45 protein-coding genes and 1 tRNA gene (1 of these 46 running past the window's edge) are annotated in these 57,671 nt (G+C 53.9%); 22 read left to right on the top strand and 24 right to left on the bottom strand.

Annotated features, from left to right (window positions below; translation table 11 throughout):
• The 8 genes from BM373_RS18680 to BM373_RS18650 all read right to left on the bottom strand — a co-directional run.
• Positions 1–852: the start of an AAA family ATPase gene (locus tag BM373_RS18680; protein ID WP_090464902.1), read on the bottom strand. Its footprint begins 1,089 nt before the window's first position; only the first 852 of its 1,941 coding nucleotides appear in the window; its start codon is at positions 850–852; its stop codon lies beyond the left edge, outside the window.
• Positions 840–1,376 carry a hypothetical protein gene (locus tag BM373_RS18675; RefSeq protein WP_090464900.1) on the bottom strand — a complete coding sequence of 179 codons (537 nt, stop codon included), beginning with the start codon at positions 1,374–1,376 and terminating at the stop codon, positions 840–842. The genes BM373_RS18680 and BM373_RS18675 overlap by 13 nt, the downstream gene beginning before the upstream one ends.
• Positions 1,377–1,384: 8 nt before the next feature.
• Complete coding sequence (locus tag BM373_RS18670) at positions 1,385–2,656, bottom strand: hypothetical protein (protein WP_090464898.1); 1,272 nt, start codon at positions 2,654–2,656, stop codon at positions 1,385–1,387.
• Between the two features lie 602 nt (positions 2,657–3,258).
• Positions 3,259–3,627 carry a hypothetical protein gene (locus tag BM373_RS18665; protein ID WP_090464895.1) on the bottom strand — a complete coding sequence of 123 codons (369 nt, stop codon included), beginning with the start codon at positions 3,625–3,627 and terminating at the stop codon, positions 3,259–3,261.
• 565 nt (positions 3,628–4,192) lie between these two features.
• Complete coding sequence (locus BM373_RS22010) at positions 4,193–4,366, bottom strand: phage polarity suppression protein (RefSeq protein WP_143102682.1); 174 nt, start codon at positions 4,364–4,366, stop codon at positions 4,193–4,195.
• A 308-nt stretch (positions 4,367–4,674) separates the two neighbouring features.
• Positions 4,675–6,213, bottom strand: a complete 1,539-nt coding sequence (locus tag BM373_RS18660; RefSeq protein ID WP_090464893.1) for a methyl-accepting chemotaxis protein — start codon at positions 6,211–6,213, stop codon at positions 4,675–4,677.
• A gap of 345 nt (positions 6,214–6,558) precedes the next feature.
• Positions 6,559–9,132 (bottom strand): bifunctional diguanylate cyclase/phosphodiesterase, encoded by a 2,574-nt coding sequence (locus BM373_RS18655; protein ID WP_090464890.1) that lies wholly within the window; start codon positions 9,130–9,132, stop codon positions 6,559–6,561.
• Between the two features lie 318 nt (positions 9,133–9,450).
• On the bottom strand, positions 9,451–11,106 hold the full coding sequence (locus BM373_RS18650; RefSeq protein WP_256214692.1) for a methyl-accepting chemotaxis protein: 1,656 nt from the start codon (positions 11,104–11,106) through the stop codon (positions 9,451–9,453).
• Between the two features lie 532 nt (positions 11,107–11,638).
• On the opposite strand from BM373_RS18650, the gene nhaA reads away from it, so the two are divergent.
• Entirely contained in the window at positions 11,639–12,820 is a 1,182-nt protein-coding gene (gene nhaA / locus BM373_RS18645; RefSeq protein ID WP_090464884.1) for a Na+/H+ antiporter NhaA, read from the top strand.
• An 18-nt stretch (positions 12,821–12,838) separates the two neighbouring features.
• Here the strand turns inward: nhaA and BM373_RS18640 are convergent, their stop codons facing one another.
• Positions 12,839–13,771: a DMT family transporter gene (locus BM373_RS18640; RefSeq protein ID WP_090464881.1), complete on the bottom strand. Its 933-nt coding sequence runs from the start codon at positions 13,769–13,771 to the stop codon at positions 12,839–12,841.
• A gap of 74 nt (positions 13,772–13,845) precedes the next feature.
• On the opposite strand from BM373_RS18640, the gene BM373_RS18635 reads away from it, so the two are divergent.
• A complete protein-coding gene (locus tag BM373_RS18635) occupies positions 13,846–14,709 on the top strand; it encodes a LysR family transcriptional regulator (protein ID WP_090464878.1) in 864 nt (287 codons plus the stop codon).
• Between the two features lie 826 nt (positions 14,710–15,535).
• Here BM373_RS18635 and BM373_RS18630 read toward each other — a convergent pair.
• The 6 genes from BM373_RS18630 to BM373_RS18605 form a co-directional block, all read right to left on the bottom strand.
• Positions 15,536–15,898, bottom strand: coding sequence for a hypothetical protein (locus tag BM373_RS18630; protein ID WP_090464876.1), 363 nt, complete (start codon positions 15,896–15,898; stop codon positions 15,536–15,538).
• An 8-nt stretch (positions 15,899–15,906) separates the two neighbouring features.
• The gene (locus tag BM373_RS18625; protein WP_090464874.1) at positions 15,907–24,270 is read right to left on the bottom strand and encodes a two-partner secretion domain-containing protein; all 8,364 of its coding nucleotides are present in this window, start codon (positions 24,268–24,270) and stop codon (positions 15,907–15,909) included.
• Complete coding sequence (locus BM373_RS18620) at positions 24,263–24,811, bottom strand: toxin-activating lysine-acyltransferase (RefSeq protein ID WP_090464871.1); 549 nt, start codon at positions 24,809–24,811, stop codon at positions 24,263–24,265. The genes BM373_RS18625 and BM373_RS18620 overlap by 8 nt, the downstream gene beginning before the upstream one ends.
• A complete protein-coding gene (locus BM373_RS18615; RefSeq protein WP_090464869.1) occupies positions 24,811–26,490 on the bottom strand; it encodes a ShlB/FhaC/HecB family hemolysin secretion/activation protein in 1,680 nt (559 codons plus the stop codon). The genes BM373_RS18620 and BM373_RS18615 overlap by 1 nt, the downstream gene beginning before the upstream one ends.
• Positions 26,491–26,754: 264 nt before the next feature.
• Positions 26,755–28,356 (bottom strand): DUF2272 domain-containing protein, encoded by a 1,602-nt coding sequence (locus tag BM373_RS18610; RefSeq protein ID WP_090464867.1) that lies wholly within the window; start codon positions 28,354–28,356, stop codon positions 26,755–26,757.
• Positions 28,357–28,464: 108 nt separating this feature from the next.
• Entirely contained in the window at positions 28,465–30,255 is a 1,791-nt protein-coding gene (locus BM373_RS18605) for a diguanylate cyclase (RefSeq protein WP_090464865.1), read from the bottom strand.
• 177 nt (positions 30,256–30,432) lie between these two features.
• Between BM373_RS18605 and BM373_RS18600 the strand changes: the two genes are divergently transcribed.
• Both BM373_RS18600 and BM373_RS18595 read left to right on the top strand, forming a co-directional pair.
• Positions 30,433–31,857, top strand: coding sequence for a DNA cytosine methyltransferase (locus BM373_RS18600; RefSeq protein ID WP_090464862.1), 1,425 nt, complete (start codon positions 30,433–30,435; stop codon positions 31,855–31,857).
• 133 nt (positions 31,858–31,990) lie between these two features.
• Entirely contained in the window at positions 31,991–33,649 is a 1,659-nt protein-coding gene (locus BM373_RS18595) for a methyl-accepting chemotaxis citrate transducer (RefSeq protein WP_090464860.1), read from the top strand.
• 42 nt (positions 33,650–33,691) lie between these two features.
• On the opposite strand, the gene BM373_RS18590 is transcribed toward BM373_RS18595, so the two are convergent.
• Positions 33,692–33,850, bottom strand: coding sequence for a YqaE/Pmp3 family membrane protein (locus BM373_RS18590; protein ID WP_090464857.1), 159 nt, complete (start codon positions 33,848–33,850; stop codon positions 33,692–33,694).
• Between the two features lie 232 nt (positions 33,851–34,082).
• Here BM373_RS18590 and BM373_RS18585 point away from each other — a divergent pair, with 232 nt between their 5' ends.
• Together BM373_RS18585 and alaE are read left to right on the top strand one after the other, a co-directional pair.
• Complete coding sequence (locus BM373_RS18585; RefSeq protein ID WP_090464854.1) at positions 34,083–34,262, top strand: YodC family protein; 180 nt, start codon at positions 34,083–34,085, stop codon at positions 34,260–34,262.
• Between the two features lie 301 nt (positions 34,263–34,563).
• Complete coding sequence (gene alaE / locus BM373_RS18580) at positions 34,564–35,013, top strand: L-alanine exporter AlaE (protein ID WP_090464852.1); 450 nt, start codon at positions 34,564–34,566, stop codon at positions 35,011–35,013.
• A 16-nt stretch (positions 35,014–35,029) separates the two neighbouring features.
• Here the strand turns inward: alaE and BM373_RS18575 are convergent, their stop codons facing one another.
• Complete coding sequence (locus BM373_RS18575) at positions 35,030–35,374, bottom strand: DUF2002 family protein (RefSeq protein WP_090464849.1); 345 nt, start codon at positions 35,372–35,374, stop codon at positions 35,030–35,032.
• A 161-nt stretch (positions 35,375–35,535) separates the two neighbouring features.
• On the opposite strand from BM373_RS18575, the gene BM373_RS18570 reads away from it, so the two are divergent.
• On the top strand, positions 35,536–35,862 hold the full coding sequence (locus BM373_RS18570) for an ElaB/YgaM/YqjD family protein (protein WP_090464846.1): 327 nt from the start codon (positions 35,536–35,538) through the stop codon (positions 35,860–35,862).
• Between the two features lie 36 nt (positions 35,863–35,898).
• Here BM373_RS18570 and BM373_RS18565 read toward each other — a convergent pair whose 3' ends face one another.
• A complete protein-coding gene (locus tag BM373_RS18565; protein WP_090464843.1) occupies positions 35,899–37,245 on the bottom strand; it encodes a MocR-like pyridoxine biosynthesis transcription factor PdxR in 1,347 nt (448 codons plus the stop codon).
• A gap of 88 nt (positions 37,246–37,333) precedes the next feature.
• Between BM373_RS18565 and BM373_RS18560 the strand changes: the two genes are divergently transcribed.
• The 15 genes from BM373_RS18560 to leuA all read left to right on the top strand — a co-directional run bounded on the left by BM373_RS18560 (position 37,334) and on the right by leuA (position 53,330).
• Positions 37,334–37,765 (top strand): carboxymuconolactone decarboxylase family protein, encoded by a 432-nt coding sequence (locus tag BM373_RS18560; RefSeq protein WP_090464841.1) that lies wholly within the window; start codon positions 37,334–37,336, stop codon positions 37,763–37,765.
• 180 nt (positions 37,766–37,945) lie between these two features.
• The gene (gene nrdH, locus BM373_RS18555; protein ID WP_090464838.1) at positions 37,946–38,191 is read left to right on the top strand and encodes a glutaredoxin-like protein NrdH; all 246 of its coding nucleotides are present in this window, start codon (positions 37,946–37,948) and stop codon (positions 38,189–38,191) included.
• Positions 38,188–38,598, top strand: coding sequence for a class Ib ribonucleoside-diphosphate reductase assembly flavoprotein NrdI (gene nrdI / locus BM373_RS18550; protein WP_090464836.1), 411 nt, complete (start codon positions 38,188–38,190; stop codon positions 38,596–38,598). Before nrdH ends, nrdI begins: the two co-directional genes overlap by 4 nt.
• Positions 38,571–40,715, top strand: coding sequence for a class 1b ribonucleoside-diphosphate reductase subunit alpha (gene nrdE, locus BM373_RS18545; RefSeq protein ID WP_090464833.1), 2,145 nt, complete (start codon positions 38,571–38,573; stop codon positions 40,713–40,715). Before nrdI ends, nrdE begins: the two co-directional genes overlap by 28 nt.
• Positions 40,716–40,725: 10 nt before the next feature.
• On the top strand, positions 40,726–41,688 hold the full coding sequence (gene nrdF, locus BM373_RS18540) for a class 1b ribonucleoside-diphosphate reductase subunit beta (RefSeq protein ID WP_090464830.1): 963 nt from the start codon (positions 40,726–40,728) through the stop codon (positions 41,686–41,688).
• A 388-nt stretch (positions 41,689–42,076) separates the two neighbouring features.
• On the top strand, positions 42,077–43,279 hold the full coding sequence (gene proV, locus BM373_RS18535) for a glycine betaine/L-proline ABC transporter ATP-binding protein ProV (protein ID WP_090464827.1): 1,203 nt from the start codon (positions 42,077–42,079) through the stop codon (positions 43,277–43,279).
• The gene (gene proW, locus BM373_RS18530) at positions 43,272–44,336 is read left to right on the top strand and encodes a glycine betaine/L-proline ABC transporter permease ProW (RefSeq protein WP_090464822.1); all 1,065 of its coding nucleotides are present in this window, start codon (positions 43,272–43,274) and stop codon (positions 44,334–44,336) included. The genes proV and proW overlap by 8 nt, the downstream gene beginning before the upstream one ends.
• 67 nt (positions 44,337–44,403) lie before the next feature.
• The gene (proX, locus tag BM373_RS18525) at positions 44,404–45,399 is read left to right on the top strand and encodes a glycine betaine/L-proline ABC transporter substrate-binding protein ProX (protein ID WP_090464820.1); all 996 of its coding nucleotides are present in this window, start codon (positions 44,404–44,406) and stop codon (positions 45,397–45,399) included.
• A gap of 203 nt (positions 45,400–45,602) precedes the next feature.
• On the top strand, positions 45,603–46,787 hold the full coding sequence (locus BM373_RS18520; RefSeq protein WP_090464817.1) for an MFS transporter: 1,185 nt from the start codon (positions 45,603–45,605) through the stop codon (positions 46,785–46,787).
• A 124-nt stretch (positions 46,788–46,911) separates the two neighbouring features.
• Positions 46,912–47,646 (top strand): AzlC family ABC transporter permease, encoded by a 735-nt coding sequence (locus BM373_RS18515; protein WP_090464814.1) that lies wholly within the window; start codon positions 46,912–46,914, stop codon positions 47,644–47,646.
• Positions 47,636–47,971, top strand: coding sequence for an L-valine transporter subunit YgaH (gene ygaH, locus BM373_RS18510; protein ID WP_090464811.1), 336 nt, complete (start codon positions 47,636–47,638; stop codon positions 47,969–47,971). Before BM373_RS18515 ends, ygaH begins: the two co-directional genes overlap by 11 nt.
• Positions 47,972–48,061: 90 nt before the next feature.
• Entirely contained in the window at positions 48,062–48,592 is a 531-nt protein-coding gene (gene mprA / locus BM373_RS18505) for a transcriptional repressor MprA (RefSeq protein WP_090464808.1), read from the top strand.
• Between the two features lie 130 nt (positions 48,593–48,722).
• Positions 48,723–49,895 carry a multidrug efflux MFS transporter periplasmic adaptor subunit EmrA gene (emrA, locus tag BM373_RS18500; protein WP_090464805.1) on the top strand — a complete coding sequence of 391 codons (1,173 nt, stop codon included), beginning with the start codon at positions 48,723–48,725 and terminating at the stop codon, positions 49,893–49,895.
• A gap of 16 nt (positions 49,896–49,911) precedes the next feature.
• The gene (gene emrB, locus BM373_RS18495) at positions 49,912–51,450 is read left to right on the top strand and encodes a multidrug efflux MFS transporter permease subunit EmrB (RefSeq protein WP_090464803.1); all 1,539 of its coding nucleotides are present in this window, start codon (positions 49,912–49,914) and stop codon (positions 51,448–51,450) included.
• A gap of 230 nt (positions 51,451–51,680) precedes the next feature.
• Complete coding sequence (gene leuA / locus BM373_RS18490) at positions 51,681–53,330, top strand: 2-isopropylmalate synthase (protein ID WP_090464800.1); 1,650 nt, start codon at positions 51,681–51,683, stop codon at positions 53,328–53,330.
• Here the strand turns inward: leuA and BM373_RS18485 are convergent.
• The 6 genes from BM373_RS18485 to BM373_RS18460 all read right to left on the bottom strand — a co-directional run bounded on the left by BM373_RS18485 (position 53,327) and on the right by BM373_RS18460 (position 57,658).
• On the bottom strand, positions 53,327–54,097 hold the full coding sequence (locus tag BM373_RS18485; protein WP_090464797.1) for an AraC family transcriptional regulator: 771 nt from the start codon (positions 54,095–54,097) through the stop codon (positions 53,327–53,329). The genes leuA and BM373_RS18485 overlap by 4 nt on opposite strands.
• 78 nt (positions 54,098–54,175) lie before the next feature.
• Entirely contained in the window at positions 54,176–54,691 is a 516-nt protein-coding gene (gene luxS / locus BM373_RS18480) for an S-ribosylhomocysteine lyase (RefSeq protein WP_090464794.1), read from the bottom strand.
• Between the two features lie 151 nt (positions 54,692–54,842).
• Positions 54,843–56,387 carry a glutamate--cysteine ligase gene (gene gshA, locus BM373_RS18475; RefSeq protein ID WP_090464791.1) on the bottom strand — a complete coding sequence of 515 codons (1,545 nt, stop codon included), beginning with the start codon at positions 56,385–56,387 and terminating at the stop codon, positions 54,843–54,845.
• An 81-nt stretch (positions 56,388–56,468) separates the two neighbouring features.
• Positions 56,469–56,897 carry a YqaA family protein gene (locus BM373_RS18470; RefSeq protein WP_090464788.1) on the bottom strand — a complete coding sequence of 143 codons (429 nt, stop codon included), beginning with the start codon at positions 56,895–56,897 and terminating at the stop codon, positions 56,469–56,471.
• Positions 56,894–57,460: a fructose-1-phosphate/6-phosphogluconate phosphatase gene (gene yqaB, locus BM373_RS18465; protein WP_090464785.1), complete on the bottom strand. Its 567-nt coding sequence runs from the start codon at positions 57,458–57,460 to the stop codon at positions 56,894–56,896. The genes BM373_RS18470 and yqaB overlap by 4 nt, the downstream gene beginning before the upstream one ends.
• A 121-nt stretch (positions 57,461–57,581) precedes the next feature.
• A tRNA-Arg gene (locus BM373_RS18460) sits at positions 57,582–57,658 on the bottom strand.
• Positions 57,659–57,671: the final 13 nt, after the last annotated feature.

Genomic DNA, 57,671 nt, shown 5'->3' with positions numbered 1-57,671 from the left:
TCCGGCATTCTCACTGATCTTTGATGTTAACTGTTTCGAACGATATGTAACTAAACGTTCAACGCTCGATTCTAACTCTTCAATTTCCTTAACCAAGTGATAATCATTGATCACTTCTTTAAATCCGAGTTGTTTATACATATCTGAAACTATATTTCTGTATTCAGAAAGTATGGCATTAGCTTTTTCGTGCTCTGATTGCTTACGTTTAAGATTTCCATAAGCCTCATATAACTTTATTAACGTTTTTCCCATTAATACTTCGAAAATAGCTTTTCTAAGAAAAACAGAATCACTGACATAGTTTTGATTATCTGCAGGTTTATAGATGCCATTAACATCAGTGCCTTGGTTATGGTATACGAGGCGCAATAAGTCATTGAAACCTATCTTGAAATTCTTACCTGCATGGAAAATCTCAATGCTTGGAATATTAAGTTGTTCCAGAATCCAGTCCGAAAAAATATAATCTTCGGATTTATTTCTATTAATGGGCAAGCATAAAAAATCGACTGATTCACCGTCTTTAATCAAAAAAGGTTCATCAGACAAAATTGTTATAAGATTTTCACCGATTTTTCTGATAAATTTAAATTTAATATTTCTTAGAGAAACCTCAAGTTCGACGAAATTCGACTTATCATTTACTATTTCTTTATGAGTCTCTTTTTCGGCGCTATTAAAATGTGATACTTTCCCACCAAGCCCATAATAAATAAGATCGAAAAAAGTAGATTTACCACACCCATTTGGTGCTTCGATTATATTGATTTTGTAATTATCTAATTCCGGAGAACTAAAGCCGTAGCGTTTTCCTTCATAGTGCATCTTGTGTATTTTTAATTGGCCCATAACTTCAACCCATATTCAGTGAAAAACTTTCCAATCAGACCATCAAGTCCAAGTGTGTTTATGGACTTAAAGTAAGACTTCAATATAACTATATTATTTAACTCTCTATCAAATATGTCAGTATCAAAAAAGGATTCCAACCAAATTTTATCTACAATTTCGATGTTATAGCAATCAACTTTTTCTGTATCAATTACTGTAATCTTCCCATTTTTCTCAAGGCTTCTGATTATTTTATATATTTCTCTTTGATGTAATGAAGCTTTTACATAAATGTCAAATAAAAATTCTTTATCGAAGGGTTTTAAATCTTCTTCACTGTAATTTTCTATCAAAATATTTATAGCTGTTGAACTAGAAATTAGTTGCATCAAGTACGTTAGCTTTCTATGATCTTTAAATATCAATTTTTTATTAGAAAACTCTTTGAGGCAAATAATTATTAAATAAGTTAAGAAATAGAAATCTTCGCCAGAAACGAAGCTTATCCTTTTTAACTTATCGTTGTTTAATTTCGAATTCATATTATGTTCTATTCTTCGTCGAATGCTAGATAACAGTCATCAACTAATGTCAAGATGATTCCACGAATCGTTAGTTTATCATCAATGCTCATTCGATATGTTTTTTTTAGCTGTTGCATGTTAGCATAGCATAAATCTGTCATTTGATCTAAATGATTTACTAAATCATCGGTAGTATAATTTAGCTGTGAGAGATTACTTTCAATATATTCACTACACCATTCATAAAAATTACACCTTAATGATACATACTCTTGTCCAAATAACCCTTCATTTGTTCTTGCCTTAGTAGCAGTAAAACTTAAGTGTTGGATTTTCTTCTCTTTAATATCAGTGCAAACAACCTTTATTTTCTCTTCAAGATTTCGTTGATCGCTAACATCAAGACTTTCAAATACTTTCCATGAAGGATCAATTGGTTTTAATTCATTTTGATTTGAGGCTGCTTGCAGAAATATTACCTGCACCATTTCACGACTCACAAACCTGCCAAATTTTCGCCCATCTTGCTGATTTCGGTCAAATAAGCTTTCTAACGCACCAAGAATTATACTTTCGAGGCCATAATGTCGATGATCATAAAATTGACAATCTTTAATACATTTCATAACTACATCATCATAAGTATCATTATCTGACTCAATAATAATAAATGAAATGGAAGATAAAAATAAATAAAAATCATCATTATCCCAATTTGATATTATCTTATAATTCCCCCCATAAGAAGTGATTAATTTTTTATCTTTATCAGCATAAATTGCATATTGCTTTTCATACTCCTCAACAAATAATAACTTCGCAATTGTTATTTCATCTAGCGTAAGCCTCTCTTTTATAACTAGTTTTTTTAATATATTTAGCTTGGTGGTTTTTGTTTGACTCAATGGTAAATTAGGAGCAGCCGTATTTAATACTGAGTTCTCAAGTTGCTCATCTGATAACTGTGCATGGCAGAATATTGAAAAATCGATTGTTTTAGAATCATTGAAATGACTTATGTATTGATCTGCAAAAGCTACGATTGTATTCTTTATTGCCTCTGAATTGAAGCTTAAGCCACTTGAATATTTTTTATTCTCTTCTATTTCGATGGTCGCAATACCATCGTTAACTGTCAGCGTTGCAGAATCCTCAATAAATTCGGTAGCACAGTAACAAGTCTTTTTCCCTAACCTACTTATCAAATCTAAAAGCCGATGAACAGCCCTAACTCGCTGGAATAATAATCCACTTCCAGAAGTTTTTGCCGCCTCTCTATTAATTGTCTGTGTAGTCATGAATTATAATTCATTAAGAAAACAAAGATTTCTATCGTAACATATTTAGTAAAAGGTACAATATTTTAGTTGTTGTAGAGAGTTTCAACTGATGTCGTTGGATGCGTTCGCTGAGACCTGAGACGAGAGCTCCCCCGCAAATCGGCAAAATGCGGGTGTGCGTACTGGGAAAACCTCAATACGCCTTTCATTTATCCGCCGGATATGCACAAGGTCATCTTCAGTGCGACGCTATCGAATCGCTGAACAACATGTCTAGGCTGCCATTAAGAAACATAAGGTGCTCCCAATGGATGGCCCACCGTGAAAGGTGATTTATGTGGCGATCAAGGATTCGTAAAGAAAATGGTGTATACCGTTCCAAAACTAGCAGCTGGCAATGAGCCGTCTTATTATCAAGTTCGTTGACCGACAGCACCTTCAATACATTGGCAGTTACACAGAACCACCGACAGACTTATAATTATGCAGTATTTCCTGAGGATTATTTACTTTAATGTTTTAACCCCCATTCAATATTCAATATTCAATATTCAATATTCAATATTCAATATTCAATATCGCAAAATAATAATTAAAATAGCCAAACCAATTGTCAGCATCTATTTCCGCACTACCTTTTTAAATATATCCTTTAACTCAACATCATTTCTAGACCAGTCACTAATTGTTCTAAGTAATTTCTCCCATGCTGTCCAGTCACTATTTTTATCGAAATCAACCTCAATAAACCTAGTGATCTCCTTCTCTAAGGAGTTAATAGCGGAGACTTTACTTCGCCACCCTTTTTCAGGCATATTTTTCTTCAACAACCTAATAACTTCATCCTTGACTCGCTTATAGTTCTGCGCTTTATTTTTGCCGCCGAGGCTTGCTTCTTCTCGTTTTACCTTATCTGATAGTTCTTTAGCAGCTACCATTTCCAGTGCCCAATTGGTTCCAATCCACATATTCATCAATTTTAGTGCCATGAAAGCATGTTTACGTCCTTCAACTTTGTGCCCCTGCCTGTACTGAAATATTCCCCACTTTTGCGATACAAAAGCGCCTTCCAGAAGCTTGCTGGCTTGGAAAACATATGCACAATCTCAATTGATTGATGGACATATCCATTTTTTTAAAGGTGGACTGGATCAGGCACCAGTTAAGTACTGTAGTAATAGAGAAGATAATTTTTTATTTATTGACTAGCAATGCTCTCCCTACCACGCCTGCCTGCTTAACGGGCCGGTTTTAATGTAGGTGCATGGACAGGCTCAGGCCGAGCCGGTACTAGTATGGGAGGGCATGAAACGCATGCAAAACCATGCACCCTGTGGATGCAAGGCCTGAATTATAAAAATGGCGGGATTTTTGAGAGTTTTTAAGCGGGATTTTCTATAGCCATTTCAGCCCAGTTATTAACATAAATCAGATTCTACGCAGGGTTATCTTTTTCTTGACAATCCGCTCTTGAAGCCGTGTCAGGCCCGAACCGGTGGTCATTAAAATGTCATTATCCTCCGCCGAATAATTAATTTATTCACTGGCGACCAGCTAAACATGCATGACTTCCTGCAGATAGTCGACCGAATACTGTATGGTGCGGTGCTGAACGACGGGATCCTGGCTGAAGCAATTTATAAGCTCCAGTATCAAGGCGGCAGCCAACTCCTTGCAGTGCGCCTGCATAAAATCATTCAGTAGGTTACTGATGCTGATGCGCTGCATCTCTGTCAGTCCCACCCAAACCTTTGTTGATGGTCACTATAGTAGCCTGAGATTTAGCCCAAAAGCCCGCAAGCTGAAAACATTGCGGGCTTTTTTGTGGAAAAAATCGGAATTATTGAGGACTTTTGAACGTTCTCCCCCACGATCATTGCTATGACTCAACCACCCTACTTTTCGCCTGCCCCATCGTAATTATTCAGTTCCTGCCCCTGAATTTCAGGCCTCTTACGTTAAGCGCCCATACCCGCATTACCATCGCTGACTGGGCGCTTACCCTAACCAAGCCAAAACAGCCCCACCCCATTCCTCTACAGCCGGAATGCGCTGACTTCCCCTGAAAGCTTGGTGGCCTGCTGGCTCAGCGAATTCGCTGCGGCAGCCATTTGTTCCACCATTGATGCGTTTTGCTGGAGGTTACCTTCCATCTGGCTTACCGCAACGTTGACCTGTTCGATACCATAGCTTTGTTCTGTTGATGAATGATTAACCTGGTTGATAAGTTGCGTGGTGTCATCCACGACGGCCAGTGCTTCATTCATTTTTGACGTGACATTCGCAGCGTAATCGACGCCTTTACTGACGTTTTTAATCGCTTCTTCTATCAGATGCCGGATATCCCGTGCTGCGGAGGATGAACGCTGAGATAACGAGCGTACCTCACCGGCCACAACAGCGAATCCTTTACCCTGCTCCCCTGCCCGGGCAGCTTCCACCGCCGCATTAAGCGCAAGAATATTTGTCTGAAATGCGATGCCATCAATTATCGAGGTGATTTCTGATATTTTGTTAGAGGACGTAGAAATATCATCGATTGAATTTTTTAAGGCCCCGAGTTCACGATGGCTTTGATTCACAATAGATTGCACCTGCTCTATATAGGTATTCGCTTCCTTCGCATTATCCATATTTTGTTTAACGGTAACGGAAAGCTCATTCATACTGGCAGCCGTCTGTTCCAGCGATGATGCCTGTGATTCAGTCCGTGACGATAAATCATCATTACTGGTAGCAATTTCCTGAGCAGCAGTATCTACCTGTTTACTCGCATCTTTCACATTTGATAAGACGCCCCTGATTTTTTCGATTAATCCGTTAAAACTTCTCGCGGTCATACCGAGTTCGTCATTTTTATCAAGATCCACTCGCAGGGTTAAATTCATGGTCTCGCCAATATTTCGCATCGTATCCTGCAAATTATGCAACGCCTTTTTCATGTAAGTGAGTAGCCACCCGCAGAAAGCAACGCCAATAATTATTGAAGCGATAATTACACCCGCCAGGAACCACAACGTCTGGATATACTGAGAATGGTTTTTGCTCGCGAAGTTTTGGGCTATTTCATTATTATATACCAGCATTTCCTGAATGCTTGCGCTTAAGGCTACTGATGCATTTGCCGTAATACCCCCGTCTGAAACCATCTTTCTTGCTGCCTCAATCCCTTCTGAGCTATATGCTTTAACCATCGCATTAACTCTTTCCTGATAAGTATCAAACGCCTGAATGGTTTTATTAATTAAATCGGCGTCTTTATCATCAGAAATCATTGTTGCTTTATAGGCATTTAACGTATTACGCGTTTTATCGAGCTCGCTTTGAGCCGTGATCATATGCTGATCAAAAATTTCTTTCTGACTGACCAGTAATGACATAAGTATCTGCCGCCGCGCCTCTTCGCGGCTTCGTAAAGCCTGGCTGAGCGTATTGATACTCGACAAACTGTTAGTCGTCACATACTCAAATCTTTCCTGAGCATTCTTTAGAGCAGACAGGCTGATAACACCCATAGCAATCATAATAATAATGAAGAAGGTAAAAATACCAATTAATTTTTTCAGGATAGTCATGACGGCCTCATCCGCGACTGTTAGGTTTCTTATTTATCGTCCCAATAAGAAACAACTTTATATCCCCATCAAAAAAAAGCTTATTTAAATACCACTTAAATTTAATTAAGCATTCTTAAAACACGCTAAAAAAACAGGCAGATGCACAGTAACTTACTGTATAAACTGAGCAACAATGGAATTAATCATGTGTGTTTAAAGCAAGGTACTAAAGCATTCAGGAGGGGGGCAAAGACAGACGGCATGCAAAAACAATAATAAAAGTAGAACCTCAATGAAGGATATTCTCCTGCCCCCCGCTCATCCCTGAACAAAGAGGGCGAAATATTAAGATCAGGCTATTTATTAATCCGCTAACGATAAACTCAATTCTGAAATGGCAACGGGTTTTCCAATAAAATAACCCTGAACCTCATCACATTTATTATTTTTAAGGAAATTTAATTGCTCAGCGGTTTCCACCCCTTCTGCGGTCACCTCCATTGAGTAGGCTTTACCCAGGTCGATAATTTTCTCCACGACTGACAGATTTTGTTGGGAATCTCCCATTGAAAAGATAAAGCTCTTATCCAGTTTCAATCCATCGAACTGGAATTTCCGCAGATAGCTCAACGACGCATAGCCGGTACCGAAATCATCAATAAGAATGCGCACGCCCATTTGCTTCAGCGCTTTCATGATCTGGCTGGTTTTTTCCGGCTCGGACAGGGTCACATTTTCAGTCACTTCTATTTCAAGCCGCGCGGGCGCAAGGCCGGTGGCTTGCAGGATCGCTTTCACCCGTTCAGCAAGATCGCTTGCCTGGAACTCCACCGGGGAGATATTGACCGACACCGACAACCCCGGCAGTTTTTCAAGGGCATCGGTACAGGCTTTGTGCAGCACCCAGTTGCTGAGATTAATGATTAGCCCGGTTTCTTCAGCAAGCGGGATGAACTGATCGGGCATCAGGTTTCCACGCTCCGGATGCTGCCAGCGTACCAGCGCTTCCACGGCATCCACTTTGGAATTTTTAAGGTTGAAGCGGGGCTGGTAAACCAGATAGAGCTGATCTTCTTTAATCGCAGCCCTGAGCTCCGATTCCATTTTCCTGCGCTCGGTGAGTTTTTCTGACATATCCTGCTGATAATAAACCCACTTATTTCTGTCGGACTGTTTCGCCTGGTAAAGGGCAATATCCGCAAAGCGTAAGAGATCGTTCGCGCTATTACTGTCCTTTGGAGCCAGAGCAATTCCCATGCTTACGCCAATCGTCACATCATTGCCATTAACAGAGAATGGACGATTTAGCTCATTAACAATGCGCTGGCAAACGTCGTCAATCTGGCTTATTTGACTGGTATTGGCGAGAAGGATCATAAATTCATCCCCGCCCTGCCTTGCGACAAAATCACCGCTGCGTATACAGCCCTTCAGGCGGGAAGAGACTTCACCCAGCAGCGCATCGCCTGTTGAATGTCCAAACACATCATTGACGGGTTTAAACTTATCCAGATCAAGACAGATCATTGAAAAAGGGTAATGCCCGGCTTCGTCTTTATTAAGCTCGCCCGCCAGAAACTCTTTTATTTGATACCGGTTAGGAAGACCGGTTAATTCATCATGGCGTGACAGGAACTGGACGCGTTTTGTGGCTTCCACTTCAATGGTGACATCGGTTGCCGCGCCGCGAATAACAACCGTGCCATCAGGCTGAACCACAAATTTGGCAAGAAGCGTGCAATAAGAGGTGGATTGCTGAGAGTTAATATAAGGACAGTTTTTAAACGCAAACTGGCCAGATGCCTCTCTCTGGCTGATACACTCCAGAAAAGAGGCTTTTCTGGAAGGGAACAGTTCATGCAGATAACGCCCCGTCCATTCGCTGTTATCAAATCCCGTCACGGTCGAGAAGCGCTCTGATAACCATATTATTTTTAGGCTTAAATCCGTTTCCCATAACCAGTCGCTGGTCGTTTCACTCACATCCCGAAAACGTTTTTCACTGGTGATAAGTTTAAGACGTGCCTGATCAAGGAGAAAGGTATGCTCGTCGTTGATTCTGGCTTTCTGCATAATGTGACGCATTAATACGATCGTCATGCAGGCCATCAGCACGACAGACAAGATAAGTAATGGCAGAAAATAGATAATCAGGGCCTGGCCTGGGTTTTCACTTTCCCAGGCAATTCGCACCACACCTTTATTAATGTTTAACGGGAAGTCTACAAAATTCTCTGCCTGAGACCTCATGGCATCCGGAAGGACACGGACATTTTTAATCCCCGAATCATCGCCAATAGCGAGTAGTTTTTCGGCCGTGAGCTTTTCAATAAACACCATTATTGAGAACTTACCTGGCCGCGCTATTACGCTGCTGTCATTATCGGCGGTGATCCATGCCGCTGATACAATCGCCGGAACAGAATCAATTAGCGTCAATGCGGACACTGGCATTCCGTTATTGTTGCTCACTTCTTTAAGTAAGTTTTCCCTGGTGGATTTACCTAACCAGCTATCCAGATCCTGAAGTCGCAGATTCCCGTCGAGCACACTGTAACGGGTAATACCTTCCGGTGAGAGTACAAATACCCCTTCATAGCCAAAATTATCATAAAGCGATTTGCCCAGATTCTGTTTATCCCAGGCCCAGTTAAGATTTATTTTTTCATGAAGGTTTTTGTAGGCATCTCCCCATTCAGCATTATCTTTTAAATGACTACGAATATTTTCCTGATGAATATCCAGTGCCTTTTTTAATAAAAACTCATCGTGCTTATCGCTGATGCTATTAACGTTATTCCTTATAACCAGCAGCGAAATAATCGCGATGATAAAGATACCCACCAATAACGATACAATATAAGAAAATACATTACCTATCAGCCGCTTGGTCTGCTCGGTATCAGAGACGCCAGGAGTGAGTACAGGTAGATTCATCATTTTCCTTCTTATCCGACATTGCAGCAACTTTTCCGCGTAATCCGTTATCGGCATACAAGCAAAAAAATTCACAGGCAGAGCCCAAATCTTTTTACTTCTCAGGATGAGTGTGAGACCCGTCAAAAATTTAGCGTTGATTTTCCTCAGAACACAACGTCATTGCACATTAGCCCTGTTACACAGAATGGGTGTTTTAAAAATTAAATAGCCAGCGATATAACGATTAACGCTCCCTGCACGTAAATAACAGGGAGCGAAAAGTAATATGAAAATTTATATTAAGTCACGAATCGTCACTCAGTATCGATTCTTACATCAGAATGTTACCCAGTCTGCATTGCCGGAGACGTTAACCGTTTTGCTGATGGCAGGCTCAACGGTTTTCTTTACCACAGTACGCTGCTCATGATCCTGCACCCGGCCTGATTCATTGCACTTAAATACTTCCACGCTTTGCAGGAGTATACGGGCCTGATCCTTGAGTGAGGCGCTGGCTGCGGAGGACTCTTCAACCAAAGCGGCGTTTTGCTGAGTGGTAGTATCAATCTGCCCCATCGCGATATTGATTTGAGTAATACCGTCGCTTTGCTCGGCACTGGCGCGTGCGATCTCATCCACCAGCCCCTGAACGCCAGCCACATTCTCTACGATCCCATTCATACCGCTGCCCGCTTCATCAACCAGCACACGGCAGTTGCTTATTTTGGTTACCGAGGAATTAATAATTTCTTTAATCTCTTTCGCAGAAGAGGCGCTTCGTTGGGCAAGGGTACGAACCTCGCCTGCCACGACGGCAAATCCCCGTCCCTGTTCCCCCGCTCGTGCGGCTTCTACCGCGGCATTCAGGGCGAGGATATTAGTCTGGAACGCGATGCCTTCGATTGTGGTGACAATGGCCGCCATTTTGCCCGACTCAGAATGTATATCCTGCATACTTGTCAGAACGTCACTCATCCGTGCGTTATTTTTCTTGATGATATCCCCGGTCTCGTTAAATAACTGATTTACGTGACGGGAATTATCTGCTGAACGTTTAATCGTTGACGTCAGTTGTTCAAGCGTCGCGGCGGTTTCTTCCACGCTGGCGGCTTGTTCTTCTGTTCTGGAGGCAAGATCAATATTCCCGGCATCAATTTCATTTGCCGCATGGGAGATTGTCTCTGCACCATTTTTCACGTCAGTCACGGTATTGGCGAGTCCACCCACCATATCTTTTAATGACTGCATGAGTATTCCCAACTGGTCTGTTGAAGTCACTTTCACATCAACCGTTAAGTCCCCGGCAGAAACTTTACTGGCAACCAGAACTGCTTCAGCCAGTGGCCGGGTAATACTGCGGGTGATATACCAGGCAATTAAAACACCCAAAATTATGCTCAGAAGAATAGATGCCGAAATTATATTTTTAGACATTGCCGACTGGTTTGCGATGCCTGCATAGGAATCGTCAATGAGATCTTTTTGATAGTCACCCAGCGCATGAAGGGCTTGCGTATAATTTTGCGTCGCCGGATAGAATCGCTCAGATATAAAATCGCTCATCTGCGCACTTTGCCCCTCTTCTGCCATCTGCAAACCTTCGCGACGCAGCGACATATATTTTTCTCGCGCCGTAAGTACTTCAGCCAGCAACTTTTTGCCGATTTCCAGGCGGATCAGGGGAATAAGTTCTTGCTGCAGGGTATTAATTTTATCTGCGGAAGCGGTCATCGGTTGTTGTAATGTTTTCCGCAACTGAGGATCGGATGTACTCATGGAGACCATCGCTAACCCACTGTTATCATTAATAGCGCTTGTCCAGTCTTCAATGATTCGCTCTTTTGGGAGAAGCCAGCTGATCATCTGTTGAACATCTTTTTCACTGCTTCTGGTTAACCAGAAGGCACTGCTTCCCATGATGACTGTCATGAGGAGCAATAGAGCAAACCCCGTACCCATACGTGCGCCAACGCTCATATTATATATTTTCACAACATCTCCTTCTACATACAGGTACTTCCGATCGGCTGAGAACCGACCTGATATTATTGAAGCGATTAATGAACTAACGTGTTCATCTGTAATATCGGAGGTGGGAGAATTTTCTGTAGCAATATTTACCGCTAAAACCGGAAAATGAAGAATTACTCTATATGTTTTGATATTTATCAATTTTTAAAAACAATTTTAATATAACTCGTTGATTCTAAGATTTATTAAATTCTGGTTAAGCACCAATAATGCCTAAAAAGCGTTCTGAATCACATTTCCCGGTCCAGGATTTTACTTAGCCTCGCTGTATCTGCTCAGGCGGCAGCTCGTATTTACGATAATTTACTTCACTGAGCGCATGTTACAGATTGAGAATGGTAAAATAGCACCGAAAAAAGACACATGTAACCGCATGATTTATACTGAAATAATGCTACATATTGCACCTGTCTCACTATTTATTATGTTTTTTAATCAGGTCATTATCCACATTAAATAGATGGCCTTTACTGCGTATTCTGGGGGAAGTTAAATGACAGAAAAACCGATTAGATTAGCCAGTAAGGTAATAGCGCCCGTTTCCAATTTTTTCAGCTCGCCCATTGCGGGCGGTATTGTGCTTATTGCCGCATCCGTAGCGGCAATTGTCGTTGCCAACTCGACGCTGGGCGAAGGGTATGAAGCGCTGTTGAAATATAAAGCGGCGGGTCTCTCCGTTGAGCACTGGATCAACGACGCGTTGATGGCGGTGTTCTTTTTGATGGTAGGGCTGGAAATTAAGCGTGAGCTTCTAATAGGTCAGCTGGCCACCTGGAACCAGCGTGCGCTGCCAGGCTTTGCAGCACTGGGGGGGATGGCCATTCCCGCGCTGATTTATGTCGGCTTTAATACAGGAAATCCTGAAACCATGGCTGGCTGGGCGATCCCCGCCGCCACGGATATCGCCTTCGCGCTGGGCGTTCTGGCACTGCTGGGGAGCCGCGTGCCACCGTCATTGAAGATTTTCCTTTCGGCGCTGGCCATACTGGACGATATGGGCGCGGTGGCCATCATCGCCCTTTTCTATACCAGCACGATTTCCCTTCTGATGCTGGCGGGCGCGGCGGCCATCGTTGCCCTGCTGTTCATTATGAACCGCACCGGCGTCACGCGGCTCTCCCCGTACCTGCTGGCGGGTGCCGTACTGTGGTTTTTCATGCTTCAGTCTGGCGTACATGCCACTATCGCGGGGATTTTGCTGGCGTTCTTTATCCCGCTGCGTCCCCGGAATGCCGGTGACGAAGTGCCGCTGGACAAACTTGAGCACGCCCTGAATCCCTGGGTGACGTTCATGATCCTGCCGCTGTTTGGCTTCGCCAATGCGGGCGTGGCGCTCTCCGGTATGACGATGGATGACCTGTTATCACCGGTGCCGGTCGGCGTGGCGCTTGGCCTGTTTTTGGGTAAGCAGGTGGGTGTTTTCGGTTTATCACTGCTGGCGGTCAGCCTCGGCCTGGCAAGACGCCCGGAGAACAGCAGTTGGTTACAGGTCTACGGTGTATCAGTTCTTTGCGGTATCGGCTTTACCATGAGCCTGTTCATCGGCAACCTGGCGTTTGCGGGAAGCCCGCTGCTGGTTGATGAGGTCAAGGTAGGCGTTCTGGCAGGCTCCGTACTGGCGGCGCTGGCCGGGATACTGATATTGAGACTGGCACCTGTAAAAACCATTCGCTAACCGCCGGGAGCAGCAGCATCAGGATGCCGGGCCAGTCCCGGCACGCAACACCAGCCAGATGCCCACGGCAGAAATCACCATCCCGATGGCCACCTGCCAGGAGAGCGGTTCACCGAACATCGCCCACGCCCAGAGCAGTGTGATCGACGGGCTAAGGTACAGCACGCTGGCGACGCGGGTTGCGCTGCTTCGGCGCAGGCAGATCCAGTACAGCCCGTAGCCGCCAAAGGTCGCAAGTACAACCGTCCACAGCACGCTCAGGGTGAAGCCCTGGGTGGGGATCGGTGCCAGGCTCCCCTGGCTGCCCTGAATGGCAGCGAAGGCAAAGCTCGACACAAAACACTGTAGCCAGAGGTCAGGCAGCAGATCCATGGACCGGGAAGCACTGCCGCGTTTCTGCCACAGCGTTGCGACCGCAAGCGACAGCATCCCGGCCACGGGTAAGCCGTAAGCCCATAACGGCGCGCTGCCCTGCCCCAGCACGTCATGCGTCACCCATATCACGCCGACAAGCCCGACGATAAGCCCCAGCCAGACCTGAGGCACCAGCCGTTCGCCAAGAAAAACAGCGGCCAGCAGCGCCATCCCCAGCGGCAGCAGATCGGCGCACAGGGCGGCGAGTCCGGACGGCACCCCAAGCGCAATCCCCTGTGTCACCCCGGTCATATACCCCGCCATCGCCAGCAGGCCGATCCCGGCGTTTCTCAACAGCACCCGAAAAGGGGTCTTCAGCAGCGACTTATAAACGAAGGGCAACAAGACAACGGAGACCACCACGCAGCGCCAGAACACCACCAGCAGTGCCGGGGCGTAATCAATGGAGAAGCGCGCGCCGATGAAGCCCGAACTCCAGGTCAGCAGGAGCCCTGCCTCAAGCAGCGGCAGCGGCAGTGTCTGACGCCAGGAACGGCGCGTCGGTTTGTCGGGGTGAACCGGAATTGTTTTGTTCATTCCCAAAGGCTACGGCGCTGGTGTAGTCTGGTAAATCAAAATATCGTGCAGCAGTTGTTTAACAGGATTAAACCATGACCGCTATTCTCGACATCGATCTGTTGCGTACATTTCATACCGTGGTGCGCATCGGGAAATTCAGCGCGGCAGCCGGGGAGTTGTATAAAAGCCCGGCCGCCGTGAGCGTTCACATCCAGCGTCTTGAGGCGGTGGCGGGCGGGCGACTGCTGAATCGCACTAACCAGTCCATCTCTCTGACTCCCCTCGGCAAGCGCCTGCTGGTGTCGACCGCCGAACTGTTACGCACCCACGATCGGGCGCTGGCGGAACTGCATGGCACGTCTCTCGCCGGACGTATCACGCTGGGCGTGCCTGATGAATACGTGACCCACGTTATCCGGGATATTTTGCCGACCTTTACCGCCGCCTGGCCGAACGTAGTGCTGGAGCTTAAGACGGGGCCGAGTTATGCGCTGCGGGAGTGGGTCCAGCGTGGCAAATTGCAGACGGCGGTGGTGGCCCAACTCAAAGAGGAAGTCAGCCCGGATGACCTGGTGTTAATGTCGACCACGCCGGTGTGGGTCGGCCCGACGAGCACCACCGTAGCGCTTGATGATCCCCTGCCTCTGGCGGTCCACGCCGTGCAATGCCCTTACCGCGAGGCGATGATCACATCGCTTAAAGCGTCAGGCCGGCGTTCGCGCATCGTGCTCGAAAGCCACTCGAATCAGGCCGTCAAAGCCTGTGTGGAAGCCGGGTTAGCCATCAGTCTGATTGACCGTGGCAAAGTCACCAGGCACATGCAGATCCTCGAAGGAATGCCGGTCATTGCAGATCATGACATTGTGTTTATGCGGAGTGCTGGATCTCGTGGGGATGAAGCGGTGGAATTACTGGCGCGTGCGATGCAGCAGTCGTTTCGTTTGCAGGCGGAGTGATAAAGAAAAAAGCGGCAGGGGACATCATCTCCTGCCTGCTACAACATCACGATGGCACCAGAACCTTGTGCGCTTTATGAAATGAATTGTGGGTAAGAAACCTTAAGACAACCTTAATAAATCGTGAAAGATAATGGGGATAAGGTGACGTGCTGCACATATTTACTGTGAACACGATTTTGGCCAACAGAAAATGCCAGCCGCAACGCGATAAGAAAAGGCCACGAAAAATCTCGTGGCCTTTGTTTAATACCGACCCCTCCCCGGAAATAATCAGGAGCCACCCGGAATTATCTCCAGGGCTATCGGGCCAGACAGCTCTCTCACGCTGGTGTTGGCTATTATGAAAGAGCTGGCCTGAGTGTAGGTTGAGTTCAGATATTCACAGGCATATTGACCGGATAGTCTCAGATGTCGTGCGCCATGGACGTTTAATGCGCACATATAGCACTAAAGCAGTTTATTATGCTGGCTTAAATGCGTCCGGGCTCATTTTTTATGGATCAGGCAGGATGACTCAGCTTCAGCTTAAGGTTCAGGCGTGACAGTTGAACAAACTGTTTTCGGTTGAGGATGATGTAACCGCGCTCACCGGGAATTGAGAGCTTATATTCGCCAACGAGGGGCTGGGGAGTGACCTGATACCACCTGTCTAAATAAAATACCCAGTTCATCTTGCACCTCCAGCCGCTCTTACCTTTTTAAGATTACTCTTAATTTGTATTAGGGAAAGCGATGCATATCTCAAATCTTGCCGGATAACATTCAGGCTACCGCGCAACGGTTCAGCAGGCTGCAAAATAACAGCCTGCCTTTTTCATCCGGGTTAATTACATTTTCCGGTTGGCGCTTTGAGCGGGCCACATTCACCAAAATCCAGTAACACGTAGCCTTTGCTTTTCATGCAGCTCTCAAGTTTGTTAATACGTTTCTTGTGCTGCTCCAGCGTTTCGCCGGGGGCGAATTGGTTACGATTAAACGGCCCCACCTCCGGATCGATATTCTTGCTTAACCCACAGGCGTGGAGATCCTTTTTACGCTGCTGAATATCGGTATGCCCCAGTTGCCCTTTTTTCTGGATCGTCTGCACATAAGGAAACGAGGTGTAATTGGTGGAATCCATATCCGCCACCACGCACCCGGTTAACTGGAACAGGCCGATTAAAAACAGACTTTTGCGAAAGCGCATAATCATCCTTACTGAGAAGCGTTGAAAATGAAATCAAGCAGTTCCGGGGACACCATTTCCGTCATCGCAAAAGGTGTTGCCAGCGGGATCGCCACGATAGTCCAGGTGCCGGCGGCCGCTTCGGTCAGAGGTCCACGTCCACGAGAAGTATTACCTTCGCTGTCATAGAATCCCGGCAACTGCCCGCCAATATAGTCGTGCGTGCCCGCATAGGACTCAACAATCTTGTCGCCAATATCGTCCCAGAACGAACCAGGCGTATATTCGCCGAAGGGAACCAATAATCCGCCAGTGGCCTGGAAGCCCCCCGTCGGGCCGAAAAGCGCCGCCGCTTCCGGGCTTTTTTTCAGGAATGCATCAATAGTCGGGTATGTATCGTTCCCCCTATAAATGACCTGCCCGCGTTCATCACGAACCAATACTTTTCCTTCGTCATTCACTGTCGCACAAAGTTTGTTGTCGGAACGGCAAAGAATATCCAGCCCGACGCGTACCCCGCCCGCTTTAATCCCGTCATACAAGCCGTTGCTCTTACCGGAGACGTTGCTGTATGAGTCCTGACCGTCGGTGATGCCATCAAACAGCAGCGAGTTTTTAATGGTTTCCTCGCGCATTTTGGTGGCCGCCAGCGCCAGCGTCCCCTGAGTGATCGCCGTATCCGGTGAGCCTGCCACCACGCCGACCAGCGTCTGCAGGAAACGGCGCTGATACTGGAGCTTATACACTTCTGCCAGCGCCGCTTCGCGCTTCGCGACATCCCCGGAATCGATGGCCGTCTTCAGCGCTGCTTTCGCCGCCGCCTGCTTGCCGTCCAGATAACTATTAATCTGGTTATTGGCGTTCTGCCTGAAGTCGCGCGTGACCCGAACCTGCATGTTCAGCTCTTTAAACACCTCGTCTTTATCGAAGTTATTCGCCAGCTTACCGGAGTTCGCCGCTGCCGTTTCGGTGGTGATATCGGTTTTAATGCCCTCCACCGCCTGCAGCTGCCCGTCAGGATTGGTAATGGTGATATTGCCGGTATTAATCCCGCTGCGCGTCACCGAACTGTCCGAACCGCTGTCATGCCCGATGCCGAAGGTGGCGTTTTTGTCCAGCGACGCATAGCCGTCGGCAGGCACGCGCTCACCCTGTTTATTGATCATCGTTTTGTCGTTCTGGCGGGCGGCATTATCGCCCAGCCCCAGATCGGCGTTCATGCTCATCGAGCCACCCACGCCAAAGCCGTTGCCTTCATATTCCGAACTGTTTTTAATATCGCGCCAGCTCAGGGTGCCGGTGCTGAACTGGTTGTTGCCCGCCTGTTCCGCACTTTCGCTTGAGGTGATCAGCCCCCCGGTGAGATCGGTGTGATCTTTCACATTGATGTTATAGCCATCGGCCCCGGCAAAGACGCCGGACTGCTCCTGCACCGAGGCGTAATCAGCGTCCACCTTCGACTGCCCGTAATTGCCCGACCCGGAGAAACCGAAGCCGACCGTCACCTGGCCGCCGAGGTTCATCTGCTTGCCTTCGTACTGCATGGTGTCCTGGAGGCTTTCGATGTTCAGATTCTCAGCGGTGATATCCACCCCTTTACCGAGCACCTGGCCGCCGCGCAGCGTAGTGGTGCCGCCGCTGGTGATGCGGGTTTGCCCGTCCATATCCCCGACATGGCTGTTACGCCAGGAGACTTCATCCCCGTTGCCGTAGCCTTTGCCCGCGTTCGCACCCGCCGTCACGCCAAATGCCGCGCCGCCTTCGCCGTAGCTCACCGCCACGCCTGCGTTCCAGCCGCTGGATTTATTGTCGCTGCGTTCGTGGCGCTCCTGCTGTGCCGCGACGATATTCACATCGTTGTCGGCAAACAGCGTCGTGCCCTGCTTGCCGCTGACGTCGGAGCCAATAATGTTGATGTCAGACTTCTCGCCCCCGGTCGCCACCACCACCGCGTTTTTCCCGGCGTTCACTTTGCTCGCAAGCGCCGTGGTGCTGTTGATGTCCTGGGTGTTGGTCTGCTTGCTCTGGCCGTAGGTCAGCGACACGCTGACGTTCTGCGCCGCCGCCTGTGCGCCGTCGGCCATCAGGCCCTGAGCGGTATTCATCATCGCGCTGGCTGCACGGGCGCTGTCCCATGCGGCGTTGGCGGCCGACAGCATATTGATGCGATCGTCATTGCTCTTACCGACCGTTTTTGCACTTTGCGCAGCGGTCATCGCCGCCGAGACCACCGGCACATTCACCGCGAGGGTAAAGCCTTTCTGCTCGACGGTACGTTTGTACTGCGACGCATAGGTATCCTGCGCCGCCTCAATGGTGACGTTTTTGCCCTGAATCGCGACGTCGCCGTTCGGCGAGGCCACGCTGCTTCCGGTCTGGCGGTAGTCGTTGCCCGCCAGCAGCACCGTGTCGCCCTGAAGACTGCCGACCATTGCGCCCTGCCCGGCTTTCGCCTGGCTCGCCTGGTCAGTGGTTTCAGTGCGCGATCCCACGGTAAAGCCAATGCCGCCGGAGCTTAACAGACCCGATTTTTTCTCCTGCTTCAGGTGTGTTTCGTCATTGCGACCGCCCATGGTGGTCAGCGTCAGATCGTTGCCCGCGCGCAGCGCCACGTCGTCAGTGCCGACCACGCTGCTGCCCGCCACGGTCAGATTATTACCGGCGCTGATGTTCACCGAACCGGCGCTCAGTTCGCTGCCCTGCACGGTTTGTTTGTCCACGGTATCGCGGGTGGTGGTAGTGGTTTTCGACAGCCAGCCGTTGCCGCCGACCACTTTGTGCCGCTCGTCGAGCTGATTGTCGTTAAGCACGCCTTCAATATTCACGTCACGCACCGCGCCCAGCGCCAGCGCGCCGTCCGAGGTCACGCGCGCGCCACGGGCGTTGATGTCGTTGCCCGCCGCCATCGTCACGCCGCCGGTGCCGCTCACCGTGCTGCCGGTGTGATCCCGGCTGCTCTGTTTGAGCGTGTTGTCCGCATCCCACACCAGGTTATCGCTGCGGGCAGTGGTGACGGTCTCCAGGTTCAGATCGCGTCCGGCCACCAGTTGCGCCTTGCCGTTTTCACCGCTGGCGATGACCTGCGCCCCGGTCAGGGTAATGTCGCGCCCGGATTGCAGCGCCAGTTTGCCGTTGTCACCCTGCACGTAAATACCCGACACGCTGTTGATGGTGGTGCGGGTAAAGCTGTTTTTGCCGAGGGCGCTTTCCGCGCTGTTGACGGTGGTGGTGACGTTGATGTCGCGTCCCGCGTTCGCCAGCAGGCTGTTATTCCCGACGAGTGCGCCGTCGATGTTATTAATATCGCGGCGGGCGTTCAGGCGGACATCCGCCCCCTGAATCATCCCCGCCTGGTTGGTGATGTTATCCGCATCCAGTTGCAGCACCCGGCGTCCGGCGATGGTGCCGCTGTTAAACAGATCGCCGTTGAGTTTCATTGAGACGTTGTTCCCGGCGATCAGCGCCCCGGAACCGTCGATATCACCCGGTTTCACTTTGGCGTAGACCTGCGGCACCAGCACGGTGGTCATTGAACCGTCCGGCATTTTCACGCGGGTGTTCACCAGCCAGACGATATCCCCGGTCAGCAGCGCCATCTGCTCAGGCGTTAACGCCACGCCGAGCTTGAGCGAATACTGCTTGCCGAAGGTAATGCCTTTGTCCATCAGCGCTTTGTACTGCTCCTCGTCATTGCTGTAGCCGTCGAGGTAGCGCTGGCCGGTAATGCCGACCACCTGCTCGCGCACCAGCCGCTGCTCGTAGTAGCCGTCGCCGAGGCGTTTGATGGTGTTGTCACCGTCGTTCGCAAACGCCTTCTGCATGTAATCGCTGCCGAGCCACTGGCGCTCGTTGGTAAAGCGCGGATCGGTTTCCACCAGATACGGCACGTCCGCTGCCGGATTCACCGTAAACAGGCTGTTGTCCGGCAGGCGGGTATTCGGGCCGACAATGCGGATCGCACCGTCCGCCGGATTGACTTCAAACTGCTGTCCCGCAGGTGGCGTCACCGGTTCGCCCGCAGAAACAGTCTGCTGCCAGGGCGCATGGTCAACGCCTTTGACCCCGTCCGTCACCAGATTCGCCCGATCGATGCTGACACTGGTGCCCTGCACCGCCACCGGGTTCAGCGTAATGTTGCTGCCCTCAACCTGGCCGTTACTGACCAGTTGACCCGGCTTGAGGGCGATCTCCTGGATCGCCGTCGGCGGCACGTAAGCGGTGCTGCTGCGCCCCTGTTCGTCGCTGCCCTTGTGACGAATGCGGTAGTAGTGGGTGACGGAGCCGACATCAGTGGTGTGGCGCACGCCCGGTACGTCGTCGTTTTTCACCGTGCCCATCGCGTCGGTGGATAAGGTCCCGCCCGCCACGATCTGGCTGTTATCGTTAAACAGGCGGTCACCCGTTAAGGTGAGATTGCCGCCCGCGAGGATTTTCGCCGGATCGGTTTCCTGAATGCGCGTCTCTTCCACCGTGCGGGTGTAGTCGTACTGGTTGAAGTCGTCGTTATTGGGGGCGGTGCTTTCCGGGGTGTTGAGGTTGCGCAAGCCGTTCGACGAGTTGCCATCCACATACACGCCCTCGTCCCCCGCCTTCCAGCGGTTGGTCGAACCGGTGTGCTGGTATTCGGTGAGCTGCTCCTGGGAGACCGTGACCAGCGCGGTGGAGAAATGATCGTTGATGTTATTGATCTGCCCGGCGTTGATCGCCATGTTGCCCGCCGATTCAATGGTCGAGCTATGGTTGTTGATCTCACCCGCCCGTCCGGTCGCCGCGCCGTTTTCATTAAGCAAACCGCCGATCAGCATATCGCCACCGCTGTAGATCAGCGCGTGGTCGCGGTTATTGAGCGTCTGCACGCCCAGATCGACACGCTCGCGCCCGGCAAGCGTGGCGGCGGTGCCGTTTTCCGCCAGGTTGTTAAAGGTATTTGCGTTGACGCCCACCGCATCGCCATAAATGCGCCCGGTGCCAGTGTTGGTCAGGGTGTCGGCGTTAATGCGCATGATGGAGCCGTCAATCAGTCCCCGGTTTTGCAGGGTACCGCTGGCGTTGAGCGTGTTGCGTCCGGCGGTGATCTCACCGTTTTCGGTGTTGGTCAGGTTTGCGCCGCTGACATCAAGCTGCTTGCCCGCCAGCAGTTTGCCGCTGTTGGTGAGATCGCCCGGCGTGGTCAGCGCCACGTTGCCATTGGCAATAATGGAGCCGCTGTTATTTAGGGATTCGCCGCTGTGCAGATCCATATCACCGAGCGACAGCAACTGCCCGCTGCCGTCGACATAATCGGCATCAATGCTCAGTTTCTCGCCCGCTTTCGCCGTGCCGCCCTGGTTTTGCACCCGCAGCCCGTCGCCGCTCAGCTCAACCAGCCCGGAAGCCGCCAGCGCGCCTGCGGTGTTATTCAGTTCGCCGTTGTTGTGTACGGTCAGCGCGTCGTCAGCCAGAATGCTGCCGCTCTGGTTATTGAGGGTGGAGGTATTAAGCGCGACGCGCTGGCCTTCCAGTCCCTGGTTTTCGCCCTGGGTGTTCTGGTTGGCAAAATCGATCGCATTCAGGGTGACGCTTTTCCCGCCGCGAATCAGCCCGGAGACGTTATCAATGATACCCTGGGCGCTGTCGAGCAGCAGATCGCCTACCGACTGGATCTGCCCGCCGCTGTTGCGCAGCGCATCGGTATGCAGCGCGGTTGCCGCCTCGCCAATCACCCGTCCGCCGTTCTGGTTATCAATGGAACCGGCGGAAATATCAGCCTCACCTTTTGCCGCCAGCGTCCCGCCCTGGTTATTGAGCGTGTTACCGGAAAGATTAAGCGCCCCCAGGCTGTTGAGCGTACCGCCCGCGTTATTCAGATCGGCGGTCATCACGTTCACCCCGTTGCCCTGCACCAGGCCGGAGGCGTTGTTCAGTTGATCGGTATGAGCCAGCGTCAGACTGTCGGTCGCCACCAGTTGTCCATCGGTGTTATTCAGGCTGCCGCCGGTCAGGGTCGCGCTTTTGCCGGAGAGCGTCACGCCGTCGCTGTTATCAAACGTGCCTGCCGCCAGCGTCATGTCGCCGAGGCTGGTGATGCCGCCCTTGTCGCCGCTGCGACGGTTATTCAGCGTCTGCGCGCCAATCGTCAGGTTTTCACCGCTCTGGATCAGGCCGCCGTCGTCGTTATTCAGGGTATCGCCATCCAGCGTCAGCGCCGTCTGCGCGGCCAGTTGCCCGCCCTGGTTATCCAGCGTGCCCGCGTGGATCTGCGCGGCGTCACCGCTTACCAGCGTCCCCTGCTGGTTTTGCAGCGCACCGGCGTTAAGCGTCAGGTTTTTGCCTGCGCCAATCACCCCGGCGCTGTTATCCAGATTACCGCCGGTTAACATCATGCCGTCGCCGGATTTCAGCGCGCCCTGCTGATTTTTAAATCCGCTGAACTGCGCAGTAAGCGCCTGTTCGGAGCCGAGCTGACCGCCGGTGTTATCCACCTCGCCGCCCGCCAGCGTCAGCGCGCCGCTACTGGCGATAAAGCCGCTCTGGTTATTGAGTGCCCCGGTTTGCAGATCCAGCGCGCCGTGTGAGAGCAGCGAGCCGGACTGGTTATTGAAGGTGCCCCCGTTAAGGGCAAGCGCTGCGTCATCGGCAACAATCACCCCCTGCTGGTTATCCAGCCCGGCGGCATAAATGCGCTGACTTTTCGCCGCCTCGATGCGCCCTTTGGCGTTATTAATCACCTGGGTGCTGCGAATATCGCCCTCGCCTGCCGAAGCCGAGATCAGCCCTTCGCTGTTATTAAGCGATCCGGTATTGATGTGGGCGTTACCCGCTACGCCGAGCAACTGGCCCTTCGTGTTATCGATGGATTGCGCGTTAACCTGCACGTCGCCGTTAGCGGCGATTTGCCCCTGCTGGTTATCGAGGCTGCCCGGCAGATTGACCGCCAGCGCCCCTTTACCGGTCTGCACCAGCGTGCCTTTCTGGTTCGACAGGCTTTGCGCGTTAAGCGTCAGGGCATCGGCGCTCAGAGTGCCGCCGTTGTTATTGAGCAGTTTGCCGCTGCGCGCGGTGAGTGCCGCGCCGCTGACCGTGGCGTTTTGCGTGCTGAGATCGCCCGCGCCCGCGTCGAGCGTGACCTGTTTACCCTGGGTCTGGCTGCCGCTGACGTCCACGCCCTGACCGCTTGCGCTGAGGTTGCCGCCCGCCAGCGTCTGCCCGTGGGCGTTAAGCTGCCCGCTGGTGCTCAGTTGCAAATCGCCTTTATCCGCCAGCTTGCCGTCGTTGTTGACGCCTGCGGCGAGCACGCTGTTTTTCTGGCTGGTGAGCGTGGCGGCGCGGATCTGCGCGTTATTACCCGCCGTCAGCACGCCGTTGTTATTAAACTCGCCAGCGGTCTGAATCACGGCGCTGTCGCTTGCGCGGGTGGTGCCGCTGTTCTCAATGCGACCGTCGGCGGTCAGGGTCACGCTCCCGGCCTGCGCGCCAATCGCCCCGGCGTTACGCACGCCGACGCCGCGCTCGGTGCCGACCATGCGGATTTTCCCGGCGTACATGCCGCCGAGATTCGACACATCCACCGCCAGTTGTGGGCGGGTGGCCGCGTCATCGCTGCCTTTAACGATGCTGTCATGGGCGGCGTCCACCTGGTTGCGCCCGGTGGTGACTTTCAGATCGTTTGCCCACAGCCCGGCGTTCACTTTTACCGAGCGGGCGATGATGTCGGTGTAATCCGCGCCGGAGGTGTCCATCCCGTCACCCTCGACCACCACTTCGCCGCGCTCGACGTTGTACCCGGTGAGGTTGCCGTTATTCATCTGCGCCTGCCCTGTGGTCAGGGTGGCGCGGTTGGTGTTGATAAAGCCGCAGCCGCTACAGGTAATGCCCGCCGGGTTGGCGATCACCACCTGCGCTTTTTGCCCGGCGACTTCGATCATGCCGTTGAGTTTGCTCGGATCGCGGGCAGTCACCTCGTTAAGAATGATCTTCGCTTCGCCTTTCGCCAGCCACGGGTTCGCCGACACCATTCCGCCCAACTGGGTTGGGGTATTTTTGTGCGAGTTATTAAGAATGGCACCCTGCTTGTTGACGTCGAACTGGGTATAGCTGTTGCGCGAGACGCCCGCTTTCGACGGCGTCTGGATGTTGACCTGCGGAATGCCGTTGGCGGTTTTCAGCACCGTCGGCTGCTGATTTTTTGCCGCGCCGACATCGGCGACAATGTTCGCCTGCGCGGTCTGTATCACGCCCATCGCCAGCCACAGGCTTAAACTTAAGGCGCTGACTTTACCGACCAGGCGGCTGTGGGTGTGGCCGATACCGGCGGAACGGGAAGAACCCGCGCGACCCGAGCGGGCGATATCCGCCACGACCATCAGCATGCCGCGCGCTTTGTTGAAGACAATACGGTACAGGTTCTTATTCATCGTTCGTTCCTTTAAACACTTCCGGCAGGTTGACGGCGAGCGGGTGCGCCTGCTGCCACGCTTTTGCCTGATCGCGGCTCACCTGGTTGCCATGCAGCAGCACCACGCGTTTACCGAGTTTCTCTCCCCGGTGATAGAGCGCTCGCACGTAGCGGTCGGGGAAATAGTCGCGCCGCATCAGGGCGCTCATCGCGGCGGTATGACCAAACGGCGCGATCCAGTCGATGCACCACATCCGGTCGCCGCTGGCCCAGTCCTCTTCCCGCATCTCAATCGCCGGGCGGGTGAGGTAGCGGGCTTCCGATTCCAGGTTAAGCCAGGCCCAGCTGAGAAAGAAAACCGGCCGCCCCTGTTCCGCCACCAGCACATACTGGCCGCGTTTGATGATCGGCAGCAGCAGCGTCGGCAGCGCGTGCAGCGGCGCATCGCGGTGCATCGGCGAGTGCATCCACAGCCAGACGGTCGCGCCGAGCACTTCGGCTTCGCTTTCGTCGCCGCCTAAAATCAGCGGCGCTTTAATGTCGTATTGGCCTACGCGCATCACCAGCTCCAGTTGAGGTTGAACCCGAGGGTGGCTGAACTGGTGCTAAACCCGTCCGGCTTTGAGAACGGCGTGCCGGCAAACAGGTCGTAGCCGGTGTTGAACGCGCTACCGCGCAGGCCAACCACGCCGCCTGCCAGATGTTTGCCGATCAGGTATTCCGAGCTGTAGCCGCCCACTTCGCCGTAATCCGCGCCGATATAGAATTCCTGGTTTGGCAGCGGCGTACGCCATGCCAGATCGTTGCGCACGTACCAGCCGTGGCTGGCGCTGAGCGTGCGCTCGCCGTCAAAGCCGCGCACCGTCCAGCGGTTGCCGATGGCGAACTGCTCCTGCGGCGTCAGCGGCGTGTTGCTCATCTGGCGCAGGTACTGGACGTTGTAACGGAAATGCTGTGAGCCGAGATCAAACGGCAGATCGAACTGCGCGTTTAGCTGAAGGATTTTGCTGAGCGCCGTGGCATCGCCGACAAACTCTTCCGGTGCAGGCTGTGCGCCAAACCAGCGTGTCCCGCGCTGATAGCTGATGCCCGCGTCCAGCGTTGCCTGGCCGATATAGTGAGTGTGCTGTAACCCGGCACGCCAGGCCGCCGTCTGCCGGCGCTGCACGCCGACTTCGGTATCGTCGATATAGTTGCGGGTTTCGCGCGCCAGCACGTCGTAAGTAAAGAGCGTTTTCTGCGTGCCGCTGCGGTGCAGGACGCGGCTTAACTGCACGTTGAGGTTTTTACTTTTGCCGCTGTAGCGATAATCACCCGCGAGGCCCGCTACCGTCTGGTGGTAGTCATAATCGCTGCCGGTGACGCCGAGCATCCAGTAGCCGAACGGCACGGAATAGTGTGCGGTGTAGTTTTTGCTGCCTTTGCCACCTTTGTCATCCAGATCGTGGCTGGCGGAAACGTAGAGCAAATCGCTCAGCGAGAAGGGGTTATCCAGTGACAGCGTCGCACCGCCCTGATAGCGCCCGGTGCTTTTGGTGCCGGAGTCATCCAGCGACAGGCCGACGCGCCACATTTTGCTCTGCTTGCGGGTGATAATGACGTCGCTTTCGCCGGGCTTTTCGCCGGGCAGAAGTTCCATATTGGCTTCCACGGTCGGCAGGCGCTGTAAGTTCTCCAGCCCCTGCTCAATGTCGCGCAGATCTAACAGATTGCCTTCATGCGCCGGGAACGCGCTGTAAAGCTGAATATATTTGTCGCTGTCGTCGGTGAGTTTTACATGCCGGATGTAGCCCGGCACGACGGTCAGCCGCAGCGTGCCGCTTTTCAGATCCTGCGACGGGGCCAGCACGCGGGTGGTGATCCAGCCGTGATCCACCAGCCGGTTTTGCAGGGTGCTCATCAACAGGTTGATGCCCTTACCGCCCAGACACTGGCCCTGCGCCTGATCCGCGATGCGTTGCAGCGGCACCCAGTGCGGCAGCGCGTCCTGCCCGCTCAGTTCCACCCGGTTAATGGGGAAACAGGGCGTTTCCACCGGAAAGGCGATGCGCCCGAAGCTGGATGTCGGTTCCGACAGGCGCACATCCGGCACCGGCGGCGTGAGTTGCTGTTCAAGTGCTTTCTGACGTTGCTGCTGAATAATAAATTGATTATCAGGCTCCGCAGCATGGGCAGAAAGCACGCAGGAAAGGCTGCTTACAGCCGATATTATTATCGCTATTTTAGGTGACGCATTCATCAGACGTTCCGCGCTGTGTAATAAGAAATGAAGACAATGTGAAGTTATGTAAAATTGTTTAAAAATTAGCATCTGATGAAAAGGGGGATTAATCCTAAAGCTCGGACCACTTGCGCGTTCAGATATCCCTAAATCTGGTAGGTAGACAGGAAAATAGTTAAATCGGGCAGCAAAAAATGAAACTTAAATTAAACTGGCGCAGTTTCGTGGCAGGAAAATTAAATAGTCACCCGACGTTATATTAACCGCCGGGCCACAGGTAAATTATTTGAAATGGGTGTGTTCACTGACTTTAACGATATCGCTGGTCAGGTTTAATGCGTCGGCGCGGTTTTTTAAAATGGCGATGATGTGCTGATTCGGTTTAATAAATCCGTCTTTATCCAGTTCATATTCCTGCACGTCAATGCCAAAAGCCACGGTATCCCCGACATTTCCGCCCAGCACCCGCACCACATCCGGCGTCACCTCCACGACAATATCGGCATGACTGTTATAGTCGCTGTGATTTTCGGCATATGAAAATGAGTAATGATGTTCCGGCCAGTTTTTCTGAATAATATCGCCGGGGGCGGGTTTAACTTCATTAATGCGGTAGCCCCAGAAAGGTTTATCCGTGCGGCCGGTATAACGGGCTTTGATGGCGTTATTGACGTAGACCGAATGGCTGGCGGCAAAGCGGAAATTGTCATACGCCTCGCCCGCCTGCCGCACGACCCAGGAGATAAACGCCGCCGACCAGGGGACTTCATCACCGTTATCAAAGCGGCTGCGGCCGTCCCAGGGTTCACCGATAGCCGCCCACATCTCACGCACATAGTGATAATAAGGCGCTTCCCGTTCGTTGCCCTTGCCTTTATCAAAGCGCAACCATTCCGCAATCGCCGCCTGAATAAAGCGCTCCGTCTGCGTGCCATACGGGTCGCGCAGATATTTACCGAACACCACGCCGCTCTCCTCCCCCACCGTCACTTTGCGCCAGCCGGGATGCGTGCTTTCGCCTTCATCTTCTACCTGCTCACCGATGGTTAAATCGCGGATAATCACGCCGTCCGGTTTGTCACGCAGGCGCAGCCCGTCGGTGGCGACCACGCGGTTGGTGGTGGCCGACGCCTGCGAAAAGGGCGTCAGCGCGGCCAGCGTCTGCATGAGCGATTCCGCACGGCTGCCCATGACGTGCCCCATACCGTGATCGTCGACGGTAAATAAGCCCAGTTCATGTGGCGGAAGACGCAAAATAGAACGACCATAGCGCACGTCGTCGGCGGTAAATTCCTGCTCAGGCGGGACCTGGCGAAGTGCCCACTGTTTGTTATAAAAGAAGGGTTCGGTGCCGTGAAATCCGCGCGACATTGACAGCCAGGGCACGGTAATTAATTTCTCTGCCAGTAATTTTGCCAGCACCGCGCCGCTGCCGTAAGCACCGATAGCAAATGACGAACCTATGGTTTGCTGCACCGCCTGAAAATAATCCAGAATCGGCCCGTCAATATCCCGTACCGGATAATCCTCATCCACCGAAAAAATAATGGTGCTTCCTGCCTGCAACGGCTGCCCCACGGTCAGGGCAAATTTTAATGCGCTATGGGCGTTATTTTCCCCGGTAGCGGCTGAAAAGTGGGTAATGGAACGGCTTCGATCCTGGAATACCGGCAGCAGCGAAAATCCGCGCGAGGAAAGAAAGCGCGCTTCTTCCGGCGTCAGTGTTTTGGGATCGTTCATATCAGAGGCGTAATAACGAATAACGGTGGCGACGTTATTATTTTTCAGGTAATCCAGAAACGGTTGTTTCTTTTTATTTAAGCGGATACTGACATCCACCGCAGCCCAGCCACTTGCCTGTTCGAACTCATCTTTATAAGACATAACCCACCCGGACGCATTATGCAGACTGTTTAACCTGATGGTTTATCACAGCCTGGCGGTAATCTGCATAATGCGTTCAGGTGAGAAAAAGCCTGGCGGCCCGTTTTATTAGCCCGGCTCTTTAACCATTTTTTTGGCAACCACGATCTGCCCGCGTCCGCGTTCTTTGGCGAGGTACAGCGCCAGATCTGCGGATCGGATCAAATTATCTGCCCGCGCATGAACGGGCCAGGTGGCGACCCCGATGGAGACGGACAGCGGGCCGATATCCTGCGCTTCATAGATGAGCGGCTGCGCGGCGATTGCCTGCATGATGTCACTGCCGAGGGTAATGGCCTCTTCTTCGTTGACGTCCGGCAGCAGTACCAGAAACTCTTCGCCGCCGTAACGGAACGCCACGCCGCGCTCGCGCAGGGTGTTTTGCAGGCACAGGGCTGTCTCGCGGATCGCTTTGTCCCCGGCTTCATGGCCCCAGGCGTCGTTAAGGCGTTTGAAATAATCGATGTCGATCATCAGGCAACTGAGGACGCTTTTTTTCGCTTCGGTACGTGCAAGCAGCGTGCGCAGGGTTTCATCAAGGTGGTGACGGTTATGCAGCCCGGTCAGGGAATCAAACATCGCCCGCTCGGTGAGGGTGTCGCGTAGCTGCTGATTCGCCAGCGCCAGAGCCAGCGTCTCGGCAATCAGTTCAAGGTAGGTATAGGGAGGCTCTTTTTCCGGCACCCGGTTTTCCACACTGAGCAGACCGATAATATTGTTCTGCGCGATCAGCGGAACGCAGGTCGCACGGCTGGCGCGCGCCGGATCCAGATGTTCACAGGGAATATCCACCGCGTCTTTACCGGGACTGTGCAACTGCCCGCGTTTTAACGCCCAGCAGCACTCCGGGGCAAAGGGCGTCTCATCCCCCTCCGGCGACAGCCAGCTGGTCATGCAGACCATGCGATTGGCGTGGCGGTCGAGCATATATAAGCGCCCGCTCATGTCCGGGACGATCTGCGGCACAAACAGGGCGATTACTTTGAGGATACTGTCGCGGGTATCGCAGCCCTGAAGCCGCTGCGTCATGCGTGCCAGCAGATTGCGGGTTACCCAGTCGGCATCCCGCTCCCGCTCCAGGCGCTGGCGGGCGAGGCCGTTTTCACGGAAGATCCGGATGGCCTGGGCCATATCGCCAATTTCATCCACCTGCCCAAGCACCGGGGCTTCGACCGCATAATCCTGTGACGCAAGGCGATTGACCACATCACTGAGCGTGACCACAGGGCGCAAAATGCGGTGTTTGATGATAAAACCCAGTACGAATAAAAACAGCAGCGCCGTCAGCGCGACCATGATTTCCGAGAGCGTGCGCAGCCGCTGGGAATCTTTTGTCGCTTCCGTAATCGCGGATTGCACCCGTTTATCTAACAGGTTACGAAAATGCTCAAAACGGTACTCGGCCTGGGTTAACTGATCTTCGTACTGCGCGCCAAAAAGGATCCTCACCCCGTCGGCGGCCCTTTGCTCTTCCACCGCTTTCAGCGCCGCCTGTTGTTCATCGCGCAGCGTATCCATGAGGGTGATGCCGTCACGCAACAGCATTAATTCTTCGGTGGTCGCCCCGACATCTTTGAGCGTCGTCAGATGCTTTTCCATGCTGGCTTCTTTGCTAAAACCGGCTTTCAGCGCCTGAATATCTTCCGCTTGCTGATTGATAACCACCGTGCGGGCCAGCTCGCTCAGGGAAAACACCTCGTTTTCGAGCGCTTCGGTGGCTTCATCAAAGGTATATCGCTGCTCCACGGCCCGGCGCTCAACGCGATCCGCCCCGGATGCCATAAACAGCGCCACCCCCGATGAGAGCGTTAAAATCACCGTCGCGACGTAGGCAAAGTTGGTAATGGTTGCAATACGCACAAAGTATCCTTTTGCATTCAGGCCCACCCCAAAAGTTGCAGGGTAAAGAAGAGTATAGACGGGCGACCGTTATCCGATCCGTACCGCCTCCCACCGGGATCTCACTTTTTACGTCCCCGCCCTCACCTCTGGGTCAAATGAGTGATATATTTTCACGCAGTAAACCAAGGAGATGTCATGTCGGAATTTGATGCAATTGCCGGAGATTTGCTTGCGCAAGCGCAGGTGCAGGAGCAGCGTCAACAGGTACGGGACAGTAAACTGCTGGATCAGGTTGTCGCCATTTACGGGCAGAAGGCGGTCGCCGAGCAGCTACGCAAGCTGGGGAAAAATGAGTGGAGCCGGGAGTCGCTTAACCGCCGGATGAACGGGAAATCCGCGCCCCGACTGCTTACCACCACCGAGGAGGCGATGCTGCGTAAAATGCTGCCCTCCCCGCCCGCGCATCATCCTCACTATGCGTTTCGTTTTATCGATCTTTTCGCCGGGATTGGCGGTATTCGCCACGGTTTCGATGCCATTGGCGGCCAGTGCGTGTTTACCAGCGAGTGGAATAAAAACGCGGTGCGCACTTATAAAGCCAACTGGTTTAATGAAGAAGAGACGCACACCTTTAATCTTGATATCCGCGAAGTGACCTTAAGCGATAAGCCGCAGGTGAGCGAGGCGCAGGCCTATGCGCATATCGATCGGCATATTCCCGACCACGATGTCCTGCTGGCGGGCTTCCCCTGCCAGCCGTTCAGTCTCGCAGGCGTCAGCAAGAAGAATGCGCTGGGCCGCGCCCATGGTTTTGAGTGTGAAGCCCAGGGCACGCTGTTCTTCGACGTGGCCCGCATTATCAAAGCCAAAAAGCCGGCGATTTTCGTGCTGGAGAACGTCAAAAACCTGAAAAGCCATGACAAGGGCAAAACCTTCAGCGTGATCATGGAGACGCTGGACGAGCTTGGGTATGAAGTGGCAGACGCGGCGGTGAGCGGCAAAGACGATCCGAAGATCATCGACGGGAAGCACTTTTTACCGCAGCACCGCGAGCGCATTGTGCTGGTCGGTTTCCGCCGCGATCTGAATATTCATGACGGCTTTACCTTGCGCGATATCAACCGTTTTTATCCGGCGCAGCGCCCGACGTTTGGCGAACTGCTGGACCCGACGGTGGACAGTAAATATGTGCTGTCGGAAAAGCTGTGGGATTACCTTTATCGCTATGCCAAAAAGCACCAGGCCAAAGGTAACGGGTTTGGTTTCGGGCTGGTGGACCCCACCCGTGCCGACAGCGTGGCGCGTACCCTTTCGGCGCGCTATCACAAAGACGGGTCGGAGATCTTAATCGATCGCGGGTGGGACAAAGCGCTGGGTGAAACCGACTTTACCGATCCGGCAAACCAGGCGCGACGCCCCCGCCGCTTAACCCCGGTTGAATGCGCGCGTTTGATGGGTTTTGAAAAGGTCGGCGAGCGCCCGTTCCGCATTCCGGTTTCCGACACCCAGGCCTATCGCCAGTTTGGTAACTCGGTGGTGGTACCGGTGTTCGCCGCCGTCGCGCGTCTGCTGGAACCGTCCATCGCACGCGCCGTGGCGCTGCGTAAAACACGGGAATAATGCGGGTACCTGGTTATAACCATCGTGATGATTTAGCGATCAAATGTTAACCAAATGTTCATAAAGTTCCCAAAAAGGCCGTCGATAACCTGTATGAAATCGCGGCTCAATTACGGACTTATGGACGGCAGTTATGCTTAAGAACATCAGAGTTATCACCGGAATTATCCTCGCCCTTTCCATCTTCTGCCTTTTGCAGGTGGTGACGGGCGGGTTGTTTTACTCTGCGGTCGATAACGATCGCACGAACTTCCAGCAGTATGGCGTCCTTAATGCCCAGCAGGAAAACCTCAGCGACGGGGTGAACACGCTGGTGAAAACCCGCGTGACGGTCACCCGCGTGGCGATCCGCTTTCTGAAAAATCAGCGCGATCCGGCCTCTCTTGCCGCAATCGATAAGCTGCTGACAAGTGCCAGCACCTCCCTTGAGAAATCTGACGCCTATTTTGCCACCTTTAAGGGCATTGAGCGGCTGAACGGTCAGGACGGCAACGTGGCGGCGCAGATGGAGAAAAGTTATCGCCAGATGTATGACGTGCTGAAAATGTCGATTCAGTATCTGAAGGCCAATAACTACGAAGCCTACGGCAATCTCGACGCGCAGCAGGCTCAGGATGAAATGGAAGCCAGCTTCGCGCAGTGGCGGGCGGAAAATAACGGTCTGCTGAAGGCAGCCGCCGCCCAGAACCAGCACAGCTTTACCCAGATGCAGTGGACGCTCGGCACCATTTTACTGGTGATGATCGCCGTGTTCGTCTTCATCTGGTTTGGGCTGCAACAAGTGCTGTTAAAACCGCTGCACGGCATGCTGGCCCATATCCGCGCGATTGCGCAGGGCGATTTAACCCGCCGGATTGACGTCCACGGGCGCAACGAAATGAGCCAACTGGCGGGCGGCCTGCACGAGATGCAGCAGTCGCTGGTCACCACGGTGAGCGCGGTGCGTAATAGCTCCGATTCTATCTATACCGGCGCGGGCGAGATTTCCTCCGGCAATAACGATCTCTCTGCGCGTACCGAGCAGCAGGCCGCATCGCTGGAAGAAACCGCCGCCAGCATGGAGCAGCTCACCGCCACGGTGAAGCAAAACACCGACAACGCCCGGCAGGCTGCACAACTGGCGAAGAACGCCTCGGATACCGCGGCACGCGGCGGCCAGGTGGTCAGCAATGTGGTGCGCACGATGAACGATATTGCCGACAGTTCGCAGCAAATCGCCCATATTACCGGCGTTATCGACAGTATTGCCTTCCAGACTAATATCCTCGCGCTTAACGCCGCGGTGGAAGCGGCGCGCGCGGGTGAACAGGGCCGGGGTTTCGCGGTGGTGGCAGGTGAAGTGCGCACGCTGGCAAGCCGCAGCGCCAACGCCGCGAAAGAGATCAAAACGCTGATTGAAAATTCAGTCAGTCGCGTCGATACCGGTTCGTCACAGGTCGCGGAAGCGGGTGAAACGATGAAGGAAATCGTCAACGCTGTAACCCGCGTGACCGACATTATGGGGGAAATCGCCTCCGCGTCGGATGAGCAAAGCCGGGGAATTGAGCAGGTGAGCCTGGCGGTGTCACAGATGGACAGCGTGACTCAGCAGAACGCCGCGCTGGTGCAGGAATCGGCCGCTGCATCTGCGGCGCTGGAAGAGCAGGCTGACCAGTTGCGTCAGGCCGTGGCGGTGTTTCAGGTGGGCAATCCGTTGAAAACCGCTGACACGCCGAAAGTGAAGCCGCAGCCTGTGCTGCGTCCGGCGCTCAGCAGTGCCTCCGGGGGCGACGCCAACTGGGAAACGTTTTAAATAAGAAGTGAACGCGGGCAGGTGATCCTGCCCGCTTGACGATCAGTTACGCGACTGTACCCAGAACGCGTGGATGAGGCCGGGAACATAACCCAGCAGCGTCAGGACGATGTTCAGCAGGAAGGCCAGACCAAGGCCTTTACCGAGGAGCACGCCCAACGGTGGAAGAAGAATAGTAATTACGATACGCCAAAAACCCATAACAACTCCAGTGCAGGCAAAAATCCAGGTTATTGTAAAAAAAGAGAATTTCTCTTTAAGCGTAGCCATTGTAGCCACAAGTGCCAGTTTCGCCCCTCGCTTTTACCCTCTTTTACGCAGCTATACATGCACCCGATATAATTGGCGATAGCTATAATTGTTAACATTTGCTTTACCACACGCGCTGACGAGCGTTATGTTTACAGGCAAATACCAACACAGGAGTTCATGTATGTTTTCAGTGGGTGATGTTGTACAGCCGCGTATGGGCGGCCAGAAATTGAAAGTAATTGAAGTGAATGACGATCAGATCGTCGCCGTTCCGGCCAGCCAGGAAAACGGTGAGCGAGTCACGCTGAAAGCCGTGGATGTGGCGCTGTATAAAGAAGACGGCGATTTCGGCGTTTGCTAATTCCCGCATTAATTTCGTGATGCCATTGCCCGGCGGCGTATGCCCGCCGGGTTAATTTTTTACGCCGCACACAACCCGTTGAAAAATAAATAAATCCTCTCACTCTCCAACAATAATAACGAAACGGTTAATAAACACGCTTACGCAGAGCATTTTATTGACAAACTGCCGATAAATAAAAATTTATCGCTAATTGTGCGTTTCAAACCAGTCATATACTCTATTCAAATCCAGTAAAGCCCCGTAATGCGCTAATTATCATTAGCGGCGTCGCCGTTTGTCTTTTTCAGAGGTATCAAACATGTTCTCTCCGCAGTCACGCCTGCGTCATGCCGTGGCAGACACATTCGCAATGGTTGTCTATTGTTCGGTTGTGAACATGTTGATTGAAATTTTCCTCTCCAACATGAGCTTTGAGCAGTCCCTTTCTTCCCGCCTGGTGGCGATCCCGGTCAACATTGTTATTGCCTGGCCGTATGGGTTTTATCGTGATGCCATTATGCGTCTGGCGCGGCGCATGACGCCTGCCGGCTGGATGAAAAATCTGGCGGATATCGTGGCGTATGTCACTTTTCAGTCGCCGGTGTATGTGGCGATCCTGCTGACGGTGGGCGCGGACTGGCATCAGATCGCCGCTGCGGTGAGTTCAAATATCGTGATTTCAATGCTGATGGGTGCGGTCTACGGCTATTTTCTCGATTATTGCCGTCGACTGTTTCGGGTCAGTCTCTACCATCAGGCCAAAGCCTGATGGAGATGTTTTCGTGTCAGGCCGATTCGCCAAACAGCCCTGACAAAAAACGCTCCAGCGCCAGGCGCGAACTGAAGCCATGGGGAATACCGTAGTGCTCGTGCGCTTCGCCGCCTAAATAGAGCGGAAAATGCTGGTAGTGATCGCAGGTTTTGATATCCGAGGCGGGATCCGCAAGGGACAAACTGCGCTCTTTAAGCGTGGGATGAATCACTAATGCTGTACGTCCGAGCCGCGCTTCGCGATTGACGTAGACATAATTTTCGCCGCGACGGTACCCGTAGGTTTTAGTCGTCGCAACATCCATGGTAAACCCCGCCTTTTCAAGAACGCGCGCCACCTCATCGGGTCGTAAATACATATTTTTTCCTCGTCATCATGTACTGCAACGCAACCTTACAGTAATCAGCATTAGCAACGCTTTCGGAAAAGTCCATAAACGCCGCGTAAAGCCGTGATTAACTTCTGAGCCATAAATTATGCGCTACACTGAAAATTACATCGAAATCAAGGGAGGATCATATGTTTAGCAGACCAAACCGCAGCGACGTAGATGACGGCGTTCAGGATATTAATAATGATGTCAGCCGACTGGCCGACAGTCTGGAAGACATTTTAAAATCCTGGGGAAGTGACGCGAAAGACGAATCCGACCACGCCCGACGTAAAGCGAAGGCGCTGTTAAAAGAGACGCGTGCCAGAATGCACGGACGTACTCGTGTGAAGCAAGCCGCTTGCGATGCCGCAGGCTGCGCTGAAACCTTCGTGAAAGATAAACCCTGGTGCAGCCTCGGTGCTGCCGCAGCGGTCGGGATTTTCGTCGGCGCGCTGTTAAGCCTGCGTCGTTAATCTCCCGCCCCGTGATCCTGTATCACGGGGCGTCTTCTATTTCCCGTCGTAAACTGCCCGCCATAAACGTTGTGCCAGCGCATCCGCCATCGCGCCGGAAGTGACGTTGGTAAAGCACATAATCACTCCCCCACTGCCCTGACTGTCGAGCCGCCACGCGCTCAATGCTTCTACGGCAAGCCCCGCCTGATTAGCCCGCGCCACTGCTGCCCGATCGTCTCCGTCAAACGCAATCACCAGCTGAATACCGCCGTTCTGGGCGACCACGCTAAAGCCCTGCGCGATGAGCGCTTTCTCAAGCCACTGCCGTCTTTGCGCATAATGCTGGCGCATTTTCTTCAGGTGCCGCCAGAAATGGCCCTGCGTCAGAAAATCAGCCAGGGTGAATTGCACGAGGCCCGGCACCGTACATTGCGTGATCTGCGCCTGCTGGCGAAAGGCGGCCACCTGCGGCGCGGGTACCACGATCCAGCCGGTGCGGATAGCCGGGAACAGCGATTTGCTGAAAGTGCCGGTGTAGATCACCCGTTGCGGCGCATCGAGGCTTTTTAGCGGCGGCAGCGGCTTGCCGTGATAACGGAATTCGCTGTCGTAATCGTCTTCGATAATCCACGAATCGGTGCGGGCCGCCCAGTCGAGCACCTGGCGGCGGCGCGGCAGGGAGAGCGCCACGCCAAGCGGGCTTTGATGGGCGGGGGTAAGCAGCGCAAAGCGGGCGTGCGGATGCAGTCGCTGCGCGGCGTCAATATCCATACCATTCTCATCTACCGGCACCGGTAACTGCTGCACCTGCTCGCGGGCGATCACCGGGCGGATCAGCGGAAAACCGGGATCTTCCACCCACATGCCGTCGCCGGGCCTGGCGAGGGTACGCAATATCAACGACATCGACATGGCGTAGCTGGAGGTCAAAAAGATCTGCTCAGGCGTGCAATCGATGCTGCGCGAAAACCGCAGATAATCGACGATCGCCAGGCGCAGTTCGCGCTCACCCGCCGGATCGCCTATGCCGAGATCAAAGCGCGACTGGGTGCGTAACCGTCTGCCCATCAACCGCGCCCACAGCGCGCGCGGAAAGAGATCGAGCGCCGGAAGCCCCATCTGAAAAGGCAGCGGCGCGTTGTCACGCGCTTCTGCGGGTGTGGGCGATACCTGCCCTTTCGCCGCCGTTACGTTTTCACTGACGAAGGTTCCCGCCTGTCCCCGTCGCACCAGCCACCCTTGCGCCACCAGCTCGCCATAGGCGTGTTCCACCGTCGCACGCGAGACACCGTTTTCCTGCGCGTAGATGCGGCTCGACGGCAGGCGGCTGCCCGCTGGCAGTTCCCCGGAGGCGATGGTGGCTTTCAAAAGACGGGCGATTTGCTGGTAGCGTGCGTCCATGATGGTCTGCTTTTTTCGTTAAAATATGGCTCTCTCAGGCAGACCATTATAGTGCTACATTGCGGCCAACTTAAACGAGGAGATTGCTATGACAACGCTACGCCAGCCCTATTACGAACTTAGCCCGGACGTGTACAAAGGGTTTTTACAGGCAAGCCAGGCGCTGGAGCGCTGCACGCTGGAAAAATCATTGCTGGAAATGGTCTATTTGCGCGTGTCGCAGATTAACGGCTGCGCGTTTTGCCTGGATATGCACAGTAAAGCGCTGCGCAAAGCCGGTGTCGATCAGCGCAAGCTGGATGCGCTGGCCGGGTGGCGCATCAGCGCGCATTTTAGCGAGCAGGAGCAGGTCGCTCTGGCCTGGGCGGAATCGCTGACTCACATTTCCACGACCCACGCCGGGGATGACGTTTATCAGCCGCTGCTGGCACATTTTAGCGCGGCAGAAATCAGCGATTTGACCTTTGCCATCAGCCTGATGAATGCATTTAACCGCCTGGCGGTGAGTATGCGCATGTAATTTGGGCGAAAAAATCCGTTCCCCGCTGAATCCGTCAGCGGGAATAAACTTATCTAAATTTCCTATATGTTGTGTGGTTGAAACTTTCCGCAACTACATCTAGTATTTCCTCAACAAGCAACAACACTGTCCGACGCGCTTATCCGCGTCGTCCCGCTATTTTAGATGGAAATACGAATCATGCGCATTACTATTTACACACGAGATAACTGCGTTCAGTGCCACGCCACAAAACGGGCGATGGAAAGCCGGGGTGTAGAGTTTGAAATGATCAATGTCGATCTGGTGCCGGACGCCGCAGACCAGCTTCGCGAGCAGGGATTCCGCCAGCTTCCGGTGGTGGTGGCAGGCGATACAAGCTGGTCCGGTTTTCGCCCCGATATGATTAACCGCCTCGCCGCCGCTCCCCGCCAGGCGCATGCATGAACACCCTCGTCTACTTCTCCAGCAGCTCCGAAAATACGCATCGTTTTATTGAGCGTCTGGGGCTGCCGGCGGTGCGCATTCCGCTTAACGAGCGTGAGCGCATTCAGGTAGACGTCCCCTACATTCTGGTGGTGCCCAGCTACGGCGGTGGTGGAACAGCCGGTTCCGTGCCGCGTCAGGCGATCCGCTTTTTAAACGATCCGCAAAACCGTGCGCTCATCCGTGGCGTCATCGCCGCCGGGAATCGCAATTTTGGCGAGGCCTATGGCCGCGCAGGGGATGTTGTTTCGCAGAAATGCGGCGTGCCCTGTCTGTATCGTTTTGAGCTGATGGGCACCCCGCGTGATATTGAAAATGTGCGAAAAGGAGTGAGCGAATTTTGGCAACGACAACCGCAGAACGCGTGATGCAAACCTCAACGGACTACCACGCGCTGAACGCCATGCTGAATCTGTACGATAACGCGGGCCGCATTCAGTTTGAAAAAGATCATCAGGCGGTGGAGGCCTTCCATACCGCGCACGTCCTGCCCAATACGGTGGCCTTTGCCGATCAGCAGGCCCGGCTGGATTATCTGGTAGCGGAAGGTTATTACGACGAAAGCGTGCTGGCCCGCTATGACCGCGCTTTCGTGGTACGCCTGTTTGATGATGCGCACGCCAGCGGTTTTCGTTTCCAGACTTTCCTGGGCGCATGGAAGTTTTACACCAGCTACACGCTGAAAACCTTCGACGGCAAACGCTACCTTGAACATTTTGAAGATCGCGTGGTGATGGTGGCGCTGACCCTGGCACAGGGAGATGAAAACCTTGCCCGCCAGCTTACCGTCGAAATCCTCAAAGGCCGCTTCCAGCCCGCCACGCCCACCTTTTTAAACTGCGGAAAAATGCAGCGCGGCGAGCTGGTTTCCTGCTTCCTCTTGCGCATCGAAGACAACATGGAGTCGATTGGCCGCGCGGTGAACTCGGCGTTGCAACTCTCCAAACGCGGCGGCGGCGTGGCGTTTTTACTCTCCAATCTGCGGGAATCCGGCGCGCCGATTAAGCGCATCGAAAACCAGTCATCCGGGGTGATCCCGGTGATGAAAATGCTGGAAGACGCTTTTTCTTACGCCAACCAGCTTGGTGCGCGTCAGGGTGCGGGCGCGGTTTATCTGCACGCCCATCATCCGGATATCCTGCGTTTTCTGGATACCAAGCGCGAAAACGCCGACGAAAAAATCCGCATTAAGACGCTGTCGCTGGGCGTAGTGATCCCGGACATCACTTTCCGGTTAGCCAAAGAGAACGCCAAAATGGCGCTGTTCTCGCCCTACGATGTGGAGCGGATTTACGGCAAGCCGTTCGGTGACATTGCGGTCAGCGATCTGTATGACGAGATGGTCGCCGACGTGCGCATCCGTAAAACCTGGATCAATGCCCGTGATTTCTTCCAGTTGCTGGCGGAAATCCAGTTCGAATCCGGCTACCCGTACATCATGTATGAGGACACCGTGAACCGCGCCAACCCGATTGCCGGGCGCATCAATATGAGCAACCTGTGCTCGGAGATTTTGCAGGTCAACAGCGCCTCTACCTATGATGAAAATCTTGATTATGCGGCAACCGGACACGACATCTCCTGCAACCTTGGCTCGCTGAACATCGCGCACACCATGGATTCGCCGGACTTTGGCCGCACAGTAGAAACCGCCATTCGCGGCCTGACGGCGGTATCGGACATGAGCCATATCCGTTCGGTGCCGTCGATTGAAGCCGGGAACGCCGCCTCCCACGCCATTGGTCTCGGGCAGATGAACCTGCACGGCTATCTAGCGCGCGAAGGCATTCTCTACGGCAGCGAAGAAGGCATAGATTTCACCAATCTTTATTTCTACACCATCACCTGGCACGCGCTGAATACCTCGATGATGCTGGCCCGCGAGCGTAATCAGCGCTTCGCCGGATTTGAGCACTCCCGCTACGCCAGCGGGGAATACTTCGCACAATATCTCAATGAAGAGTGGCAGCCGAAAACCGAAAAAGTGCGCGCCCTGTTTGCACGTGCGGGCATCACCCTGCCGACGCGCGAGATGTGGCAGCAGTTGCGCGACGACGTGATGCGCCACGGCATTTATAACCAGAATTTGCAGGCGGTGCCGCCAACCGGGTCGATCTCATACATTAACCACGCGACATCGAGCATTCACCCGATTGTGTCGAAAGTGGAAATCCGCAAGGAAGGTAAAACCGGGCGCGTTTACTACCCTGCCCCCTTTATGACCAACGACAATCTGGCGATGTATCAGGATGCCTATGAAATCGGCCCGGAAAAAATCATTGATACCTACGCCGCCGCCACCCGCCACGTCGATCAGGGCCTGTCGCTGACGCTGTTTTTCCCGGACACCGCCACCACCCGCGACATTAACAAAGCGCAGATTTACGCGTGGAAAAAGGGCATCAAGACGTTGTATTACATTCGCCTGCGCCAGCTTGCGCTGGAAGGCACCGAGATTGAAGGCTGCGTGTCATGCGCACTGTGAGGAGAAAAGGATGAGCCGTTTATCACGCGTTCGCGCCGTCAACTGGAACCAGATCCAGGACGATAAAGATCTGGAAGTCTGGAACCGCCTGACCAGCAACTTCTGGCTGCCGGAGAAAGTGCCGCTGTCGAACGACATCCCCGCCTGGCAGACGCTGAGCCACGCCGAGCAGCAACTGACCATTCGCGTCTTTACCGGTCTGACGCTGCTCGACACCATCCAGAACACCGTCGGCGCACCGGCGCTGATGGGCGATTCGCTCACGCCTCATGAAGAGGCGGTGCTGTCGAACGTCAGTTTCATGGAGGCGGTGCATGCCCGTTCGTACAGCTCGATTTTCTCCACGCTGTGCCAGACTAAAGATGTGGATGCCGCCTACGCCTGGAGCGAAGAAAATGGCCCGCTTCAGCGCAAAGCGCAGTTGATCCTGGAGCACTATTCCAGCGACGAACCGCTGAAAAAGAAAATCGCCAGCGTGTTTCTGGAATCGTTCCTGTTCTATTCCGGCTTCTGGCTGCCGATGTACTGGTCAAGCCGTGGCAAGCTGACCAACACCGCCGATCTTATTCGCCTGATCATCCGCGACGAAGCGGTACACGGTTATTACATTGGCTATAAATTCCAGAAAGGGTTAGAAAAAGTCAGCGCAGGCGAGCAGGAAATGCTGAAAAACTTCGCACTCGATTTGATGATGGATCTCTACGATAACGAGCTGGCTTATACCGAGGATTTATACGCCGGAACCGGCTGGAGCGATGACGTAAAAGCGTTCCTTTGTTATAACGCCAACAAAGCGCTGATGAACCTGGGTTATGAAGCGCTGTTCCCGGCAGAAATGGCCGCCGTTAACCCGGCGATCCTCGCCGCGCTTTCTCCCAATGCCGATGAAAACCATGACTTTTTCTCAGGGTCAGGGTCGTCGTATGTGATGGGGAAAGCGGTGGAGACGGAGGACGAGGACTGGGATTTTTGAGGGGGGTCACCCTCACCCTAACCCTCTCCCTGAGGGAGAGGGGACAGATCGAGCACAGACTTGCTTTTCTCCCTCTCCCTCAGGGAGAGGGCCGGGGTGAGGGTAAAAAAAGAGAGAAATATTCCTCCGTCATTTTCCTGTCATATTTTTAAGAATCATCCCACTCCCACACCCAAATTTCCGCCTCAAAACAAAAAATATCGCAGAAATTCATCTGCCGCTCAGCCCTTATCTCATGGGAAATTGCGCCATATCAGCTTCGGCAAATTCCATGCCACTTGTGGATTAAGGGTTGTCTCAGATTCTGAGTATGTTAGGGTATAGGCCGTTCATTATTTCCACCAGGAACTGTATCGATATAAATAAATAACGGGAATCTTTTTATTGCATGGCAATTAAACTCGAAATTAAAAATCTCTATAAAATATTTGGTGAGCACCCACAGCGCGCATTCAAATATATCGAAAAAGGACTTTCGAAAGAACAAATACTTGAGAAGACAGGGCTATCGCTTGGCGTAATTAACGCCAGTCTGGCCATTGAAGAAGGCGAGATATTCGTCATCATGGGATTATCGGGCTCCGGTAAATCCACCATGGTTCGCCTTCTCAATCGCCTGATTGAACCCACCCGCGGGCAGGTGCTGATTGATGGCGTGGATATCGCCAAAATATCAGACGCCGAATTGCGTGAGGTGCGCAGGAAAAAGATTGCGATGGTCTTCCAGTCATTCGCGCTAATGCCACATATGACGGTGCTGGATAATGCCGCTTTTGGTATGGAATTAGCGGGAACGCCTGCAAGTGAACGTCAGTCAAATGCGCTGGATGCACTGCGTCAGGTTGGGCTGGAAAATTATGCTCACTCTTATCCGGATGAACTTTCCGGCGGGATGCGTCAACGCGTTGGCCTGGCCCGCGCATTAGCCATTAACCCTGATATTTTATTAATGGATGAAGCCTTCTCTGCACTCGATCCGCTTATCCGTACCGAAATGCAGGATGAGCTGGTGAAATTACAGTCCCGTCATCAGCGTACCATTGTCTTTATTTCCCATGACCTCGATGAGGCTATGCGCATTGGCGATCGGATTGCCATTATGCAAAATGGCGAAGTGGTTCAGGTCGGTACGCCGGATGAAATATTAAATAATCCGGCCAATGATTATGTCCGCACGTTCTTCAGGGGTGTGGATATTAGTCAGGTGTTTAGCGCAAAAGATATTGCCCGCCGTAGTCCGGTCGGTCTTATCCGTAAAACGCCCGGTTTTGGCCCGCGTTCTGCACTGAAATTATTGCAGGATGAGGACCGCGATTTTGGTTATGTGATTGAACGCGGGAATAAGTTTGTTGGCATTGTTTCCATCGATTCTCTGAAAACGGCGTTAAGCCAGAATCTGGGTATCGACGCGGCGCTTCTCGACTCTCCGGCTGCGGTAGACGCCGAGACGCCGCTCAGCGAGTTGCTCTCCCATGTCGGTCAGGCACCTTGTGCCGTGCCGGTGATTGGGGAAGAACAACAGTACGTGGGCAGCATTTCTAAGCGGATGCTGCTCCAGGCTTTAGATCGCGAGGGGGCAAACAATGGCTGATCAATCTAACCCGTGGGGCACCACGGAAACCACCGACAGCGCCGCACAGTCTGCTGACGCATGGGGCACACCCGCCGCCACGCCTGCCGACGGCGGTGGAGCCGACTGGCTGACCAGCGCACCAGCCCCGGCACCTGAGCATTTCAACATCATGGACCCGTTCCACAAGACGTTAATCCCGCTGGATAGCTGGGTGACGCAGGGGATCGACTGGGTGGTGATGCACTTCCGCCCGCTGTTCCAGGGCATTCGCGTGCCGGTGGATTACATTCTCAGCGCCTTCCAGAACCTGCTGCTGGGAATGCCCGCGCCGGTGGCGATCCTGATTTTTGCCCTGATCGCCTGGCAGATGTCGAGCGTCGGCATGGGGATTGCCACACTGATTTCGCTGGTGCTGATCGGCGCAATTGGAGCCTGGTCGCAGGCGATGATCACCCTTGCACTGGTCCTGACCGCGTTGCTGTTCTGTATTGTCATCGGCCTGCCGATGGGGATCTGGCTGGCACGTAGCCAGCGGGCAGCGAAAATCATCCGGCCCCTGCTCGATGCCATGCAGACGACACCCGCGTTCGTTTACCTGGTGCCGATTGTGATGCTGTTCGGCATCGGCAACGTGCCGGGCGTGGTGGTGACGATTATCTTCGCCCTGCCGCCGATTGTGCGTCTGACCATTCTGGGGATTAACCAGGTGCCCGCCGATCTGATTGAGGCCTCGCGCTCGTTTGGTGCCAGCCCCCGTCAGATGCTGTTTAAAGTTCAGCTTCCGCTGGCGATGCCGACCATCATGGCAGGCGTTAACCAGACGCTGATGCTGGCCCTCTCGATGGTGGTGATCGCCTCTATGATCGCCGTGGGTGGTCTTGGTCAGATGGTGCTGCGCGGCATCGGCCGTCTCGATATGGGACTGGCGACCGTTGGTGGCGTCGGGATTGTGATCCTCGCCATTATTCTTGACCGTCTCACTCAGGCTGTCGGTCGTGACTCCCGCAGTCGCGGCAACCGCCGCTGGTATCAGACCGGCCCGCTGGGTCTGCTGACCCGTCCATTCAGTAAGTGATCCTGTTGCCCGGTGGCGCTAATGCGTGCCGGGCTTAAAATCCTTCTCCAATAAAAAAGGAACAACGATGCGACAGAATGTAATCATTGCCACAGCGTTTGCCACCCTTGTTTCCACCAGCGCATTTGCCGCTGACCTGCCGGGTAAAGGCGTGACCGTACAGCCGGTGCAGAGCACCATCACCGAAGAGACGTTCCAGACCCTGCTGGTCAGCCGCGCGCTGGAAAAACTCGGCTACACCGTGAATAAGCCGAGTGAAGTGGATTACAACGTCGGTTACACCTCTATTGCCTCCGGCGATGCGACCTTTACCGCCGTCAACTGGCAGCCGCTGCACGACGATATGTATGCCGCTGCGGGTGGTTCCAACAAATTTTACCGTGAAGGCGTGTTTGTGACCGGTGCCGCGCAGGGTTACCTGATCGACAAGAAAACCGCCGATCAGTACCACATCACCAACATTGAGCAGTTAAAAGATCCGAAGATTGCCAAACTGTTTGACGGCAACGGTGACGGCAAAGCCGACATGATGGGTTGCTCACCGGGCTGGGGTTGTGAAGCGGTCATTAACCATCAGAACGAAGCCTACAAGCTGGCGGACACGGTTACGGTGAACCACGGTAACTATTCCGCAATGATGGCCGACACCATCGCGCGCTTCAAAGAAGGCAAGCCGGTGCTGTATTACACCTGGACGCCGTACTGGGTTAGCGACGTGCTGAAGCCGGGTAAAGACGTGGTGTGGTTGCAGGTGCCGTTCTCGTCCCTGCCGGGCGAGCAGAAAGATATCGACACCAAACTGCCGAACGGCATGAACTACGGTTTCCCGGTGAACACCATGCACATCGTGGCGAACAAAGCCTGGGCTGAGAAAAACCCGGCGGCGGCGAAGCTGTTCTCCGTGATGAAACTGCCGCTGGCGGACATCAACGCGCAGAACGCCATGATGCACGCGGGTAAAGCGTCTGAAGCGGATATCAACGGTCACGTTGATGGCTGGATCAAAGCCCACCAGCAGCAGTTTGACGGCTGGGTGAAAGAAGCGCTGGCAGTGCAGAAGTAAGAAGAGCGTTTACGTTCACCCTCACCCCGGCCCTCTCCCTGAGGGAGAGGGTGTAACCGTTCCCTCTCCCTCAGGGAGAGGGTTAGGGTGAGGGTGAAGTCCCCCACCGCACTATCCGACACGTAACAATTCCCCAACAATCTCCCAATTCGTTATCATTGATTTCTGGCAAGAAAATCATTCAACTCACGACTTCAATAATAATGAAAAATTCCACGCAAACGCTCAGCCCGTCGCTTATCGTGCTGATGTCCGTCGCGACCGGCCTCGCCGTCGCCAGTAACTACTATGCGCAACCGCTGCTCGATACCATCGCGCGCGCGTTCTCCCTCACCCCTGGCCAGGCCGGGTTTATTGTTACCGCAGCCCAACTGGGCTACGCCGCCGGGCTGCTGTTGCTGGTGCCACTCGGTGACATGTTCGAGCGCCGTACGCTTATCGTCACCATGACGCTGCTGGCAGCGGGCGGAATGCTGATCACCGCGTCCAGTCAGTCGCTGGCGATGATGATTTTGGGCACCGCGCTCACCGGCCTGTTCTCGGTGGTGGCGCAAATTCTGGTGCCACTGGCGGCGACGCTGGCTTCGCCGGATAAACGCGGCAAGGTGGTCGGCACCATCATGAGCGGCCTGCTGCTGGGGATTTTGCTGGCGCGTACCGTGGCAGGTCTGCTGGCGGGGCTTGGCGGCTGGCGCACGGTCTACTGGGTCGCCAGCGTGCTGATGGTGGTGATGGCGGTCGCCCTCTGGCGTGGGTTGCCAAAAGTGAAGCAGGAAAATCACCTCAATTACTTCCAGCTACTCGGCTCGATTTTCACCCTCTTTACCCGCGATAAACTGCTGCGCACCCGCGCGGTGCTGGGCTGCCTGACCTTCGCCAACTTCAGCATTCTCTGGACATCGATGGCGTTTTTACTCGCCTCGCCGCCGTTTAATTACTCTGACGCGGTGATCGGGCTGTTTGGTCTGGCAGGCGCGGCGGGGGCGCTGGGTGCGCGTCCCGCAGGCGGGCTGGCGGATAAGGGTAAAGCGCATCTGACCACGACGTATGGATTAGCGCTGCTGTTGCTTTCCTGGGTGGCGATCTGGTTCGGTCACACCTCGGCGCTGGCGCTGATCGTCGGCATTCTGGTGCTCGATCTCACCGTGCAGGGCGTGCATATCACTAACCAGACGGTGATTTATCGCGTGCAGCCGGATGCGCGTAACCGCCTCACCGCCGGGTATATGACCAGCTACTTTATCGGCGGCGCGGCAGGCTCGCTGCTCTCCGCCTCGGCGTGGCAGCACGCGGGCTGGGCTGGCGTCTGCATGGCGGGAAGCCTGGTCGCCGCCCTGAATCTGCTGGTGTGGTGGCGCGGATACCATCGCCAGGAGGCCGCACAATGATCGCACTGCAATGATTCACCCAACTGATGGACGCCTGGGGTGTTAAGGCGTCCTTCACTCTGTTAAGGTAAATGCACATATTTATGCAGGTGATTTTAACGTGGGTGATTTATCAGTTAGATCTATGGACAGCTCTTCCTCTCCCGAAACTCTTCCGGCCACCCTCGCGGAAGGCGTGAAAGACAGCCTCCCCATTGTTCTCAGCTATCTGCCTGTGGCCTTTGCCTTTGGCCTCAACGCGACCCGACTCGGCTTTACTCCGCTGGAAAGCGTGTTTTTCTCCTGCATTATTTATGCAGGTGCCAGTCAGTTTGTCATTACCACCATGCTCGCAGCAGGCAGTTCGCTGTGGGTTGCCGCCCTGACAGTGATGGCGATGGATGTTCGCCACGTGCTGTACGGCCCGTCGCTGCGCAGCCGTATTATTCAGCGTCTGAATAAGCCTAAGACGGCGATCTGGGCGTTTGGGTTGACCGACGAGGTGTTTGCCGCCGCCACCGCCCGCCTGCTGAGCGATAATCGCCGCTGGAGTGAACATTGGATGATCGGCATCGCGCTCACTTCCTGGCTCTCCTGGGTGGCGGGTACGGTGATTGGCGCGTATTCCGGCAATGGGTTACTCGAAGGCTATCCGGCTGTTGAAGCCGCGCTGGGCTTTATGCTCCCTGCCCTCTTTTTAAGTTTCCTGCTGGCCTCTTTTCAGCGTAAGCAAACGCTGTGCGTAACGGCGGCGCTGCTCGGCGCGCTGGCGGGCGTGACGCTGTTTTCGATTCCGGCGGCGATCCTCGCCGGGATTGTCTGCGGCTGTCTGACCGCGCTGGTCCAGGCGTTTTATCAGGGGACTGCCGATGCGTCATGAAGTACTGATTCTTGGCTTGCTGGTAGGCCTGGTGAACTACCTGTTCCGCTACCTGCCCTTACGGTTACGTGCCGGTCACGCTCGCCCGGCAAAACGCGGCGCGACGGGGATCTTACTCGACACAATTGGCATCGCCTCGATCTGTGCGCTGCTGGTAGTATCCAGCGCGCCGGAGGTGCTCCACGACAGCCGCCGCCTGCTGCCCACGCTCATCGGGTTTACCGTGCTGGGGGCGAGTTTTTATAAAACGCGCAGCATTATTGTGCCGACATTATTAAGCGCGCTGGCCTACGGGCTGGCATGGAAATTTCTGTCATACCTATAGCTGTGACTAATGAATCAGCACAAATAATTCATTTACTTTATTTGTCACTGTCGTTACTATCTCAGCTGCAATTAATGAGGTTATACCCAAATGGATAGTTCGTTTACGCCCATTGAGCAAATGCTTAAGTTCCGCGCCAGCCGTTATGAAGATTTCCCGTTTCAGGAGATCCTCCTGACCCGTCTTTGCATGCATATGCAGGGTAAGCTGCTGGATAATCGCAATAAAATGCTTAAAGCTCAGGGGATTAACGAGACGTTATTTATGGCGTTGATCACGTTAGAGTCTCAGGAAAATCACAGCATTCAGCCTTCTGAACTGAGCTGTGCGCTGGGCTCATCCCGTACCAATGCGACCCGTATTGCCGATGAACTGGAAAAACGCGGCTGGATCGAACGCCGTGAAAGCGATAACGACCGTCGCTGCCTGCATCTGCAACTGACCGATAAAGGTCATGAATTCTTGCGTCAGGTATTGCCGCCCCAGCATAACTGCCTGCACCAACTCTGGTCTTCTCTGAGCAACACAGAGAAAGAGCAGCTTGAGCAGATCACCCGTAAGCTCCTTACACGCCTCGACCAGATGGACGAACAAGACGTCATTCTTGAGGCGCTGCGCTAACGCGACGATCCGCCCAAAACATCTCGATTTAATAAGAAAACCGCCAGGGCCTGCATGATGAATGCAGGCCTTTCTGGTGAACAGGTCGGCATTGCCGATGTGAAATAAAAAAAGATCGTGGAGAAGAAACATGAGCGCAAATGCGGAGACACAAACCCCGCAGCAACCGGTCAACAAAAAAGGCAAACGTAAGGGTGCCCTGATTGTTCTGACTTTGCTCTTTATTATTATCGCCGTGGCATATGGGATTTATTGGTTTTTGGTACTGCGTCATGTCGAAGAAACCGACGACGCGTACGTGGCAGGGAACCAGGTTCAGATTATGGCCCAGGTGTCTGGCAGCGTGACGAAAGTCTGGGCTGACAATACCGATTTTGTTAAGCAAGGCGACGTGCTGGTCACTCTCGATCAGACCGACGCGCAGCAGGCGTTTGAAAAAGCGCAGACGGAATTGGCCTCAAGCGTGCGCCAGACCCGCCAGATGATGATCAACAGCAAGCAGTATCAGGCCAATATTGAGGTGAAGAAAACCGCACTGGCCCAGGCGCAAAACGATTTAAATCGTCGTGTGCCGCTCGGTACTGCCAACCTGATTGGCCGGGAAGAGCTGCAACACGCCCGTGACGCGGTCGCCAGCGCGCAGGCGCAGGTTGATGTCGCGGTGCAGCAATACAACGCGAATCAGGCGATGATTCTGGGTACCCGTCTCGACGATCAGCCTGCGGTGAAACAGGCGGCGACGGAAGTGCGTAACGCGTGGCTTGCCCTGCAACGTACCAAAATTGTCAGCCCGATCACCGGCTATGTTTCCCGCCGTGCCGTTCAGCCTGGCGCGCAAATCAGCCCGACCACCGCGCTGATGGCCGTGGTGCCCGCCACCGGTCTGTGGGTGGATGCCAACTTTAAAGAGACGCAGCTTGCGCATATGCGGATTGGCCAGACGGCGACCGTGGTGAGCGATTTCTACGGCGACGAGGTGAAATATACCGGTAAAGTGGTTGGCCTGGATATGGGTACCGGCAGCGCGTTCTCTCTGCTTCCGGCGCAAAACGCCACCGGTAACTGGATCAAAGTGGTTCAGCGTCTGCCGGTGCGCATCGAGCTTGATGCCAAACAGCTTGCCGATCATCCGCTGCGTATTGGCCTCTCGACCCTGGTGACGGTGGATACCGAAAACCGCGACGGGCATGTGCTGGCAAGTCAGGCCCGCAATGCACCGGCTTACGAAAGTAACGCACGGGAAATTAGCCTCGATCCGGTCAATACCCTGATCAATAACATCGTTCAGGCCAACGCGGGTTAATCCTGAGGTGACTGTCATGCAGCAGCGAAAACCGCTGGAAGGCGCGCAACTGGTCGTGATGACCATTGCGCTGTCGCTGGCCACCTTTATGCAGGTGCTGGACTCCACCATTGCTAACGTCGCGATCCCGACCATCGCCGGGAACCTCGGCGCATCGCTGAGCCAGGGGACATGGGTGATCACCTCCTTCGGGGTGGCAAACGCCATCTCGATCCCGCTTACCGGCTGGCTGGCGAAACGCGTGGGCGAAGTCCGGCTGTTCCTGTGGTCAACCATCGCCTTTGCTATCGCTTCCTGGGCCTGCGGGGTGTCGAGCAGCCTGAACATGCTGATTTTCTTCCGCGTGATCCAGGGGATTGTTGCCGGGCCGCTGATCCCGCTGTCGCAAAGCCTGTTGCTGAGTAACTACCCGCCAGCTAAACGATCCATTGCCCTCGCGCTGTGGTCGATGACGGTGATTGTCGCGCCCATTTGCGGGCCGATTCTCGGCGGGTATATCAGCGACAACTACCACTGGGGCTGGATTTTCTTCATCAACGTGCCGATTGGTATCGCGGTGGTGCTGATGGCGGCGCAGGCGTTGCGCGGACGCGAAACCCGTACCGAGCAACGACGCATCGACGCCGTCGGTCTGGCATTGCTGGTGATCGGTATTGGTAGCCTTCAGGTGATGCTGGATCAGGGTAAAGAGCTGGACTGGTTCAACTCCACGGAAATCATTGTGCTGACGGTGGTGGCCGTCGTCTCTATCAGCTTCCTGATTGTCTGGGAGCTGACCGATGAACATCCGATTGTCGATCTCTCGTTGTTCAAGTCGCGCAACTTCACCATCGGCTGCCTGTGTATCAGTCTCGCCTATATGCTTTACTTCGGCTCGATCGTACTGCTGCCGCAGCTCTTGCAGGAGGTCTACGGTTATACGGCAACCTGGGCGGGACTGGCGTCGGCACCGGTCGGGATTATCCCGGTGATCCTGTCGCCGATTATTGGTCGCTTTGCGCATAAGCTGGATATGCGCCGCCTGGTCACTTTCAGCTTCATTATGTATGCGGTGTGCTTTTACTGGCGCGCTTATACATTTGAGCCGGGGATGGACTTTGGCGCATCGGCGTGGCCGCAGTTTATTCAGGGCTTTGCCGTCGCCTGCTTCTTTATGCCGTTGACGACGATTACCCTCTCCGGCCTGCCTCCTGAGCGGCTGGCGGCGGCGTCGAGTCTGTCGAACTTCTCACGAACCCTCGCGGGTTCAATCGGTACGTCGATCACCACCACGCTGTGGACTAACCGGGAGTCGATGCACCATGCGCAACTGACGGAGGCGGTCAATCCTTACAGCGCCAGTACGCAGGAGATTTACGGCCAGCTTCAAGGGATGGGGATGTCGCAACAGCAGGCGTCCGGCTGGATTGCCCAGCAGATCACTAACCAGGGGCTGATTATTTCCGCCAATGAAATCTTCTGGGCATCGGCGGGGGTCTTCTTGCTGCTGCTCAGTCTGATATGGTTTGCCCGTCCGCCGTTTGGTGCGGGCGGCGGCGGCGGTGGCGCGCACTGATTTTGGCCCTCACCGTCAGAGGGCATATTTGGTACGTTTCCCCCCTCACCCCGGCCCTCTCCCCAGGGGAGAGGGGGAAAACCCCAAAACGAGGCACCGAACTCTCCCCTCTCCCCTGGGGAGAGGGTTAGGGTGAGGGGTTGTCCGTTTCTCTCAACCTTCTGTCCGTTACGATAAAGCATCGCGCCTGTCATCGCTTCACCATGGTGAAAAGACAACAGGAGCACACCATGCTGAATCATCCCGAGCAAAAATATCGCCCTTACCCGCCCGTTTCCCTGCCCGGACGCCTGTGGCCGGATCGACAAATCACCCAGGCTCCGCGCTGGTTATCCACCGATCTTCGCGATGGCAATCAGGCGCTCGCTGAACCGATGGACGCCGCACGTAAGTTACAGTTCTGGGATCTGCTGGTCGCCAGCGGATTCAAAGAGATCGAAGTCGCTTTTCCCTCGGCCTCGCTGACCGATTTCAATTTCGTGCGCCAGTTGATCGACGAGCAGCGCATTCCTGATGACGTGACCATCCAGGTGTTAACCCAGGCGCGGGAAGACCTCATTCTACGCACCTTTGAATCACTGAAAGGGGCAAAAAGCGCCACGGTGCATTTATATAACGCCACCGCACCGCTGTTTCGCCGACTGGTGTTCGGCATGGATAAAGCGCAGGTGATTGAGCTGGCGACGCGCTCGACGCGGCTTATCCGCCAGTTGTGCGAGCAGAATCCGCAGACCCGCTGGCAGTATGAATACTCGCCGGAGACGTTCTGTTTTACCGAACCGGAGTTTGCGTTAGCGGTGTGTGAAGCGGTAGCGGCCGTATGGGAACCCTGTGCGGCGCGCCCGATGATCGTCAATCTGCCTGCCACGGTGGAGGTCAGCACCCCGAACGTTTACGCCGATCAGATCGAATATTTCTGCCGCCACTTCAGCCGCAGAAAAGAGGTTTGCATTAGCGTTCATCCGCATAACGATCGCGGTTCGGCGGTCGCCAGCGCGGAACTGGCGGTGATGGCCGGGGCAGATCGCGTAGAAGGCTGTCTGTTTGGCAACGGTGAGCGCACCGGGAACGTCTGTCTGGTGACGCTGGCGATGAATCTCTACAGTCAGGGGATCAGTCCGAATCTGGATTTCAGCGACATGCCGCGCACCGTTGAAGTGGTGGAGGACTGTAATCAGTTGCCCGTACATCCCCGCCACCCATGGGCCGGACGACTGGCATACACCGCGTTTTCCGGTTCGCACCAGGATGCGATCAAAAAAGGATTCGATGCACGTAAACCCGGCGAGCGCTGGGAAATGCCCTATCTGCCGATCGATCCGCAGGATATCGGCTGCACGTACGAAGCGGTGATCCGCGTTAACAGCCAGTCCGGGAAAAGCGGCAGCGCGTGGCTGATTGAACAAAATCATGGTCTGAAACTGCCCCGCGCTCTGCAACAGGATTTCAGCCAGCACGTTCAGCATGAAACCGACACCCACGGCAAAGAGATGACGCAGAATGCGCTCTGGCAACTGTTTCGCGCCCGCTACGGCCTGGTGGCTGAACCGGCGCTGGCGCTGCTCGATTATAAAAGCGAAAGCCAGGCGGACGGGCAACTTGCGTTGCAGGCGACACTGAATATCAACGGCGAAAAACGGGCGGTGTCCGGTCGCGGCAACGGCCTGCTGTCGGCGGCGGTAAATAGCCTTGGCCCGTTACTGAGCCAGCCGCTGGTGATTAAGGATTATCATGAGCATACGCTGGGCGAGCGCAGTGACAGCCGCTCGGTCGCTTATATTCACTGCCTGTTTCACAACGGCGAACGCCGCTGGGGTGTGGGGATCGATAACGATGTGGCGCGGGCGTCGCTTCAGGCGCTGCTGAACGCCGTCGGTTAGTGCTCGTCGTCGCGGAAATAGTCGCTGGGTGCGATACCCATCACCCGGCGAAACATCGCGGTGAACGCGCTGTGGCTGCCGTAGCCCAGGTCCAGCGCCACGCGCAGTACCGATTGCCGCTGCGCGAGGCGCACCAGCGCTTCCATTAACCGCGCCCGTCGTACCCATTCGCCGTAGCTCAGTTGTGTTTGCTGCTGAAAGTGGCGATTGAGCGTGCGCTCACTCATGCTGGTGAGATGTGCGGCCTGTGCGCTGCTCCAGGGCTGCGCGGGATCGCGGCGGATCTGCTCGCACAGGGAACGTAAGACGTCGCTTTGTGGCTCCGGCAAGCCAAACGGCAGCGCCTGCATCACGCGGATTTCATCGAGGATCAGTTCGTAGACGCGCTCATCGCGGCTGCCCGGCGCGTAGCGTTCAGCGAGCGAAAAGGCGGCGACGATAAGCTCGCGCAGCAACGGCGAGATCTGCACAATCTGGCAGGTGGCGGGCAAATCTGCCCTGGCAAGCGGATCGATAAATAAGGTGCGGGCCGCGACCGCGCCGGTAATGCGTAGCGCATGTTGCGTTCCGGCAGGCAGCCAGACGCCGCGCCCCGGTGGAACCACCCAGTACCCGGATGCCGTTTCAACCCGAACCACACCGCTCAGGCTGTGCAGCAGTTGCGCGCAGTCGTGCTGATGCAGCGGCTCGCTGTCGCCGTGCGCGTAATCGTGCGCAAAGGGAACCAGCGGTCGGTGGTCAAAAGAGAAGGTGCGGGTTGTGGTCATAGGGCAGCGCCAGAATGTGCGGTCGTTGGCGGGGGAAGCCCGGTAAGCAGACGTTACCGGGCATTTACCTGCTGCAAACTAGATGTGCAGTTCCTGCAGTTTGTCTTTCGGCAGCGCCAGCTCTTCGTTGCTGTTGACGCGCACGTCGCGGTCAAGGATATGACGGGCGATATCCTGCGCTTCATCAAGCGAATGCATCTGATAGGTGCCGCACTGATACACGTTCAGTTCCGGGATCTGGTTCTGTTCTTTGACTTTCAGAACGTCTGCCATCGCCGCTTTCCAGGCATCCGCAACGCGCTGCTCGTCCGGCGTACCAATCAGGCTCATGTAGAAACCTGTACGGCAGCCCATCGGTGAGATGTCGATGATTTCAACGCCGTTACCGTTCAGGTGATCGCGCATAAAGCCTGCAAACAGATGCTCAAGCGTGTGAATGCCTTTTTCCGGCATCACTTCTTTATTCGGGACGCAGAAGCGCAGATCGAAGACGGTGATCGTGTCGCCATGCGGGGTGTCCATGGTTTTAGCAACGCGGACCGCAGGCGCTTCCATACGGGTGTGATCGACTGTGAAACTATCCAATAATGGCATTTAGTCACCTCCGGAGTGATTTTTTTAAAATAAACTGAACTCTTTCTACAGGTGCAGGTCTGAATATATGAAAGACGCGCATTTGTTATCATCATCCCTGTTTTCAGAGATGAATATTTTGGCCACAGCAATGTGGCCTTTTTCTTTTCTGTCAGGCGTGTCTCGCCAGCAGATCTTCAAACGACTCAGTATCCGCCGCTTCAATCTCCCGCAGACGATCCCAGGATGCATCATGCTCTTTGATGAAATCCGCTTCAGAGATGATCTCCAGCGGCTCTTCACGCAGCATATCGCGATACTGCGCCGCCAGCGAGATCCCCGTGCCGCCAATCCCGTTATCAAGCATCGAACGCAGAATACGCGCCGAGAACGTTAACTCAGGATCGTCAAAGCTGGCGACCAGTTCATCGCACACTTTCACGTAGGCATCGCCACTGTGAATGCTGTCGAGCGTTTGCGCGACGCGCTTCAGATCGCGGAACAGATCTTTGCCGACCTTTTCCAGCGGGAACTGCGCGGTTTCACAGCCCATTCCCAGCGTCAGGCCAGGCTTACGCCCTTCGAGGATCACCCGGTTCCAGTTGGTACGCGTACAGAGCAGTTCATCGCTGCTCATTTCCGGCGCATCCGCCAGCACGCACCAGACCATAAACAGATCGAGGAAACGGACCTGCTGCTCGTCAACACCAATCGGTGAGAACGGGTTGATGTCCAGCGAGCGTACTTCAATGTATTCAATACCGCCGCGCAACAGCGCGTCTGACGGCGTTTCACCGCTTTTGGTGACGCGTTTCGGGCGGATCGGCGCGTAAAGCTCGTTTTCAATCTGCAAAATATTGGTGTTGATTTGCAGATGCTTGCCGTCTTTGGTCAGCCCCAGTCTGGCGTAATCCTCTGACGGCGTTTTGATTGCACGCTTAAGCGCGGTCACATAGCCGTTCAGATCGTTAAACGTAATGCCCAGATTGCTTTGAGATTTGTTGGTGTAACCCAAATCGCTCAGACGCAGTGAGGTCGCATACGGCAGATACAACATGCCGCTGTCGGTCTTCTCAAAAGGCAGCGACGTCGGCTTACCTTGCAGGAAGGACGGACAAATGGCAGGCGAGGCACCAAATAGGTAAGGGATCACCCAGCCAAAACGGTAATAGTTGCGGATCAGGCGGAAATAGCCCGCGGAGATCCCCTCTTTATCCATCTCACCACATTTCGCCTGCCAGAATGCCATCGGCAGCGAAAAATTATAGTGAACGCCAGAGATGGTCTGCATCAGCGCACCGTAACGGTTTTTCAGCCCTTCACGGTACAGCGTTTTCAGTCGGCCAATATTTGAGGTGCCATATTGTGCCAGTTCAATATCCTGCCCGTTTTCAATGTAACAGGGCATGCTTAACGGCCATAAGCGTTCGTCGCCAAGCTGACGCGCCGTGTAGCGATGGATATCGCGCATGACCGTCAGCATATGGTCGATATCGCCGTCAACGGGAGTAATAAACTCCAGCAGCGCTTCGGCGAAGTCCGTTGTGATCCATTGATGTGTTAGCGCGGAGCCAAGCCTTTCCGGATGCCCGGTGGTAGCAAGACTGCCATCAGCATTAACACGCAGCGTTTCGCGCTCAAGTCCACGCTGGATCCCCTTTAATGCCTGAGGATGGTTTTCCAGCCAGGACAGCGCCTGTGATACGTCCGGGATCAAATTGACCTCCCGCCTGTCGAAATCATTTCTACTAAGCATAATTGTAATGGTTGACGATTAAAGGTCACTCAAGCAATCCAATTAGTGCCACCACGTCATGCCCTGAAGCGTTGCAAAAGCCACGACGGCATAGCGCAACGCCTTCCCGAGACATAAAAAAAAGATAACTGGCCCCCACGAGAGGCGCATCCATCCCGCCAGCAGGCAGAGCAAATCGCCAATAACAGGCATCCAGCTCAATAATAGCGCGACTGCGCCATATCGCCTGAGAAAGGCTGTGGCTTTTTCCTGCCAGCGTGAAGTTTTACGCAGCGGAAAAAACCGACCAAGGATAACGTTAGTCAGCCCTCCAAGGCTATTACCCATTGTTGCTATTACTATCAATAATGTGGGATGACTGACGCCAGAAATAAGCAGCGCGACCAGCAGCACCTCAGAATTGCCCGGCAATAACGTGGCGCTGAGAAAGCTACTGGCAAAAAGTGAAAAAAGTGACAGCCCGTCACTCACAATAAGCGTACATCCACGGCATCCATCCCCGCAGCGTGTGCTGCCTGAATGCCAAAATCGGCATCTTCGAAGACCACGCATTTTGCCGGTGCCACGCCCATGCGTTCAGCACACAGCAGGAAGGTGTCCGGCGCGGGTTTATGCATCTGGACGTGATCGGCGGCGACCACGGCGCTGAAATAACGGCGCAGATCGAGGTGATTAAGTAGTGCTTCCGCAATGGCGCTCTCGCTGCCGGTGCCCACCGACATAGGACGGCGGCCATGCCACTCTTTTACCACGTCGATTAACGGAAGCGGGCGAACGGAATCCAGCAGCATAGATTTCACTGCGGCGGTTTTTTCGCGGGCGAGAGCGTGCGGATCGAGATCGGCCTGATTGAGTTCGATGATCAATTGCGCGATACGCCAGGTAGGGGAACCGTTGAGGGCAATCATTGCCTGAAGGTCGTAGCGCAAACCGTAGCGTCCAAGCACTTCATGCCAGGCTTTACGGTGCGTCGGCTCGGTATCGAGGATGGTGCCATCCATATCAAAAATCAGACCGTCATAACGTTCGTACATCGCGTTCTCACAACCGGATAACAAAACATTACTTTAACGTAAACAAAGGTTTTTGTCGCTGAAAGTGACGAAGGATAACTAACGAAATAAGTGATTTACTTAGGGGGATATAACAAGAAGATGGTGCATCCGGGAGGATTCGAACCTCCGACCGCTCGGTTCGTAGCCGAGTACTCTATCCAGCTGAGCTACGGATGCATCGGGAGACTTA

The organism is Enterobacter sp. kpr-6 (assembly GCF_900116015.1).
Classification (GTDB): Bacteria; Pseudomonadota; Gammaproteobacteria; order Enterobacterales; family Enterobacteriaceae; genus Enterobacter_D.
This window is presented reverse-complemented; position numbering and strand designations above follow the sequence as displayed.

Bases quoted from the DNA above. Each gene is read 5' to 3' on its own strand.
- BM373_RS18575 (WP_090464849.1), bottom strand. From the start codon at position 35,374: ATGTATTTACGACCCGATGAGGTGGCGCGCGTTCTTGAAAAGGCGGGG.
- alaE (WP_090464852.1), top strand. From the start codon at position 34,564: ATGTTCTCTCCGCAGTCACGCCTGCGTCATGCCGTGGCAGACACATTC.
- BM373_RS18520 (WP_090464817.1), top strand. From the start codon at position 45,603: ATGAAAAATTCCACGCAAACGCTCAGCCCGTCGCTTATCGTGCTGATG.
- BM373_RS18620 (WP_090464871.1), bottom strand. From the start codon at position 24,811: ATGCGCGTAGGCCAATACGACATTAAAGCGCCGCTGATTTTAGGCGGC.
- nrdF (WP_090464830.1), top strand. From the start codon at position 40,726: ATGAGCCGTTTATCACGCGTTCGCGCCGTCAACTGGAACCAGATCCAG.
- BM373_RS18515 (WP_090464814.1), top strand. From the start codon at position 46,912: ATGGACAGCTCTTCCTCTCCCGAAACTCTTCCGGCCACCCTCGCGGAA.
- BM373_RS18600 (WP_090464862.1), top strand. From the start codon at position 30,433: ATGTCGGAATTTGATGCAATTGCCGGAGATTTGCTTGCGCAAGCGCAG.
- BM373_RS18610 (WP_090464867.1), bottom strand. From the start codon at position 28,356: ATGTCTTATAAAGATGAGTTCGAACAGGCAAGTGGCTGGGCTGCGGTG.
- BM373_RS18665 (WP_090464895.1), bottom strand. From the start codon at position 3,627: ATGGCACTAAAATTGATGAATATGTGGATTGGAACCAATTGGGCACTG.
- BM373_RS18675 (WP_090464900.1), bottom strand. From the start codon at position 1,376: ATGAATTCGAAATTAAACAACGATAAGTTAAAAAGGATAAGCTTCGTT.
- BM373_RS18670 (WP_090464898.1), bottom strand. From the start codon at position 2,656: ATGACTACACAGACAATTAATAGAGAGGCGGCAAAAACTTCTGGAAGT.
- BM373_RS18630 (WP_090464876.1), bottom strand. From the start codon at position 15,898: ATGCGCTTTCGCAAAAGTCTGTTTTTAATCGGCCTGTTCCAGTTAACC.
- BM373_RS22010 (WP_143102682.1), bottom strand. From the start codon at position 4,366: ATGCAGCGCATCAGCATCAGTAACCTACTGAATGATTTTATGCAGGCG.
- BM373_RS18485 (WP_090464797.1), bottom strand. From the start codon at position 54,097: ATGACCACAACCCGCACCTTCTCTTTTGACCACCGACCGCTGGTTCCC.
- BM373_RS18595 (WP_090464860.1), top strand. From the start codon at position 31,991: ATGCTTAAGAACATCAGAGTTATCACCGGAATTATCCTCGCCCTTTCC.
- luxS (WP_090464794.1), bottom strand. From the start codon at position 54,691: ATGCCATTATTGGATAGTTTCACAGTCGATCACACCCGTATGGAAGCG.
- BM373_RS18640 (WP_090464881.1), bottom strand. From the start codon at position 13,771: ATGAACAAAACAATTCCGGTTCACCCCGACAAACCGACGCGCCGTTCC.
- mprA (WP_090464808.1), top strand. From the start codon at position 48,062: ATGGATAGTTCGTTTACGCCCATTGAGCAAATGCTTAAGTTCCGCGCC.
- emrB (WP_090464803.1), top strand. From the start codon at position 49,912: ATGCAGCAGCGAAAACCGCTGGAAGGCGCGCAACTGGTCGTGATGACC.
- BM373_RS18560 (WP_090464841.1), top strand. From the start codon at position 37,334: ATGACAACGCTACGCCAGCCCTATTACGAACTTAGCCCGGACGTGTAC.
- nrdH (WP_090464838.1), top strand. From the start codon at position 37,946: ATGCGCATTACTATTTACACACGAGATAACTGCGTTCAGTGCCACGCC.
- yqaB (WP_090464785.1), bottom strand. From the start codon at position 57,460: ATGTACGAACGTTATGACGGTCTGATTTTTGATATGGATGGCACCATC.
- BM373_RS18615 (WP_090464869.1), bottom strand. From the start codon at position 26,490: ATGAATGCGTCACCTAAAATAGCGATAATAATATCGGCTGTAAGCAGC.
- BM373_RS18635 (WP_090464878.1), top strand. From the start codon at position 13,846: ATGACCGCTATTCTCGACATCGATCTGTTGCGTACATTTCATACCGTG.
- BM373_RS18655 (WP_090464890.1), bottom strand. From the start codon at position 9,132: ATGAATCTACCTGTACTCACTCCTGGCGTCTCTGATACCGAGCAGACC.
- nhaA (WP_090464884.1), top strand. From the start codon at position 11,639: ATGACAGAAAAACCGATTAGATTAGCCAGTAAGGTAATAGCGCCCGTT.
- proW (WP_090464822.1), top strand. From the start codon at position 43,272: ATGGCTGATCAATCTAACCCGTGGGGCACCACGGAAACCACCGACAGC.
- BM373_RS18565 (WP_090464843.1), bottom strand. From the start codon at position 37,245: ATGGACGCACGCTACCAGCAAATCGCCCGTCTTTTGAAAGCCACCATC.
- BM373_RS18590 (WP_090464857.1), bottom strand. From the start codon at position 33,850: ATGGGTTTTTGGCGTATCGTAATTACTATTCTTCTTCCACCGTTGGGC.
- nrdI (WP_090464836.1), top strand. From the start codon at position 38,188: ATGAACACCCTCGTCTACTTCTCCAGCAGCTCCGAAAATACGCATCGT.
- emrA (WP_090464805.1), top strand. From the start codon at position 48,723: ATGAGCGCAAATGCGGAGACACAAACCCCGCAGCAACCGGTCAACAAA.
- proX (WP_090464820.1), top strand. From the start codon at position 44,404: ATGCGACAGAATGTAATCATTGCCACAGCGTTTGCCACCCTTGTTTCC.
- BM373_RS18660 (WP_090464893.1), bottom strand. From the start codon at position 6,213: ATGACTATCCTGAAAAAATTAATTGGTATTTTTACCTTCTTCATTATT.
- leuA (WP_090464800.1), top strand. From the start codon at position 51,681: ATGCTGAATCATCCCGAGCAAAAATATCGCCCTTACCCGCCCGTTTCC.
- BM373_RS18625 (WP_090464874.1), bottom strand. From the start codon at position 24,270: ATGAATAAGAACCTGTACCGTATTGTCTTCAACAAAGCGCGCGGCATG.
- ygaH (WP_090464811.1), top strand. From the start codon at position 47,636: ATGCGTCATGAAGTACTGATTCTTGGCTTGCTGGTAGGCCTGGTGAAC.
- proV (WP_090464827.1), top strand. From the start codon at position 42,077: ATGGCAATTAAACTCGAAATTAAAAATCTCTATAAAATATTTGGTGAG.
- BM373_RS18585 (WP_090464854.1), top strand. From the start codon at position 34,083: ATGTTTTCAGTGGGTGATGTTGTACAGCCGCGTATGGGCGGCCAGAAA.
- BM373_RS18570 (WP_090464846.1), top strand. From the start codon at position 35,536: ATGTTTAGCAGACCAAACCGCAGCGACGTAGATGACGGCGTTCAGGAT.